Here is a 57,671-nt window from a genome sequence, read left to right on the forward strand (position 1 = left end):
TACTGGTAACGTCACTTTGACAAATGTAACAGTAACTGACAATAATGCTGTGGTAACCGGAGGTCCTATTGCGACATTGGCCGTGGGTGCAACAGACAATACAACGTTTACAGCTACCCACGTGCTAACACAAGTAGATATTGACAAAAGATTTGTATACAATATCGCTTTAGTGAAAGCATTGGATCCAAATGGAAATACTGTACAAGATAATTCTACTGACCTTACTCCATGTGAAAAATGCCCAAGAAGTAATGAATGTAATGATTGTACCATTACGGAATTAGATCAAAACCCAAGCATCGACATCACCAAAGATGGTACTTATGTAGACAGTAACAATGATGGCAAAACCAATGTGGGAGATGTAGTGCGTTATGCTTTTGTAATTAAAAATACTGGTAATGTCACTTTGACAAATGTGACGGTAACTGATAACAATGCAGTAGTAACTGGAGGTCCTATTGCGACATTGGCTGTGGGTGCAACAGACAATACAACGTTTACAGCTGCGCATACCATCACTCAAGACGATATCAATGCTGGAGTGGTGTACAACTTGGCTACTGCAACTGCCAAAGATCCAGAAAACAAAAATGTAACCGATACTTCTTCTGATCCTACGCCTTGCTCTACTTGTCCTAAAAATCCAGAATGTACTGATTGTACCATTACGGAATTGGATCAAACTGCTGGTATTGATTTAGTGAAGACAGCTACGACAGTGAGTTTTAGCAAAGTTGGAGATATTGTAAATTATATTATCACTATTAGAAATACTGGAAATGTAACGCTATACAATGTAAATATTAAAGATCCTTTAACAGGATTAAATACTACACTTGAGTCATTAGCTGTGGGAGTTTCAAAAGAAATTTCACAAAATTATACCATTACTCAAGCGGAGTTAACTAAAGGATCGGTTTACAATAACGCACTGGTAGCTGCTAATGATCCAAATGGAAACCCTGTTAGTGATGAAGATAGTGAGATTGTTGAAGCCAAAAACAATAGCATTGATGCTTTAAATGATACTGCAGGACCTATAGTTGGTGTTAATCAAATTACACCAAACGTACTAAATGTATTTACGAATGACACCTTGAATAATTCAAAATTGCAGCCAAATGAGGTAGTACTTACCACAGATAATTCAAATCCTTATTTACGTTTAAACGAAGATGGATCTGTAGATGTATTAGCTAATGCTCCAGAAGGAACCCTGACTTTGAATTATCAAATTTGTGAGAAATTAAACACTTCGAATTGCGATACAGCCACCATTACAATCACAGTAGTGAAACCTATTATGACGGTCAAAGCGGAATCAATTTGTATCAATGACGTGCCTTATTTACAATATACTGCAACCGCCGTTAATTTTACTCCTCAAAACGGAATCACCCTTACTTGGATGGATCCAAATAATAAAGTAGTGAGCACCATGACAAACTTACCTTTAACTGGACAAGTTTTATGGCCTGGTGCTGAAGTAGATAAAAACGGAAATGGCGTAGACTGGCCAGGCTGGTTACTTGTTGGTAACAAATGGGTAGAAGGAGCTGATGGATTTGAAAACATAAGACCTACTGCCAGCATAACATTTGCATTAAATCCAGAAGTTACTATCGTAGTAAATTATCCTAAAGCGGAACCTTTTTGTACTTCGAGACCAACATTTAAAATTGATGCTGTGGATGACACCTCTGCACCATTAAACGGCCTAAATGCTAACAATAATGTTTTAAATGTATTCAACAATGATAGTTTGAACACTATTATTGTAAATCCTAATGACGTTGATTTAAAAGTTATCACCCCTGACCCAACCGGATATATCACATTAAATCCTGACGGTTCTGTAGATGTTAAAGAAGGAACGCCTTCAGGAACTTACACTTTGGTATATCAAATTTGTGAAAAAGCAGACCAAGGAAATTGCGATACCGCGACAGTGACGATTCCAGTTATTTGTAACAGCACAAAAGTGTATGGCGTGTTGACCAATGAAGACAATAAAACTGTCTTACCAAATGTTCCAATAACATTAAAACCAATAAACGGAACTACAGGGCCAATACTTTTCAGAATTACAAAAGCAGATGGTTCCTATTCATTTAATGACATGGTTCCTGGTGATTATGTATTACAAGTACAAGATGCTAATTTAAATAGCGCCTTAAACTTATTCAATATCAATCCAAGTTTTCTCATTATTAAAGTAGAAAAATGTAATTACTTAAAAAGAGATTTTGGCTATGGAAAAACAGATTTACCTGTATTGGGAGATTTTGTTTGGTATGATTTAAATGGAAATCAAAAACAAGACGAGTGGTATGACGCCAATAATGATGGTTTGGTAACTAAAAACACTCCTGATGCTAACGGAATAATCGATTACAGCAAATGGGAATGGATCGATTTAAATGGTGACGGTAGCTATACTGGAGTGAACAATATTGGAGAATTGAACGCAGCAGGTTTCGGAAACGGATCTACTGATATTCCAAATATATTTGTAACAGGACCTAATGGGTATTCAAGAGAGGTAACAATTGGAGTATTAGGATATTGGAGAACTCGAGGAACTTTAGGAAATTATGGTGAATATAAAGTAGAATTCAAAAAAGAATCTCGATTTGAAGCCGCTTCACAAGCTATGGGTGCCTCCGGATTAGTTAAAATTCTTCCATCTAAAGGAAATAAATCAATTAGTCCAATAGCGAAATCTGATAGTTACATAGATTGTGGAACCACTACCAATGGTGTTTTAACAGCTACTCTAACTAGTAGTAATCCAACTAATTTTGATATGGATTTTGGAGTAAACTGTAAAACATTTGTTGGATTAGATGCCGTTGATGATTCCTATAGCTTAGTACAATGTAGTCAAACTGGCGTTATCGGTAATGTAATAACCAATAATGATCTTTTAAATGGAACTAAAGCTTCAATTGAAAATGTATCCTTCAAAGTTCTAACAGGATCTAACCCATTCATCACCTTTGATACTTCTGGTAATGTATCTGTTTTGAATGGAGTAACTGCTGGAAAATACACATTCACTTATCAAATATGTAATGTTAAATTCCCAACCGATTGTGATGTAGCTACTGTAACTATAGATATAGCGCCAATTGCACCAATTACAATCAATAGCAGCTCTTGTAATGCGGATGCTTCAATTATAGATTTGAATACTTTGTTACCAACGGAGATTGCAAAAAATGGCACTTGGATTGATACCAATAACACCACAAAATTAAATGGAAGTAACTTCTCTCCATTTGGTTTGGCCGTAGGAGATTATCAATTTGAATATAAAATTACATCTGGTGATTGTCCAAGAAGCATCATTATAGCGATGAATGTGAATATTGATTGTAAAGTTTTGGGTTGTGGAAATATAATTGTTCATAATGCCTTCTCACCTAACGGAGATAACATTAACGATGTTTTCAAAATTGAAAATATTGACGACACTATCTGTTACCCAGAAAACACTATCGAAATCTATAATAGATGGGGTGTATTAGTTTTTGATACCAAAAATTATGATAACAATTCTAATGCATTCAATGGATTTTCAAAAGGTAGAACAACAATAAGCCAATCTTCTGGATTACCAACTGGAACTTATTATTATATTTTAACGTATACTTCATTTGATCTCCAAGGAAAACCAGTACAAAACACGAAAAATGGTTATTTGTTTTTATCAAAATAAATTCTAAAATTAATGTCAATTAATTATTTAAAACAAATCACATCGATTAACCTACTGAATTTAAATGAGTTCAAATGCTAAAAAAAGCTATTATGAAAACAAAAATTATCACTTTCATCACCTTTTTACTAGGAATGATAAGTTATGGTCAACAAGATGCCCAGTTTACACAATACATGTACAATACGATCAATATTAATCCTGCTTATGCCGGAAGTCGAGGAGCTATGAGTATTTTTGCTTTGCATCGTACTCAATGGGTTGGACTTGATGGAGCGCCGACAACCAATACGGCTTCAATCAATACACCCATAAATAATAGTAATTTAGGCTTAGGCGTTACTTTTATTAATGATAAAATTGGTCCCACTAATGAAAATACAATTTCAGCTGATTTATCTTATACCATTCCTACCTCTGAGAATTTCAAACTCTCCTTTGGAATGAAAGCTACAGCGAATCTTTTCAATTTAAATGTAGATAAACTCAATCCAGAGAGTCAAGGCGATCCACAATTCCAAAATTTAAACAATGTATTTACTCCAAACATTGGAGCAGGAATCTATTATCATTCAGACAAAGCCTATCTAGGATTATCTGTTCCAAATTTTATTCAAACTAACCGATATGATGATAATGAAGTAGCTGTTTTTAAAGATAAAATCAATTATTACCTGATTGGAGGTTACGTATTTGATTTATCCAGCGATATCAAATTTAAGCCAGCTTTTTTAACCAAACTTGTAGAAGGGGCGCCACTACAGGTAGATGTGTCAGCAAATTTTATGTTCAAAGAAAAAGTGGTAGTCGGATTAGCCTATCGTTGGAGTGCTGCTATGAGTGCCATGGTCGGCTTTCAAGTTACCGACGGCATGTATATTGGTTATGGCTACGATTTAGAAACCACCAATTTAGAGAACTACAATTCTGGATCGCATGAAATTTTCTTGCGCTATGAAATTTTTAAGAACAACAACAAAATTACTACTCCACGTTTCTTCTAAATCTTGATTATGAAAAATTCTATCCTTATCACGATCCTTTCTTTTAGTTTTGTTTGTTGGACTACTCAAGCTCAAAAAGCCAAAGTAGCTTCCGGTGATAAAAAGTATAATAATTTTGCCTATATCGATGCCATACAAACCTATGAACGCGTTGCTTCAAAAGGCTACCAATCGGCAGAAATGTACGAAAAATTAGGGAATGCTTACTATTTCAATTCTGAATTCGAAAAAGCGGCGCAATGGTATCAAAAATTATACGAATTGCAACCAGATTTAGAACCTGAGTATTATTATCGTTATGCTCAATCTCTTAAAGCTTCCGGAAAAGAAAAGGAAGCTGAAAATATATTGCAAAAATTTGAAGGAAAATCAAACCGAGACAGTCGTGGCAAACGTTTACAAAACAACAGTAATTATCTAGTTGAAATCAAAGCTAATATTGGACGATATACAATAGAAAATGCCGGAATTAACTCTAAATATTCCGATTATGGAAGTACCATCATTGACAATAAACTTGTCTTTGCCTCTTCTAGAGATACCGGAAGTGTTGGACAACGCAAACATTCATGGACAGGCGAATATTTTACCAATTTGTATGCCGCAGGGGTTGATGGCGAATTAAATCCTGCTGCTCCATTGCGCTATGATGCTAATGTAAATTCAAAATTTCATGAAGCTACTCCCGTCTTTACTAAAGACGGAACTACAATGTATTTTACACGAAATAACTTTTTGGATGGTAAAAAAGGTAAAGACACTAAAAAAGTGACTTTACTCAAAATTTACAAAGCCACATTAGAAAATAATCGATGGACAAAAATTACCGAATTACCTTTTAATAGTGATAATTTTAGTACAGCACATCCAGCATTGAGTCCAGATGAACAAACACTATATTTTGCTTCTGATAGACCCGGTACCACTGGACAATCCGACCTGTATAAAGTAGCAATCCTCAATAATGGCAGTTATGGTGAACCCATTAATTTAGGACCACAAATCAATACGGAAGGTAGAGAAACCTTTCCTTTTGTAACCAATGACAACCAGTTGTATTTTGCTTCAGATGGACATCCCGGCTTAGGGGGATTAGATGTTTTTACCACAAAAATTAATCCTGACGGAAGCTTCAACGCCATTGAAAATGAGGGTGCAGAAGTGAATTCGCCCAAAGACGATTTTGGCTATTACAGAGATAGTCAAATCAATAGAGGTTTTTTTACCTCAAATCGTGATGGAGGAATAGGCTCAGATGATATCTATAAATTCAAATATCAGGCACGTTGCCAACAACAACTTAAAGGAATAATTACCGAAAGTAAATCTGGAGCAGTAATATCTCAAGCCACAGTTACCCTACTCGACTCACAATACCAAACCATAGCTGAAACCACAACGAATGCCTCTGGAGAATATCGTTTTGATGTCACATGCGGGAAAAATTATAGTGTGAGAGCCTCAAAACCTGATTACAAAACTAATGAAGGAAAAATAACAATTCCTACCACCTCTGGAACTTCACAATTGAACCTTCAATTAGAAAATACCATTTGCCAAGTTGCGATTGGAGATGATTTAGGAAAATGTTTTGGTATTAAAATGATTTATTTTGACTTGGATAAATCCAATATTCGTAAAGAAGCAGCTTTGGACTTAGCCAAAATCTTAGATGTACTAGAGCAAAATCCAAGTATGAAAATTGACATCCGCTCCCATACAGATTGTAGACAAACTGCCAAATACAACATGGCCTTGTCTGACAGAAGAGCCAAAGCAACCATCGCTTGGTTAGTAGCAAAAGGTATCGACAAATCAAGATTAACTGGAAAAGGATATGGTGAAAGTCAATTAGTCAACGATTGCGGTTGTGAACCCACCAATCAATCGAATTGTACCGAGGAACAACACCAAATGAACCGTAGAAGTGAATTTATTATCACTGCGCTTTAAGAATTCTCCTTAATTATTATAAATGCAAAATGCCTCAAAGAAAACTTTTCTTTGGGGCATTTTAATGGATTCACTATGCAAAATAGTGGCAAAAAATACTGCGAAATGCAATATAATGGCGTTATTTCGAAAGTGAAACAGAGTCTTTAGCAACGAATTCTCTAATAAATCAAGAATTACAATAGGTAGATGACATGAACTAGTACCGCTGATGGAATTCGTAACATGCAATTTCGATGACAATTAGTAACGATTGAAGTAATTCGCGTCTAACTTTTTCTTAAAACGAAACCCGAAAAAACTAGTACTAAACATGCTGATAACCACAAAAAAACCGAGCCATTGCTAGCTCGGTTTTAATCTTAATACTTAGTACAAAGTACTTACTACTTATTTAACCTCTTCGAAGTCAACATCTTCAACATTATCTCCTTGTGCTTGTGGCTCAGCAGCAGCTTGACCTTGTTCACCTTGAGCATACATCGCTTCAGTTGCTTTTTTCCAAGCGGCGTTGATGTTATCCAAAGCAGTTTGAATAGCTGGAATGTCTTGAGATTGGTGAGCCATTCTCAATTCAGTTAAAGCGTATTCTACAGCTACTTTGTTCTCATCAGATAATTTATCTCCAAGTTCTTTCAATTGAGATTCTGTTTGGAAGATCATTCCATCTGCTTCGTTCAATTTCTCAGCTCTTTCTCTTGCGATTTTATCTGATTCAGCGTTAGCTTCAGCATCTTTTTTCATTTTCTCAATTTCTTCAGCAGTTAATCCAGAAGAAGCTTCGATACGAATGTCATGAGATTTACCAGTTCCTTTGTCAGTAGCAGATACTTTGATGATACCATTAGCATCAATATCAAAAGTAACTTCAATTTGAGGAACACCTCTTGGTGCTGGTGGAATTCCATCTAAGTGGAAACGACCGATAGTTTTATTATCAGCAGCCATTGCTCTAGCTCCTTGCAATACGTGGATTTCAACAGTTGGTTGAGAATCAGCAGCAGTAGAGAATACTTGTGATTTTTTAGTTGGAATAGTAGTGTTAGACTCGATTAAAGTAGTCATTACACCACCCATAGTCTCGATACCTAAAGATAAAGGCGTAACGTCAAGTAACAATACATCTTTTACATCTCCAGACAATACACCACCTTGAATAGCAGCACCAATTGCTACTACTTCATCAGGGTTCACTCCTTTAGACGCTTTTTTACCAAAGAATTTCTCCACTTCGTCAGCAATTCTTGGCATACGAGTAGAACCTCCTACAAGGATTACTTCATCAATGTCAGAAGTAGACAAACCTGCATCTTTCAATGCTTGTGCTACTGGAGCCATAGAACGTTTTACTAAACTATCAGACAATTTTTCGAATTGTGCTCTAGTTAATTTTTTTACTAAGTGTTTTGGTCCTGAAGCCGTAGCGGTAACGTATGGCAAGTTAATTTCAGTTTCTGCAGAAGAAGACAATTCAATTTTTGCTTTCTCAGCAGCTTCTTTGATACGTTGTAATGACATTGGGTCTAAACGCAAATCAATACCTTCTTCAGATTTGAATTCGTCTGCCAACCAGTCAATGATTACTTGGTCAAAATCATCACCACCTAAGTGTGTATCACCGTTAGTAGACAATACTTCAAAAACTCCGTCTCCTAATTCAAGAACAGAGATATCAAAAGTACCTCCACCTAAATCGTAAACAGCAATTTTTTGATCCGTTCCTTTTTTATCCAATCCGTAAGCCAAAGCCGCAGCAGTTGGTTCGTTGATAATACGCATTACTTTCAAACCAGCGATTTCACCAGCCTCTTTTGTAGCCTGACGTTGTGCATCGTTAAAGTAAGCAGGAACCGTAATAACTGCCTCGGTTACGGTTTGACCTAAATAGTCTTCAGCAGTTTTTTTCATTTTTTGAAGTGTCATTGCAGACAATTCTTGAGCAGTGTATAAACGACCATCAATATCCACACGTGGTGTATTGTTGTCCCCTTTTACTACTGTGTAAGGAACTCTTTTTGCCTCTTCTTGAGTTTCAGCAAAAGTGTGTCCCATAAAACGTTTGATAGAAGCAATAGTCTTAGTTGGATTAGTTACTGCTTGTCTTTTTGCAGGATCACCTACTTTAATTTCTCCACCTTCTACAAAAGCGATGATAGATGGCGTTGTTCTTTTTCCCTCTGCGTTAGGAATAACAACTGCTTCATTACCTTCCATTACAGAAACACAAGAGTTGGTCGTACCTAAATCAATTCCGATTATTTTACCCATTTTTATTATATTTAATTTTTATTGTATACTTATTTTAACAACTCGAGGTCGGTAAGTCAAGGACTGTGCCAAGCCGATGTCAGTCTATAAATTGTCAGTTTGCCCCAAAAATGGCGGAAAAAAATATGACAAGATGACATTTTTAAATCGAAAATTTTAAATCGAAAGTGACAAATTAGATTCTATCTTTTCTCAATATTTTAATTCTAAAATCCTTTATACGCAATTCTGAATTGAGTAGCTACTAAAAAAAGGGACATACCGTTTTCATCATTAAGATTTGTGATACTTTGCATTAAAACCAGAATTTTTAAATCACTACAGTTTTAAAAAACATAGAAATCTACACGTATATTAGTACGAAAAAAAAGCTTTTTTGATGATTTGTAAGAAAAAAATAATATTTTTGAAAAACAAATAAGCCAAACAAACCTTAGTCTATCCACCCGAATTTTAAGGTATATACGAAATTTTGTTTCACCAAAACACTAGCTATAAGCTACTTGTGCAGAAATAACGGAATTTTTAGCAATTTTAAAGAAAAAACTATGAATGAACAACAAAAGTGCATCGAACTCTTACAAAGAGGATTACATCATAAAAGAAATGGAAATTTAGAAGAAGCTCTGAATTGTTATGGCAAAGCATTTAATGAATATCCATATAATAAAGATATTTACAAAAATTGCGCTAAAATCTATATGGCAGTAGGTCACCCACAACACGCAATGCGAAATTTACTAACATACGCACAATTGACAATTAACAATGGAAATATGAATATGGAAGCTTATGATTTCGCAGTGCCTTTTTACAATTGGTCAGGGCAACTAAATAATCATATTCGAGTTCAAAAAAATATTGTACAAACGGCTGTTGTACAAAATTTTAATTTGGCAAAAGTTGTAGCTGACCTAAATTTGACTTTTCAAGCAGGATTTTGTTTTATCTTAATAAACCGTTTAAACTTAACAAGCATTCAAATACCGCCAAATCTTTTGAATAATTATATGAAATCTCTTTTAGGACAAGAAACAGATGGTCCTACATTAGCAGATACAAATTATGCTCCAATGGTTAGAGCTATCGGATTGTCTTATTTATTAGTAAACTTTATTACTAATCCAAATATAGGAATTGATGAATTAATTGATGTTTATTTAGCCGAAGATTTTGAGTTAGATAATTTTTAAAAAGTAGTGCATAAACAATTGTTATCAGTAATCATTGTAATATTCCTGAATTTAGTGGAATTGTCAACTGTCATCAATCTTTTATTAAATCGAAACTTGAAAGTTACAATACGCCAACAGAGGTATAAAAGTTAAAGATTTTTTATGAAAAACATATCAGAAATAAAGAAAAAAAAGGACAAATTCAAACTTATATACTACATCCTAATAGTCATTAATATTCTATTGTTCATATTATCAATCTATCAATTTATCTTAAGCGATAATAAAATTTTACTTGACCGTTTCTTTATTATTTTGGTTATTGCGAATATTACTATACTTTATCTAACCTATAATATATATGATAAATACAATTTTCTAAAATATCAATTCGAACATTTCAATAATTTAAACAAATAAAAATACGCAATATTCAGAAAATTCAAGTAAAGAAAAAAAAGTTTTTGTTCATTGTCCGAGTTGTGGATATAAATTTTCTCACGTAATTTCAATAAGCGGTACTTCAACTGGAGGAATTGGAGGTGTGATTGCTGGAGCAATAGCTGGCGCAAAAATTGGAATTGCTGGCGGACCATTTGGTGCAATTGCTGGTACTATTCCTGGTGCAATTTTAGGAGGTGTTTTTGGGAAAAATATTGGTAAAGGATTTGACAATCCAAGATGCCCGAATTGTTCAACAAAATTTTCAGTACCAACTAATTTAAAATAAAAATTAGTTGGTTGCTTATAGCTATACAAAAAAGTTAATTTATAAGAACTATTCACAAGGTGTTTTATCATTTACTTTATAGTGAGAAATAAAATGTTAGAAAATACGAAACGAAAATAGAAGCGTGAAATTGGAACCTGCCAACAGAAACTTTAAAATTTGTGGTTTGTAATTTGGAAAAAACAAGCAGAATATAACCGCCGTTTGGCAATATGCGGGTTTTGGCTTAATTTGAAGTTGGTTTTGTACTTCGAAAATTAGTCTTTAACCGAAAGTCTAGACTTCCTTAGTCCGCCACTTCGCCAAGTGGACAAACGTTGATGTCTATATTTAAACGAAACTGGAAAATGGAACTATAATTAAAAAAAAACAAAAAATATGGGAAGATTAGGATTCGAAGATTTTTTATTTTTAGCTGTAATAATTTATATTATTTGGTATTTTACTAAAGCTAAATCAAAGAGAAAAGAAGAAAATAGTGTAATTGAATTTGATAGAGCAATAAAAAATTCAGAGAAAATGATTTCACATAATGTAACAAAGGCCAAAAAGTATGTAGAAAAGAAAATAAGTCTATCATATTTGACAGGCTGTAATTGGGTTTTACAAAATAATGATTCCAATATACTATACACATTTAGAAATAATGGAGAGTTATTAATTACGATAAATGGAATAGTAGAAAAATGCAGTTATGAACTCATAATTGACAACAATAGCATTCTTATAACAAAAGGTGATATTACAGAACTATACTATATTACAAATGTACAGAATGATTTGCTCTATATAAATAGAGTTTCAAATAATGAAATTTTGATGTTTCTAAATCAAACGAAATTTAAAGATGCTGTTAAAAAAATTTTTTTAAATAACTAATTAATACTGCCACCAATCGAGTAGATGGCTCCGCTAGAAACTAACGGACTGCACCTCCCACACCACCAAACCCTTCGACCTTGCTCAAGATAAACCTAGCAATTCATCCCGATAAAAATTAGGATTGTCAAGAGTCATTTTTCTTCTAAACTACTTATTTGTAGTTGCTGTCGGAAATTTCTGAAATGTGTTGCATGTTTAAAAATAGGATACTACTGTTTTAACAGAGTTCTTTTACTATATTTATTCGAAACCAAAAGATTTTTTTTCACAGACACAAAGTTGATATAGTTGAAGAACAAACTCAAAAAAAATCTAATATAAATCAACTCAATTAACAAATCTAAAGAGCTACTTTATAGATGAAAAAATTCTTAAAGGACATATAATAGTAAACTCTGTAATGATGAAATTGATAGCTTTTTCCAAGAAAAAAGAAAAGATTTTTTCAAGCGCCAAAATAACTTCTTGTTGAAAAGAGCTATCGAAAGAAAGTTCGAAATTATTAGCGAAGAGTAAACAAAATAATAACTCGAGACCATTCTTTTCCTGAAAAATCAGTACTGCAAAAGCCATTAGTATTAAGAAATCAAGTTTTTCATGTTATGACAAGAATCGGGACAATAGATTACTTGGCGTTCGTACCTGATACAAATAGTTAATAATTAATTCCAACTTTAACACCAACAGAACTATATTTTTCGTCTATTAGCTGACAGTGGATTTTACTAGGAATGATATTTGTTTATAACTAGTAAATCAGTAAATTTACAATTAATAAAACGATATCATATGGACGACAATTTTTCACCTAGAGTAAAAGATGTTATTACGTACAGCAAAGAAGAAGCCCTAAGATTAGGCCATGACTTTATTGGTACTGAGCATTTAATGTTAGGTATTTTGAGAGATGGAAACGGGAAAGCGATCCATATTTTAAACAGTTTGGATGTAGATCTAGACCATTTGCGCCGAAAAGTAGAAATTCTTAGCCCATCAAGTCCTGTGAGTCTTGAAATACATCTCGAAAAAAAGAACCTTCACTTAACCCGACAAGCCGAACGTGCTTTAAAAACCACATTCCTTGAAGCCAAAGTTTTTCAAAGCACTTCCATTAGTACGGCACATCTTTTATTATGCATTTTAAGAAATGAGAATGATCCCACAACAAAGCTACTCAATAAGCTAAAAATAGATTATGACGTAGCTAAAGAACACTACTTAAATATGACTCCAAACGAAAATGATTTCATAGACAACCTCCCTAAAAACGAATCCTATAACGAAGATTCAAGTCAAGATGACAGTTTTAAAGAAGGTAATTTCAACAACCCTGTCAGTAAATCTAATAAAAAATCTAAAACTCCTGTTTTGGATAATTTTGGGAGAGATTTAACTGAAATGGCCGAGGAAGGCAAATTAGATCCCGTTGTGGGGCGCGAAAAAGAGATTGAACGTGTTTCACAAATTTTAAGCCGACGCAAAAAAAACAACCCTCTATTGATTGGGGAACCTGGAGTGGGTAAATCTGCCATTGCAGAAGGCTTAGCTTTACGTATCATTCAGAAAAAAGTATCTCGTATTTTATTCAACAAACGTGTGGTTACCCTTGATTTAGCCAGCCTAGTGGCAGGAACTAAATACCGTGGTCAATTTGAAGAACGCATGAAAGCCGTAATGAACGAATTGGAAAAAAACGATGATATCATTCTATTTATAGACGAAATTCATACTATTGTAGGTGCTGGTGGCGCCACAGGTTCATTGGATGCTTCCAACATGTTTAAACCTGCCTTAGCTAGAGGTGAAATTCAATGTATTGGAGCCACTACCTTAGACGAATACCGTCAATATATTGAAAAAGATGGTGCTTTGGAACGACGTTTTCAAAAAGTAATTGTAGAACCTACCTCAGTAGAAGAAACGATTACCATTTTGAACAATATTAAAGATAAATATGAAGCACACCATAATGTTACCTATTCCCCTGAAGCGATAGAGGCTTGTGTAAAATTAACAGATCGTTATATGTCTGAACGCTTTTTGCCAGACAAAGCCATTGATGCGTTAGACGAGGCAGGCTCTAGAGTTCACATTACTAATATTGATGTTCCAAAGCAAATTTTAGATTTAGAACGTCAATTAGAAGAGGTGCGTGAATTAAAAAATTTGGTAGTTAAGAAACAAAAATATGAAGAAGCTGCGAAATTACGTGATGACGAAAAACGAATTGAAAAAGATTTAGCCATCGCACAAGAACAATGGGAAGAAGATTCTAAAAACAATAGAATTAATGTTACAGAGGATAATGTGGCCGACGTAGTATCAATGATGACCGGGATTCCTGTAAACAGAATTGCTCAAACTGAAAGCAACAAACTCTCCAAACTACCCGAACTGATTCAAAATAAAGTTATCGGACAAAACGAAGCTGTTTTAAAAATCGCTCGTTCCATACAGAGAAACAGAGCAGGATTAAAAGATCCTAATAAACCGATTGGTTCTTTTATTTTCTTAGGTCAAACAGGAGTTGGAAAAACACAATTAGCCAAAGTACTCGCCAAAGAATTATTTGACTCAGAAGATGCTTTAATTCGAATAGATATGAGCGAATACATGGAAAAATTCGCCATTTCTAGATTAGTGGGAGCACCTCCAGGCTATGTAGGTTATGAAGAAGGAGGGCAATTAACCGAAAAAGTTAGAAGAAAACCCTATTGTGTTGTTTTATTAGATGAAATTGAAAAAGCACATCCTGATGTTTTTAACATGATGTTACAGGTGTTAGATGATGGTTACCTAACCGACAGTTTAGGACGTAAAATTGATTTTAAAAACACCATTATCATCATGACCTCAAATGTGGGGGCTAGACAACTAAAGGATTTTGGCCAAGGAGTCGGTTTTGGAACAGCTGCCAAAGTAGCTCAAGCTGAAGACCATTCGAAAAGTGTGATTGAGAATGCCTTGAAAAAAACTTTTGCGCCCGAGTTTCTAAACAGAATTGATGACGTGATTGTGTTCAATACCTTAGAAAAATCAGATATTGATTTGATTATCGAAATTGAATTGAAAAAACTTTTCGCTAGAATTAATGATTTAGGATACACGTTAAATCTTTCAGCAACTGCCAAATCATTTATTGCAGATAAAGGTTTTGATAAGCAATTTGGAGCAAGACCTCTAAAAAGAGCCATACAAAAATATGTCGAAGATGCTTTAGCTGAAGAGATTATCACTTCTAAAATCAGCGTTGGAGATGAAATATTCATGGATTTAGAAGAAGGAGCTACTGAATTAAAAGTAACCATCAATAAAGCTGAAAAAACTAACAATCAGTAAATTACAGCATTCAACCTACTTTTAGCCCGTTGCTTTTTTTTAAACGCAACGGGCTAATTATTTGTTTTAAATTAACATTTATAAAAAAACAAAAAGTTAATTTTGATATTTATTTAATACAACTCCAATATGCTACAAAACAAATTAATTCTTGGCAGTGAAGAATGGTGTGCTTTTCCTGAACTTAATATCCCTACCATCAAAGCAAGGGTCGATTCTGGAGCAAAAACGTCCGCTTTACACGCTATAAACATTGCTCCTTTTATTAAGAATGATAGTAATTGGGTCAAATTTGATATCAATCCGATTCAAAATAACAACAAAACAGTCATTCATTGCGAAGCACCTCTTGTAGACAAACGCATTGTTAAAAGTTCGAGCGGATACCGAGAACAACGCTATGTGATTCAAACACTTCTAAAAATTGGAGACGATACTTGGACCATCGAAATGACGTTGACCAACAGAGATTCTATGGGATTTCGCATGTTGCTAGGCAGAGAAGCCATGAGTGGACGCGTTTTAGTAGATCCTGAACAGCAATATTTATTAGGCCAACCCTCTTCTGAAAGTTTAAAAGAATTATATAAAAATTCAGAAAAAGCAAACTCTGGGCTACGGATTGGTGTTCTGGCCAGTAATCCCGAATTATATAGTAACAAACGAATCATGGAAGCCGGAGAAATGAGAGGTCATGAAATGCATTTTTTGAATATCAAAGAATGTTACATGAAATTAGATGCTAAAACTCCTGAAATTCATTATCGAGGAGGAAAAATTTTAAATCAATTTGATGCGATCATTCCAAGAATTCGACCCAGTATAACTTTTTATGGCTGTGCTTTAACCCGACAATTCGAAGCTTTAAAAGTCTTTTGCTTGAATTCATCAACAGCCATCACGCAATCAAGAGACAAACTTTTTTCGTTGCAACTATTACTGAACAATGGAGTAGACATCCCTACAACTGGCTTCGCAAATTCGCCTTTAGACACAGATGATTTAATCAAAATGGTGGGCGGTTCTCCATTAATTGTTAAATTACTTGAAGGAACTCAAGGAAAAGGAGTTGTGTTAGCCGAAACGAAAAAAGCAGCCGAAAGTGTAATCAATGCTTTTAAAAGTTTAAATGCAAACATTCTTGTACAAGAATTTATCAAAGAAGCCAATGGAAAGGACATTCGTTGTTTTGTCATTGACGGGAAAGTAGTCGCTGCCATTCAAAGAGAAGCTATGCCTGGAGAATTCAGAGCTAACATCCATTTAGGAGGTACCGCATCAATCATCAAAGTAACAAGTGAAGAAAAGAAAATAGCCATAAAAGCAGCCAAAGCTATGGATTTGAAAGTCGCTGGAGTGGATATTATTCGTTCTTCTAAAGGACCTTTATTATTAGAAGTTAACTCTTCACCCGGACTTGAGGGAATCGAAGGCGCCACGAATAAAGATATCGCAGGAGAAATGATCAAAGCCATAGAAAAGAACTTTAGAAGTAAACCCATACTTTAACAAAACCATAACAAGTAGTACCACTACTCCATTAACTTAGGATTTAGTTCCAATGGTTAATGGAGTTTTTTTTGAAACATCAAATTCAAATAAAATTAATCTTTATAGGGTTAAATAAATCTTAACATCTCAAAAATGCATCTTGAATACGTTAAATTTTAGCCGTAAAAAGTTCATTAAATAAAAAAAAAATGCGATTGCCATGCTTATTTTTAAGTGAATTAAAAATTATAGGCAAGATTTCTCATAACTTCAAAAAGGCTTTACAAAGCACCAAAAAAATCGTAAATTTGAGAATATTGATAGTTAATATTAAGAATAAAAGAATCTTACAAAAATAAACTTAATAACCATGGAAATTTTAAAGAACACTAAATCGTTTGTAGAAGGAAACTGGAATACGGCAATTGATGTCTATGATTTTGTTGTAAAAAACATAACACCTTATGAGGGCAATGCAGATTTCTTGTCGGGACCTTCATCTAAAACTACAAAGTTATGGGATGCCTGTAAAGTACAATTATTAAAAGAAAGACAAAACAACGGTTGTTTGGGCATTGATACTGAAACAATTTCAAACATTACTGCTTTTGGACCTGGTTATATTGATAAAGAAAATGAGACTATTGTTGGTTTACAAACTGACATGATGCTAAAAAGAGCTATGAAGCCTTTTGGTGGTATCAAATTAGTTGAAAATGCGGTAAAAGAAAAAGGATTAGAGGTTTCTGCACGTGTTTCTGATATATTTAACTATGCCAAGGATCATAATCAGGCTGTTTTTGATGCTTATGATGCTGAAATTAAAACCTTCCGTTCAAAACACGTTTTAACTGGATTACCAGATAATTATGCAAGAGGTAGAATTATCGGTGATTTCAGACGTTTACCATTATATGGAGCTGACGCTTTAATTCAAGCTAAAAAAGCTGATTTCGCCAATGTAACAGGTGAAATGAGCGAACACAAAGTGCGTTTAAGAGAAGAAATCACTAGCCAAATCAAAGCACTACAGGATATTAAAACCATGGCACAGTCTTATGGTATTGACATTTCTAAGCCTGCGGTATCAGCTTACGAAGCGGTACAATTTACTTATTTAGCGTATTTAAGCGCCGTAAAAGAACAAGACGGTGCAGCTATGTCATTAGGTAACGTTTCTTCTTTTATTGATATCTACATTCAAAGAGATTTAGAATCTGGATTAATAACAGAGGAAGACGCTCAAGAATTCATTGACCAATTCGTAATGAAATTGAGAATTGTGCGTCATTTACGTCCAGGAGCCTATGATGAAATTTTTGGTGGAGACCCAACTTGGGTAACTGAGGCTATCGGTGGACAATTCCACGACGGAAGAACGAAAGTGACTAAAACTTCTTTCCGATTCCTTCAAACACTTTACAATTTAGGCGCCTCTCCAGAGCCCAACTTAACCATTCTTTGGTCACAAAACCTTCCAAAAGGATTTAAAGAATTCTGTGCTCAAGTATCTATTGACACTTCTTCTTTGCAATATGAGAATGATGACTTAATGAAATCCAATAGAGGGTCTGATGACTACGGAATTGCTTGTTGCGTGTCTTACCAAAAAATCGGAAAATCGATCCAACACTTTGGAGCGCGTGCCAACTTGCCAAAAGCGCTTTTACTGTCTCTTAATGGAGGTCGAGAAGAAGCTCACGGAGCTTTAGTGATCAACAATATTCCTGAAATGACTGATGAAGTCTTAGATTATGATAAGGTTATGACTTCATTCAAAACAACAATGGCTGAAGTAGCAAGAGTTTACGCCAAATCAATGTACATCATTCACTATATGCATGATAAATACTATTATGAAAGAGCACAAATGGCTTTGATTGATAGTGATCCAGAAATTGATATTGCCTACGGAGCTGCAGGTATTTCAATTATCGCTGACTCGTTATCTGCAATTAAATATGCCAAAGTAAAACCAATTAGAAACGAACAAGGATTAACGGTTGATTTTAGCATTGAAGGCGACTTCCCTAAATTCGGAAATGATGATAATCGTGTAGACGATATTGCTATTGAGATTACCAATATTTTTATAAATGAATTAAGAAAGCACAAAACGTACAAAAACGCTACTCCTACCCTATCTTTACTTACTATTACCTCTAACGTAATGTACGGAACGAATACCGGTGCAACTCCAGATGGTAGAAAAGGTGGAGAAGCTTTTGCACCAGGAGCCAATCCAATGCACGGAAGAGATGTTAACGGTGCGATTGCATCTTTAAATTCTGTAAGTAAATTAGATTACAATGATGCTCAAGATGGAATTTCATACACCTTTTCAATGGTTCCCAAATCATTAGGAACTACAAAAGAAGATCAAGTAACCAATTTAACTACTACTTTGGATGCTTATTTTGGTAGAGAAGCACATCATTTAAATGTAAACGTGTTGAACAGAGAAACACTTATGGATGCTTATGAAAATCCAGAAAACTATCCTCAATTAACGATTCGCGTGTCAGGATATGCTGTAAACTTCGTGCGTTTGTCTAAAGCACATCAATTGGAGGTGATTAGCAGAACTTTCCACGAAAGAATGTAAGTAGATGTCAAATTATAATTTATAAATAATTAAATTTAAACCTGTTTAGAGTTCACTTCTAAACAGGTTTTTTTACTACTAAAACAGAAACTTATGTATTTTCCCGAACAATCCAATCATGATGAGGCCTTAAACATAAATAATATAGAATCCCTCAGAATTCATTCCTTAGAAACTTTTGGAACTCACGATGGACCCGGTATTCGAATGGTAGTTTTTGTTCAAGGTTGTCAATTTCGTTGTTTGTATTGCCAAAATCCAGATACGTTAGACATCCACGGAGGAAAATTTATTACCATTCAGGAATTAATTGAAAAAGCTGAAAATCAAAAGTTGTTTTTTGGAACTACAGGCGGCGTCACCGTATCCGGCGGGGAACCTTTATTACAAAGAGCAAAATTAATTCCGTTTTTTGATAAATTACACAAGAAAGGAATTCATACTTGCTTGGATACAAATGGCCGCGTTTTAGACGATCAAACCAAGGAATTATTAGACAAAACAGATATTTTATTGTTAGATGTAAAACACATCAATAATGATTGGCACAAAAAATTAACAGGTTTAAAAAACAAAACCACCCTCAAAGTTGCTCAATATCGAGAAGAAACTGGTAACCCCATGTGGTTAAGATATGTTTTAGTACCCGGATGGACAGATCAAGAAGCGTATTTACACGAATGGGGCCAGTATTTTACCAATTTTAAAACAGTTGAAAAAGTCGAAATCATTCCTTTTCATCAAATGGGAAAACACAAATGGGATTTATTAAATTTTGAATATGCCTTAGCAGACGTTGCTTCTCCTTCAGAGGAAACCATTGCTAAAGCTGAGACCATTTTTAATCAATACTTCAAAAATGTTTTAGTAAGATAAACACTTTATTAAAACAAAATTTCACATAGTATAATGTCAAGAAATAAATATTTAATGGTAATTGCAGGAATGATTATGCAATTATCGATTGGTTCAATATACGCCTATAGCAAATGGATTTTGCCTCTAGCAACAGAATTAAATTGGGAAGCACACGATACCAAAACTGGCTTTAGTTTAGCCATTTGTTTTCTAGGATTAACAGCTGCATTTATGGGCAATTTTGCTCAAAAAATAGGTCCAACAAAAACCGGAATATTAGGAGCTATTTTTCTAACCCTAGGATTAACCGGAAGTAGTTTTGCTGTAACTTTGGGGTCAATTGAATTATTCTTTATTACTTTCGGGGTACTTCAAGGTATTGGTTTAGGCTTTGGTTATATCGCACCCGTTTACACAGTGGTCAAATGGTTTCCTGAAAAACCAGGAATGGCCTCAGGTATTATCATTATGTCCTTTGCTCTAGGCTCTTTACTCGCTTCATTCATTATAACCCCTTTATATCAGTCTGTAGGACTAGCTAACACGTTGCTATTTCTTGGAGGACTGTACGGTTTTTGCATGCTGTTAAGTGCTTTATATTTAGCAAATCCAATATTTGAAAATAAAACTAAATTACCTACTGAGATATTAAGTGCAAAAAAAATAGTAACCGACAAACGTTTTATCGCCCTTTGGCTACTCTTATTTTTAAATGTTTGCGGCGGAATTGCTATTATTTCAAAAGCTTCAATCCTAGGGGAAGAAGTAGTAGGCATGTCAGCAAGCCAATCCACGACATTTGTGGCTATAATTGGACTGTTTAACGGTATTGGGCGATTGTTTTGGTCTAGCATCTCAGATAAAATAGGTTGTTGGTCTACCTTTATGATTTTTATAAGCATCAACATGATTTGCTTTGTTTTACTCCCCCTCTCTGCGTCAAATAGTACTTTTTTCCAAATCATTACTTTTGTAATAATCGCAGGATATGGCGCTGGTTTTTCTACAATGCCTTCCTTTGTAAAATCAATTTACGGTGTTGAAAATTATGGACAAGTCTTGGGCTACACCCTAACAGCTTGGTCTGCGGCTGCATTTGTTGGACCAATTCTTTTAGGATTAAGCCACGAAATCTCTATTTTCTATTTATTCGCTCTACTTTTAGGTATCGCTCTATTAGTGGGTATTGGCTTAAAAAAATGGATCTAAATCAAGCTTTCCATTAAAAAAAAGGATACAAAATAAAATTGGTATCCTTTTTTTTTAAGCTACATTCCTACACCCAACTTTTAAACGGATATTCACTCAAATAGCCGTTATAATATCGGGGATCATTGGTAACCTCTTCTCCTAACCATTCAGGTGTAAGAAAGGTTTCTGATTCAGATGATAATTCTATTTCCGCCATTATTAAGCCTTCATTTTCTCCATAAAAAACGTCTACTTCAATGACGTGATTTTCCGACTGTATTTCATAGCGCGTTTTATCAATCGTGCCTTTCTCGCACAAATGCATCAATTGCTGTGCTTCTCCGACTGCAATTTCTTTTTCCCATTCAAAACGAGACAAACCACTTTCATTGCCTTTTCCTTTGATGGTTAAAAAACCTTTATCTCCTTTTATTCTTACGCGAACTGTTCGTTCTGGATTTTTACTAATATATCCTTGCGCGATTCTATTTTGAGCAAAAGCTTGAGATATAAAATCAGTAGAGGTTACCAAAAATTTTCTTTCGATTTCTATCATTTTGAGTGTTTTATTTATAAGAAAATGGCTTTATCAAAATGCCAATCTGAATTTTTTCTGTACCAAAGTTGTCCCTTTTCGACTTCCAAAGGACAATCAAAATTATTCGTATATAAAGCTCCAGTTCCTAAACCCTGAGGCATTTTTGAATTTTGAAGAAAAGTCCATTGCGCAATAGCATTCAAACCAATATTGCTTTCTAAAGCTGAAGTAATCCACCAGCCAATTTTATATTTATCTGCCAGAGCAATCCATTCTTGAGTTCCTCTAAAACCACCCACAAAACTAGGTTTCAAAATGATGTATTGCGGTTGAATATCTTTCAGCAATTGCTCTTTATCCGCAAGGGAGAACACACCTATTAGTTCTTCGTCTAAAGCAATTGGAAATGGAGTCGTTTTGCATAGCTCTGCCATAGTGTCAGCGTTATTTTTAGCTATAGGTTGCTCGATGCTATGCAATTTAAAATCAGCTAATTGCTTTAATTTATATAAAGCTTCATTTAAACTAAAAGCACCGTTAGCATCTACCCTAATTTCTATTTGATCTTCGGAAAAATGAGTACGAATATATGTCAATAAAGCCAGCTCTTTTTCAAAATCAATGGCTCCGATTTTAAGTTTTATACAACTAAAACCTTGTGCAATTTTTTCTTCGATTTGGGCTTTCATAAACGAAGGTTCGCCCATCCAAACAAGTCCATTAATCACTATAGATTGTGTGCCTGAGGTAAAATCAGAAGGGAAAAGTAAAAATGGATTTTCGCTTTTGAGCGACAAAAAAGCCATTTCGACCCCAAATTGAATCGAAGGAAATTCTAGTAAAGCTTCCCACAAAGCGCGCTCTCCTAAATGAATATTTTCACAAGCCCACTGCAATTTGGTTTCGTAATCAGGACGGTCATCGGCACTCAATCCGCGAAGAATCCCGCACTCTCCTATTCCCCATTTTCCATCGTCCTCCAACAACAGAAACCACGTTTCCTTAGTGGTCATAACGCCGCGTGACGTTCCTGATGGCCGTTTAAAATCAAGTAAGTATTTGTGATAAGTTGCTTTCAAAATTGTGTCTTTCTAAACTGTAATTATATTTTATTTACTATACTAACCCGTTGGATGAAATTAGTTTTTACCACATAGGAAAAACATAGAATTTATAGTTTTAAAAGAAAACATAGACGTTTTATTATTCACATAGCTGATCTATGTAAAAAATAGTGCTATTTCTATTTTGTTCTTTGACTATTTAGTATTAATCTATGATTTTTTTATGTGGTTATTTTTTAAAAAAAAATTTACCCAATGGGTTATATACTCTACTTTTTCTTGCTTCCCTTTTTTGGTACAAGCAAGACTGAATCATCCTTTCTATTTCAAATTATCACAATAAATCAAAGACTAAAAATCTTTCTAATAAGGCTAATTCCAAGCTATTGCTAACTATCCCATTGGCAGTAATTGCTTTATATAAGACTACTTAAATATTCTTCAGCAGTCATAATTGGAATTGTAGCATTCTTAAAATCTTTTCCGTTTCTAGTTATAATTATTGAGCAGTTAGATTGTAAAGCAGTAAAATATTGAACAGCATCCTCAAAATCTTTGAAATTCGAATTCAACGCTTTCTCAATTGTTTCTTCAGTAATTTCACAGACCTCACAGATTATTTTAAACTTTCGGAGTTTATTCAGAACAGATTCGGAACTTTCGTATTTATTCAAAACATAATCTATTGTCGTGAAAGAAAGAGGCGAGACAATTATAGCAAGTTTTTTTTGATCTGCCAAAGTAGCAACTTTAGCAATAGCATCAAAAAAAGGAACTCTTTCTCCCAACAAATCTAATATTACGTTAGTATCTAAAAAAATTCTGCTCATTTGTATTTTTGTTCTAAATAATCAGCACGATCTTTTTTATAATCATAATCAGCTGGAATTTCAATTCCCGAAGAAAGACTTTTTACAAAAGGTGAAATTTGTATGTCATTATTTTCTTTATCTGTAGTCAAAGAATTAAGGTAATTTTCTACAATTCGAGATAAGCTAATTTTTTTTTCAGACGCATAATGTTTAGCTTTTTCAATTATTTCTTGGTCAAGCTTCAATGTGAGTTTAGTATCCATAGCACAAAAAATTTATACGTACAAATATATGAATTTAAGACGGAAAAAATATAGGCTTCTATTTTTTTTCGATTACTGCTTACATCTATATATACGAAATAGAATCGTTTGATTATTCTTTTATGAATTCAATTACAATTTCAACTCCGCTAAGTCTACTCTACTTAAAAAGACTTAAAACACGCTCAAAATCATCGGATTTGATTCCTAGTTTTTGAAAGGTTTCAAAGTCGACTTTTGTTTTTTCAACCCAACTCAAACTATCGGTGACATTTTGGTTTTGGTACTTCTTGTAAATCGCTTTGGCAGACTTGTAGTTGTCATTTAATAAATAAGCGTGGGCTAAATTCAACTTAATTAACAACTCTGTGTCGTCTAAGCGTTCACCGTCTTGCAAAAATTTAATGGCTTTGCCGTATTGCTTAGTCAACAAATAACTGGTTCCAATAGCATTATAATCTTGCACTTTGCCCTTGCCATCGTTGATAATCATTTTTAGTTTGGTGATGGCTTCGCCGTGTTTCCCTTGTTTGGCTAATAGGCTCGCCTGCTTTCTTGCGTCTGCATAGGTTGTATTGGACACGCTAGATTCACCAAAACAACTGTTGCCAAAATCTTTGTAGGCTTTGTTACGTTCTTCTTTTAATAGCTTTTGAAACTCGGTGTGGGTGTATTTGTTTTGGATTTTATCTAAAACACAAACACAAAAGTCGTCCGAATTGGTCATTTTTTGAGCCATTGTGGAGGTTTTGCATTGCTCGATAATGCTTTTTCGGTTGCTTGCGTTCCAGCCGCGGCTCAATTTATAATCAACCCAAGGCACAACCTCTAAGACTATTTTTTGCTTCATAATCCAATTCTTGCTTTCGAAGCCAAACCAAATGGCATTGGATTGCAAGCAAGTTGATTTGTCTGTCGATAAACGTTTGGCGTCTTTACTCAAAGGGGTTTCTTGTAAAAAGCAAGCCTCTGTGGTACTACCCGTTTTTTGATAGGTTGTTGCAGCAGCATTTGAAGAAAAAATAGCGTATTGGCATTTATCATCGCCAGAGATTTTGGACAAGATAAACACCGCACCCGCAGAACCTTGACTAATTCCAGTAGGGTCTGGAATGGATTTTAGTACCGAAACCAAACTTCCCGCCATTTGTTGGTTTTCGTCTAGTAACGTAATGCGATACACCACTTCGATGGTTCCGATGGGTAAGTCTTCTGTTTTGATGATGATTCGGTCTCTTGCGGAAACGATAATTTCTTTGGAAGTAGCTCTTTCTTTGTCCCAATAGCCCGTTTTTTGAGCTAGAAGTGATGGAGAACAACAAAGTACTGTAAAAAGTAAAAGGAATGTTTTTTTAATCATAATTAAAATATAAAAACAAAGCGTGATGAATGCACTCGAGCCCTGATGGGAACGGCATCCTTTTTTTAAACCTGTCAGGTTTTAAAAACCTGACAGGTTTAAAAAAAGATATAGTGGACAGCAGGACACGAGAGAAGCGAACTGACGCAGTAAACAGCTCCTAACTCTTACTATATCAAATGACTATAATTCTATCGATTCGTCAATGGATAAAAGCATCAGGTCTTTTCCTTTGTCGAAAAATTTCTTGATGGCTTGTTCGTGATTGATTTCGATGAAACCAAAAGTATCAAAATGACAGCCTAACACTTTGTCGCATTCTACAAAATCTGAAGCAATAATGGCGTCTTCTATATCCATCGTGAAGCAATCACCAATTGGGAAAATCGCCAAATCTAGTTTGGTGCGCATTGGGATTAATTTCATATCCATTGTCAATGCTGTATCGCCAGAGATGTAGATATTTTTGTGTTCGCCTTCGATTACAAATCCACCAGGATTGCCACCATAAGTTCCGTCTGGGAAGGCGCTTGAATGTACCGCTGCGACATATTTTACTTTTCCGAAATCGAAAGTCCAGCTTCCGCCGTGATTCATAGGGTGGAATTTTAGTTCTTTGGCACCGAAATAATTGGCTATTTCCCAATTAGAAACAATCACAGCATCGGTGCGTTTAGCAATAGCTTCGACATCTTGCACATGGTCAAAATGAGCATGGGTAATCAAAATGTAATCTGCTTTTAGTTCATTTATATTTACATGGCTAGCTTTTGGGTTTCCAGTGATAAATGGATCTACCAAAATATGTTTTCCAGCCACTTCAATTCCGATACAAGCGTGTCCGTAGAATGTAATTTTCATGATTTTATAATTATAAGATTGAAAAATTTGAATAATTGAAAAATTAAAAACTTCCCTTTATCGGCCTCCTAGGAATCCATTGACAATCATATCAGAAAAAAGATAGATCATACATAACGAAAAAAGTACCGATAGCAAGAACGTACTCAAGGCCACTTTTTTCAATTCAGGATCTAAATCTTTAGGGTTGGTGTTTTTTTGAACCGTTTGAAGATGTTTAACTAGCGGAATGTATGCCAACAGAAACAAGTATTGATCGAAAGTAAAATTGTTTAGCAAAGCAAATACAAAAAACACCACCATGGCAGTACTTATTAAGAAAAAATGGTACCGTTTGGCTTTTTCGATTCCCATTTTAACCACAAGTGTGTTTTTTCCAGACTTTTTATCCGAAGCTTCGTCTCGCATATTGTTTAAGTTAAGCACCGCGACACTCAATAATCCGATACCAATGGCAGGCAAAAACAAATCGAAATCCAATTGTTTAGCATACAAAAAGTTAACTCCCAGCGTACTTACCAAACCGAAGAATATAAATACAAAAACGTCTCCGTATCCGCGATATCCATAAGCAAATGTCCCGACTGTATATTTGATAGCTGAGGCAATAGCCAAAACTCCAAGTACTAAATAGAACAAGGAATACACAAAATTCGTGTCTCCAAAAGCAATATAAATTAATGAAATGGCCGACAAAAGCGTTAGTATCGAAGTGATGATTATAGCACGTTTCATCGCTAGAGCAGAAATCACTCCACTTTGAATAGCCCGTTTTGGCCCTACCCTATCTTCATTATCAGTGCCTTTTACGCCATCTCCATAATCGTTGGCAAAGTTTGATAAAACTTGTAAGCCCAAAGTAGTAAGCAAAGCAAAGCCTAAAATTGACCAATTAAATCCTTCTGTTGGCGTAAGAATATCGTCAGAAGGATGTATAAATGCATACATACTCCCAAGTATGATTCCAGAAACGGATAATGGTAAAGTTCTTAATCGTGCGGCTTGAATCCAGTGTTTCATTTTAAAGTTGGAAGTTAGAAATTAGAGGTTAGAAGTTGAAGTCAGAAACTAGAAGTTAGAGGTTAGAAATTGTGTGGATTAATCTTCCGACTTCTACTTTCTAACCTCTACCTTTAAATTAAGGTAACCATTTCTTTTCGAAATTTGGTTTGCGTTTTTCTAGGAATGCATTTCTACCTTCTTTGGCTTCTTCGGTCATATACGCTAAACGAGTGGCTTCTCCAGCAAAGACTTGTTGTCCCACCATACCATCATCGGTTAGATTCATAGCAAATTTTAGCATTTTGATAGCCATTGGTGATTTTGCCAATACCTCCTGTGCCCATTGATAAGCCGTTTCTTCTAATTCGTCGTGAGGAATCACAGCATTGACCATTCCCATTTCAAAAGCTTCTTGGGCAGAATAATTGCGTCCTAAAAAGAATATTTCACGGGCTTTTTTCTGTCCTACCATTTTGGCTAAGTACGCTGAACCATAACCGCCATCAAAACTCGTTACATCAGCATCTGTTTGTTTAAAAATAGCGTGCTCTTTACTAGCTAAAGTCATATCGCAAACCACGTGCAAACTGTGTCCACCTCCAACAGCCCATCCTGGCACTACTGCAATGACAACTTTTGGCATAAAACGAATAAGACGTTGTACTTCTAGAATGTTCAAACGATGTTGACCATCATCTCCCACATAGCCTTGATGTCCTCTTGCATTTTGGTCACCACCACTGCAAAACGAATACACTCCATCTTTTGTAGAAGGCCCTTCGGCAGACAATAAGACAACTCCAATTGAAGTATCTTCTTGAGCATCATAAAAAGCTTGGTATAATTCGGAAGTTGTTTTGGGCCTGAAAGCGTTACGAACATTGGGTCTGTTGAATGCAATTCTTGCAACACCATTGCATTTTTTATACGTGATATCTTCAAATTCTCTAGCGGTAATCCATTCCATTAGTTACAATTTTAAATTTTAGTGTAAAAATAAAGCATTTTTCTATTTTAAACTATTCTTATTGAATAAGCTTTGATAATCCTAATCTGACGAATCTTTTTGAAGTGTTAAAATTGATTATAAATTCATCTTTTTTAACAACTACAAGCTAAAAAAATAAGTACTTTTAATCATTGCTAATCAGTGTTGTACTTCTTTTTTTTGAGCTTAGATTAGCGCGGATTTTTTCACTGAATTATTAACCTTAAAAAATGAAAGCTTTTGAAATTAGTTAAAAAAAATGTCGCTCAATTTTTTTTGGAAAAAATGATAAAATCTACTTCAAAAACAATTGGGCAAATGGATGATTCGTTTGCAAAGTATTTTAGAACATAATAGTAGCACCTACAGTCAACAATAAGCGTATTCAATTTGGTTGCCTAAAAGAAATAAGGGAGTTTAACTGAAATCGAATCCTTACAATTTATATAAGAACTAATGGTTTTATTGCAAGGTTAATTCTAGTATTCTGAATCAATCGAAAATTCCATTTAAAGACAAAACATTCAATAGGTATTTTACACTTAAGTTAATCTATTTTAAGCAGTTTCTTTATCGCAATAACTGTTGTTTTTCAGGTGATACAAAGACCTAAAGAATGCATCCTTTTTGAAGACAAACTTGTCATCAAAAGAGAAAAGGCTAACCGTACATCGATTAGCCTTTTTTTTGTTTTATGCTGTTAGAATTATTCTTGAATCAAATAAATTCCGTCTTCTTTAATCTCAATTACTTTATCTCTGTACAAAGCACCAATGGCTTTTTTGAATGTTTTTTTACTCATCTTCAAAACAGTTTTTATGTCTTCAGGATGTGAATTGTCATTCAATCGCAAGAAACCACGACTTGCTCTTAATTCATTTAAAATCTTTTCAGCATTGGGTTCAATGTTTTGATAGCCTTGAATTTGCAACGAAACATCAATCTTATTATCAGGACGAATATTTTTGATATAACCTCTCATTCTATCCCCAGTTCGAATGGCATCATCATACACTTCGTCTTTGTAAAGCAAGCCTTTATGTTTTTCGTTGATGATTACGTTAATCCCAATCTCGGTAATATGCGAAACGATTAAATCTACTTCTTCTCCTTTTTCGACAGTAAGCACATCATTACTCAAAAACTGATTAGTTTTACTAGATGCAACCAAACGATTCGTTTTTTCATCCATGTACAAATACACCAAATAACGCTTTCCTTTTTCCATAGGACGCGCTTGTTCTTTGAAAGGAACCAAAATGTCTTTTTCCATTCCCCAATCCATAAAAGCTCCTACTTGGTTGATGTAATTTACTCTTAACAAAGCAAACTCATTCAATAAAATATAAGGCTCTAAAGTGGTAGCAACAGGTCGTTGTTCGTGGTCTAAATACACAAAAACTATTAATTCCTCTCCAATTTCAAATTCGTTTGGAACATATTTGTTAGGCAAAAGAATATCGTGTATTCCTTCTGGGTCTTGCTCAGGGTTGCCTAAAAACAAACCTACTTTGGTATCTCTTAAAATGGTTAGGGTATTGTATTTTCCTATTTGAATCATTTTCTTCTATTTTCTATGGCGCAAAGGTACAAAGACTTTGCTTTATTCTAGAGCTAAGCGTTGAGATTCTTCGATGTATCTTGTGAAGCACATCATTGTACAAGTGTTAATCTCCAAATCAAAATACCTAAAACTATTTTAATTGTTTAAATTTGAAAAAATCAAACTAACTCCAATGAAACCAACTGTACTTTTTCAACTCTTTTTACTACTCTTTGTAGTTCCAAATTTACACTCTCAAATCACAACTTCCGACCCAGAAATCTTCAAAATGGTGAATGAAGTCAAAACCGAAAACCTAGAAGCCATTGTAAAGAAATTAGTTTCTTTTGGTACGCGACATACTTTAAGTGATACTAAAAGTAACACCCGCGGAATAGGTGCTGCTCAGCGTTGGGTGAAATCAGAATTTGACAAATACGCATTAGCTTCTAATGGACGTTTGACTTCTAATATTGATTATTTTACTATCAAAGCCGATAGCAAAAGAATCGCTGTCGACAGTGAACTAGGCAACGTTATGGCAACGTTAAAAGGAACCGACCCAACGGATGATCGTGTTCTAATTATAAGCGGTCATTTGGATTCGCGTGCTTCTGATGTAATAGATGCCAAATCGGATGCGCCAGGTGCTAATGATGATGGTTCGGGAGTGGCTTGTGTGATGGAATTGGCCAGAATTATGAGTCAAAGGGAATTCCCGTTTACCCTCATTTTTGTAGCCGTTGTGGGTGAAGAACAAGGATTATATGGAGCAAAACATTTAGCTGATATAGCCAAAGAACAAAAATGGAACCTAATCGCAATGCTCAATAATGATATGATTGGCAATAGCTTATCAAGTGGTACCCAACTTCGCGATAACACTCAAGTTCGCGTATTTAGCGAAACGATTCCTTATACCGAAACGGAGGCTGAAGCCAAAATGAGAAAAGCTACCAATCGCGACAATGATAGTCCATCCCGACAATTGGCACGTTATATCAAAACAGTGACCCAACAATATGTGCCTCAATTAGACATTCAATTGGTGTATAGAAATGACCGCTTTTTAAGAGGTGGTGACCACACTCCTTTTAGTCAAAACGGATTTACAGCGATTCGTTTTTGTGAAATGAATGAGAACTATTACCATCAACATCAAAACGTTCGCAAAGAAAACAACATTCAATATGGCGATTTACCCGAGTTTATGGACTTTGAATACATGCGTAAAGTAACCTGCTCTAATTTATCTACTTTCAGCAATTTAGCTTGGTCGCCAAAAGCACCAGAAAACGTCGGAATTGAAGTTAAAGAACTAACCAATTCATCCGTACTAGTTTGGCAAGCTCCCCAAGGAAAACCCGTTTTTGGATACACCATTTTAATAAGAGAAACGAGTGCGTCCCATTGGCAAAAAGCAATTTTCACAAAAGAAAACAAAATAGAAATCCCCTACTCAAAAGACAATTATTTCTTTGCTGTACAGTCAGTAGATGCTTTAGGCCATGCTAGTATGCCTGTATTTCCAATTCCGATTCGTTAAAATACGCCTCGCATAGCTCAAAATCAAAAAGTTTTGATATTTTTGAAAACAACAAAAAAAAACAATCATGAGAAATTCAAAATACTTAAAAGTAGTAGTAATTGTTCTAATCGTCCTTTTTCTGGTTGCAAGTGTAATTGGTTAAGCAAACGATTTTCCATAAAACAAACAAAAAGCGCCAATTAAGGCGCTTTTTGTTTAAAAGGTAATTCACTTTACTAGTTATACACACCTTCTTTTTTGAAGTGCACGGTCAACAAATAATATACCACTGCTCTATATTTGTTTGAATTTGATCTTCCGTATTGTTCCATCACGGCATCAATGGCACTATCTAATTCTGGTCCATCGGCAAGTCCTAATTTTCCAATCAAAAAATTCTTTTTTACCGTTACTAATTCTGAAGGCTGACTTCCTGCTACCGTAGCCGAATCGGCATTATAAATTGACGGTCCACAACCAATAGTTACTTTGGTAAGCAAATCCATGTCTGGTGTAACACCACATTTTTCTTTTAAATCTTTTGCATACTTAACGATTAACTCTTCTCTAGTACTCATAAAATAACGTTTAAAATTTGAACAAAAACACATTTAACTCATTCAAATTTAATCATTTATCCATTTCATAATATTACCAAATCAATAATTTATATCAACTCTTTAAAATATTGCAATAAGATTTTATCGTTTTCAACTGTTGGGGTGAAAATTTCTAATAGTTGAGGTTCTTCATTTTGTTGGAACAAAGTAGCAATAGCCTCATCTAAACTTTTAGCATCTGTCGCTTTACTGTATGCTAAACCATACATTTTAGCCAAATGTTCCGCGGTTAAATGATGTGAGGTTTCGAAAAAAGTATTAAAAACCGGAGTTTCATTATGCCCAGGTAAGATTCTAAAGATGCCTCCTCCTCCATTATTGATGAGAATGATTTTAAAATCTTTTGGAATATAATTGTTCCAAAGGGCGTTACTATCATAGAAAAAACCAATATCTCCGCCCATAAAAACCGTTGGCTTTCCATTAGCTACAGCTGCACCAATCGCAGTCGATGTACTTCCGTCGATACCGCTAGTTCCTCGGTTACAAAAAACTTCAATCGATGGGTCAATATCAATCAACTGAGCGTATCGAATGGCAGAACTGTTACTGATTTGCAACTGTGAGTTTTTAGGTAAATTCGAAATTACTTTATCAAAAACCATAAAATCACAAAACGGTATTTTAGAAACATACCAATCGTGTTTTTGCTTGCGCAAATATTTTACGTGTGCTAATTGAGATGAATACGTGCTCTTTACTTTTTGTGCCAAAGGATAAAATGCGCTAAAAAAGGTATTCGGATGCACTTCAAAATGATGCGTTAAAGCCCCAAAAGTATCATAAGCTCTCAAAGGGTCGATGTGCCAATGATGTTTGGGTTTGTATTTTCTTAAAAAAGCTTTGATGCGTTTGGAAACCACCATTCCTCCAAAAGTCACCAAAATATCGGGTTGAAACTCCTCAAAATCTTCTTTTGTAAACGGCGTAATAATTGTATCGATATTGTTGACAAAACTAGGATGATGAATATTCGAAGTCGTTTCAGTCATCACTATAATCGAATCGTCATTCGCAATCACGTTAATCGACTTCGCATTGGCATCCAAACCACTCACGCCTACCAAAATCATTTTCTTTTTGGAGGCATTCCAAATCTCCGCAAAAGGCGTTAAATCACCTAATGGCTTATCAACGGTAGCGGGAATGGTTGCGTCGATATGAGCGTTTACTGTAAAAGTTTCAACAGTTTCATACAATGGCTCTTCGAATGGTGAATTGATATGAACAGGGCCTTTTTGGGTAATAGAAGTATTAATTGCTTCGTTAATTTTTACATCATTATCAAAAGAAGCCTCTTCGGTTAAATTGGCATTGTATAACGAATGATTCAGGAATACATTTTCTTGACGAATCGTTTGTCCGTCGCCAATATCAATTTTACTTTGTGGGCGATCTGCCGAAAGGACAATCAATGGAATCTGACTATAAAAAGCCTCGGCAAATGCAGGATAATAATTCAGTAATGCCGAGCCAGAAGTACACACCACAACCACAGGTTTTTGCGTTTGTTGGGCAATTCCCAGCGCAAAAAATGCAGCGCAACGCTCATCGGCAATGCTATAACAAGTAAAATCAGGATGACTCGCAAAACCTATTGTTAAAGGAGCATTTCGAGAACCTGGAGAGATGACTATTGTTTGAATTCCTTTGGCTAAAAAAATCTGAAGTAGGCTTTGTGCTAAAGGTATTTTGGGATAAACCATTTTTGAAGTTGGAAATTAGATGTTAAAAAGTTAGAAGTTATACCACTTCAACTTGAGGCACAAAGTTACAAACTTGACTGCCCAATTCCTTTAAATAGCATCATTTTTTACTATTTTTGGATAGAAATATTTTAAAATGAAAATAGAAGTACGCCCTTACCAAACCCAAGATACACAAGCTATTTTGGACATCATCAACTATAACATTTTGCATTCAACCGCTTTGTATGATTACAATATCAGAACGTATGAACAACAAAAAGCAATTTTGGATGATAAATTGACCAAAAAATTCCCTGTAATCATAGCTGAAGCAGATGGTCAAGTAGTTGGTTTTGGAATGTACAGTGAGTTTCGTTTTAGAGAAGCTTATAAATTTACTGTCGAACATTCTGTTTATGTTGCCAATGATTACCACGGAAAAGGAATTGGAAACCTTCTCTTAGCAGAATTAATTACTTTGGCCAAAACCCAAAAACTCCACACAATGATTGCAGTTATCGATGCCGAAAATCAAGGTAGCGTTTTGTTTCATGAAAAATTCGGATTCAAAACAGTGGGCATTATCAAAGAATCGGGCTTTAAATTTGATCGTTGGTTACATTCAGTATTCATGCAATTGATTTTGGAGTAAAGTAGCTGTATGTTAGCCACAAATTCACGAATTATTTTTTATTTTTTTTATTGAATTAATAGTAACTACTCAGTTTGTCTTACTTTCAATTGGCTCTAGCTTTAGCTGGAGTTATGAAGATTGATTGCATTGGCTTTAGCCAAATAAAAGCAGCTAATTTTGGCTAAAGTCATTGAAACATTCAAATTTTACCCCTCCAACTAAAGTTGGAGGCAATTAATGTCTAAAAAAAATAACTGAATTGTTACAATTAGAGTAATCTGTCGGGTTCTTTTTATTTTACAAATTCGTGAATTCGTGGCTAAAAAAATAAATCCCAATAAATTCGTGGCTAAAAACAGAAAACAATTAATGAGTCGCCTTCCGCTTGAATGACTTATCTTTGTAGTTTTATTTCAACTATGAGTTTTACACTACTTTCTTCACCTTTGCAAGGATTCACCGATTACAGATTTCGAAATGCACAACAAAAATATTTTGGTGGTATTGACACATTCTATTCACCTTACATTCGGCTGAACGGAAAATTGGTTATCAAAAACTCCTATCACAGAGATTTACTCCCAGAAAACAATGATACGCTTGAAGTAATTCCGCAGGTAATTACGAACGATGCCGAAGAATTTTTATTTGTTGCCCGCTATGTAAAAGAATTGGGATACAAAGAACTCAACTGGAATTTAGGTTGCCCCTACCCGATGGTGACCAAATCAGGTATGGGTTCGGGACTCATCAGCAATACCGAAAAAATCAATCACATCCTCGACCGAGCGCATACAGAAACAGACATCATTGTTTCTATGAAAATGCGTTTGGGCTACGAATCGCCACAAGAAATATTGGACGTCCTTCCTATTTTGGATCAATATCCTATAAAAAATATTGCCATTCATGCGCGCTTAGGAAAACAATTGTACAAAGGAGGTGTCGATTTGGAAGGGTTTAAAAACTGTATTGATAACACAAAGCATAAACTATATTATAACGGAGACATCACTTCGGTGGCGCAATTTCAAAAGATGCAGCAACGTTTCCCAAGTATCGACAATTGGATGATAGGTCGCGGATTAATTGCAGACCCTTTTCTTCCCAATATGATTAAAAACAACACTTTTGAATACCCAAAAAACAAAATGGAAGTGTTCAGTCAGTTTCATGACACACTTTACGAAGGCTACAGCGAATCCTTATCTGGTGCTACTCATATTCTCCTGAAAATGCATCATTTGTGGGAGTACTTTTCGGTACTTTTTTCCAATCCTCATAAAGTACACAAGCAAATTAAAAAGGCCAAAAGTATCCGAAATTACGAGGCTTCAGTAAAAGAAATAATAGCAAAAGAGTCGTGAAATTTACCGCAAATTCGCAAATTATTATTTTTTTAAAATCGTTTGAATTGAAACACCGATTTAGCAACATAAAATTTGCGAATTTGCGGTTTTCATTCATTGTAAAAGTTTGAATACAGTTCAAAAAAAAGAGCTTGCTAGGCAAACTCTTTTTCAAAATTAATTTCTACAAAATTTATTAATGGCAAACTAGCTTTTTATCCAATTGATAATTACAGGATCTGTTGGTAAGGTTCTTGGAGAAATCACCTCAACCAATTCCCCTTTTTCATTCAATAGGTATTTTTGAAAATTCCATTCTACTTCAGAATCTTTTAATCCGTTTTTAGCTTTTTGGGTTAAAAACTGATATACGGCACACATATCATTTCCTTTAACCGATACTTTATCCATCATAGAAAAAGTAACCCCGTAATTTTTTTGACAGAAGGTAGCAATTTCTTCTTTAGTCCCCGGTTCCTGTGACGCAAAGTTATTGGCTGGAAAACCAACAATTACAAACCCTTTGCTACTGTATTCTTTGTATAATGATTCTAAATCTTTGTATTGCGGCGTTAAACCACATTTCGAAGCCGTATTTACAATCATTATTTTCTTTCCTTTCAATGTAGCAAAATCAAAGATATTCCCTGATAAATCAGTTACCTTAAATTGATAAATAGTCTCTTTAGCAAGATTAGTATTCATAACAGTCGTATTTACTTTTGAAGTTTGTGCTTGGTTTTGACAGCTAAAAAAGAGCGTCATCAAGATAGCTACATTTAGTATTTTTTTCATTTGTTGATATTTATTGTTTTTTAAAGATCATATGTAATTCGCATATCATCACTGGTTTTTGTGACCAATTTTAGGTCATGCTCATTTCATAATTATTTCTTGGTAAATATAATTGTTTTTTTTGTTTACTAATCTATTAATTTCTATAGACGAAAGTTAATTTTTACATAAAAAAAAGGGAGACCCACAAGAATCGCCCTTTTTTTAAAAGTTACAAACACTATTACTTTTTATAGTACCTCTTATATTTTGAGTAAGTAATCGCTCCAATAAAAGTAATGCTTCCTATAGAATACCAAATCCAACTTAAGGACTTCGCTTCACCACTTGCATAGGAATGCAATCCTACCAAGTGGAAATTTACCCCGTAATACGTGAATAAAATCGAAAGAAACGCGTACATACTCATCAAATTAAAAATCCATTTTCCTCGCAACGAAGGCACGAATCGCATGTGAATCACAAAAGCATACACCATAATACTGATCAAAGCCCAAGTTTCTTTTGGATCCCAGCCCCAATAACGTCCCCAACTCTCATTGGCCCATTGTCCTCCTAAGAAGTTCCCTATGGTTAGCATTACCAATCCAATGGTTAGTGCCATTTCGTTGATGTAGGTTAACTCTTGGATGTTCAATTCCATTTTTGCTTTATTCTTTTCGTTGGTAAAGAAAATCAACAACAAAGAAACAAATCCTAGAATCATCCCTAGTGCAAACGGTCCATAACTCGCTACAATTACTGCCACGTGAATCATCAACCAATACGAGTTCAAAACCGGTTGAAGGTTCGCAATTTCAGGATCAATCCAATTGGCATAAGCTGCTGCTAATATCATAGCTGTAACGAATGCACAAGAAGCTACGGTTAATTTTGATTTTCGATCAAAAGCCAATCCAAAGAACATCGTGGACCAGGCAATATAAATAATCGATTCGTAAGCGTTACTCCAAGGCGCATGCCCTGAAATATACCATCTTGCAATCAATCCTATCGTATGTAATGCAAATAGAAGCCCAATTAAAACATGAAATCCATTGATCGTAACATGCAACCATTTTCTGTCTTTAAATATTTGAATAATGGTAAAAATCAACATCATAACTGCTGCCAATAAATACAAATACGGTAATTTCTGAAAAACATCATACTTATTGTAAGCAATTTCAAGGTCTATTTTTTCTTCTGTAGGTCTTACTTTAGCGCCAAATTTCTTTTGATATCCATTGATGCTTTCTAATAATTCATCCGAAGTGTCATACGATTGAGTCTTAATAGCATTGTTCAACGTACCAAAATACAGCGGTAAAATACTTTTGGTATACGTAGAATCCATTCCCTTTAATCCCGCTTCATTCAATTCAAGAAAGGAAACCCATTTTGAATTTTCATGATTCGGAATAGGAAAAATTTTCAAGATGCGTCCACTCAGTGCCGATTCCATCAAGTTGACTTTTTTGTCCGTTTCGATAAAATCTTTTTCAAACTGATTTGGATTAGCGGCTTTGTAGGCAGCATCCAAATAAGGAGACAATTTATAATTTCCTTTTTCATCAAAAAATTTGATAAATGGAGCAAATTTAGCCTCGCTATCAACACCTATAATTTTTCGAATACTGTCGTTTTTGGGGGTGATATAAATTAAAGGTACTTCCAACCAAATATTTGCAAATTGTGTCATGGATAAGAACACCTGATCCGAATTCATTCCTTTATAAGTATCAGTATGACTCACTTTTCGCAACAATTCAGACGAAAAAGTATTGATTGGTTTCATCCTTCCGCCTGCATCTTGAATAATCAATCGACCGAATTTAGCCGCGTGTGCTGCTTTGACCGTGTTGGTCTTCAACAGCGCATCCAATTCGGCTTCGGTTGGAGTTTTTCGGGTATGCATCACTGCTTGTTCGTGATTATGGCCGTCACCCTCAGCATGATTATGTCCTTCGTGACTTTGTGCAAACCCTTGTAGTCCAAACAACAACAAGAAAATAGAAAGTAATTTTGCTTTCTTATTTTTTACTACTTCTAGTTTTCTTTTCAAATCGCCAAAACGAGAATGTTTGGTAAATAAAATGGCCATCATTGCAAAATACAATAAAAAGTACCCTAAATAAGTGATGTTGGTTCCCCAAAAATCATGGTTTACTGAGAGTACTGTTCCTTTTTCATCGGGATCAAAAGAGGATTGAAAGAATCGATATTGTTGATGATCTAACACATGATTCATATAAATCCGTGCCTCAAAATTTTCTTTGCTATCCATAACGGTAACTTGACTTTCAAAAGCCGAATAACTCTTTTCCGTTCCAGGATATTTAGTTGCGATAAAATCGTTCAATTTTACTTTGAAAGGCAAGATATATTCTTTACTTCCGTAAGCGATGGCAAAATCTAAGTTACCAATTTTAACCGTTTTAAAATCTCCTGTTTTTCCTTTAGAACCTAAAACAGTAATTTTTTCTGTTTTTCCCTGCGAGGTAATACTCAATTCTATAGCATCTTCATGATTTTTGGCTTTAAAATCATTATTCGATTCATAAGCAATTACTCCTCTAACAGCAGGTTCAGGAAAAACAATTCGTTTTTCACCAATAGAATATAGGGAACGCATCATCAAAGGTTGCACCACATCTTTGGATACTTTTCCTTGCAACTTATCCGCCATTCGCATAAAGTTTCCTTCAAATGGGGTTTGAATAGTGTATTCTTTTCCCGTAGTCGTAATATTGATAGCGCCTTCGGTAAATTTATTCAAAGCATACAAAACGTTATGAATGTTTTGCACTTCTCCTTCTTTCAAGAAATGTTCTTCTCGCCCACCATCTCCGGCTTCTACGATTTTTAGATATAAAATCCCTTTAGGATCGGGTTTGATGTATTCTTTGGCCCCCATGATAAAGTTTTCATAATTCACTTCAAAAGGGATTTCATCAAAATTATCAGCAATAGAAAAATTATTGTTGGTTACTGGAGACAATAACACTGGTTTTTCGAAAGTTCGACGTCTTGGTTCCCCTTTGTACTCTCCATCTACGAAAACGGTGACAAACGTTTTATCAGAATAAATACGGTTTTCAGTAGCGCCTTCACGGATCGGCATCATGCCTTCGTAACTAATATAACGAGTTATAAAAGCTCCAATGATGATGAAAATAAAAGCCAAATGCAGCAATAAAGTAGCCCATTTTTCTTTTTTCAATAACTGATATCTTTTGATGTTCCCGAAGAAATTAATCAAGAAAAACACATGAATGGCTTCAAACCACCATGCATTGTAAATCCAAATTTTGGCGGTATCTGTATTGTATTTACTTTCAATAAAAGTACCGGTAGCCATTGCCACTGCATACATCACAAAAAGCATGGCCATCAAACGAGTAGAGAACAAAAAGGAGTAATATTTTTTATCCATTTAAATTATAAATTGGTTTGGTAAAAGTGTCGCAAAAGTACTTAAATATTATCAGAAGGAATGACGACACTTGTTAATTAAATCTAAAAAAAAACCATGGAAATTAACTTTTAAGTAATTTCATGGCTATAGTACTTTCAATCTATATCACCCGAATAAAAAACAAGTTAGCATTGTTACTTATCTCAGCATTTGTCTCGCTTTTTCCAAATCTTCCGCAGTATCAATTCCGATACCTACATGTGTAGTTTCAACCATTTTGATTCGTTTCCCAAACTCTAAATAACGCAATTGTTCTAGTTTTTCAGAAGCTTCTAGAGCTTTCATTGGCAAACTGTAAAAATCCAATAAAGCTTGTTTTCTAAAAGCGTAAATACCGATGTGTTGCATGTAGCGCACACCTACATTTCTCTCTCTTGGATAAGGAATTACAGAACGTGAAAAGTATAGAGCAAAATCATTTTGATCGGTTACAACTTTCACATTATTAGGATTATTGATGTCTTCTTCATTGGTGATTTCTCGCATTAAAGAAGCTAAATCTACTTGTTGGTTGATGTCGTTTTTAAATACTTCAATCACTTTAGCCAAGGGTTCGGTATTTATGAAGGGTTCATCGCCTTGCACATTGACCACGATATCAACATCAAGATTTTCAACTGCTTCTGCAATACGGTCACTCCCCGACTCATGTTCTTTGATACTCATAATTGCTTTTCCGCCATTTACTGCAATTTCATTATAAATTAAATCGGAGTCGGTTACCACAAACACATCATCAAAAAGTTCAGTGTTTATAGCGGCTTCATAAGTTCTTCTGATGACTGTTTTTCCTCCTAAATCTTGCATTAATTTTGCTGGAAATCGGGTTGATGCGTATCGAGCGGGAATGACTGCTATTATTTTCATTGTTTTATTTTTATTGCCGTAAAGGCGCTAGGAGGTGAAGTTTTTTTTGAATTTAAAATTTGATTGAACAAATATATAAAATCCATACTCTCATATACAACTAAATACTTTAGCCAATTCGAACCGAGGTCATACTTAACGAACCCGCTACTAATTTATCATTGAACAACTGTATTTCTTCGCTTTTGTCCTTTAAACCCAATGCATAAATCAAAGGCAAAAAGTGCTCTGGAGTTGGAATAGCCAATTGAAACGCTTGACCTTGCTTTTCGTAATCGAGTAATGGTTGAAAATTGCCATCCAGTAAAAGCGAATTAATGGTAGCTCTAGCCTCTATAGCCCAATCATAGCCATAATCATCTCTCTCAAAATTATAAAAATCGACCAATCGCAAATTATGAATGATATTACCACTGCCGATAATTAAAATACCTTTTTGACGCAAACGACTCAATTGTTGCGCCAATTGAAAATGATATTCATTGGGTTTTGAATAATCTATACTCAATTGAATGACAGGAATATCAGCCTTTGGATATAAATGTTTGATTACACTCCAAGCACCGTGGTCTAATCCCCAATGATGGTCTAATTCAACCACTGTAGGAAGCAATAATTTTTGAGTAATAGTAGCTAATTCAGGACTTCCGTGAGCGGGATATTGTACTTCAAACAACTCTTTTGGGAAACCACCAAAATCGTGAATGGTTTTAGGCATTTCCATAGCGGTAACTTTTGACCCTTTGGTAAACCAATGTGCAGATACACACAAAATAGCATTAGGTTTAGGTAAGTTTTTGGCCAAATTGCGAAAACCTGTAACAAACTGATTTTCTTCGATTGCGTTCATTGGACTGCCGTGACCTAAAAACAAAACCGGCATCTTCTCAGTAGTCGAAAATGAACGTGCTATTTTATCTAAATCGTTTATACTTCGCATACCTTTTAGTTATTTCGTTGAATCAAATCCCATAGATTACCGTAGATGTCTTTAAAAACAAGAACTTTACCATAGTCTTCGGTTTTGGGTTCACGTACGATTTCGATATTGTTATCTTTTAAATTTTGATAATCTCTATTAAAATTATCTGTATTTAAAAATAAAAAAACACGCCCACCCGATTGATTACCGATACTTTGTTTTTGAATAGCACCATCGGCTTTGGCTAACAATAAACTAAAATCCTGACTTCCTTTGGGCGCGACTAAAACCCATCTTTTAGTTTCAGACAAGGCAGTATCTTCAACCAAATCAAAATGTAATTTATCTACGTAAAACGAAATGGCTTCATCATAATCAGCCACTAACAAAGCGATATGTGCTATTTTTTGTTTCATCAGGAATTTAGTCTACAAAACTATCGTCTTTAAATCCTATCAAATATAGCTTATTTTTGGCACGTGTCATTGCGGTGTACAACCAGCGAATATAATCGGTGTCGATACCGTTGGGCAAATACGGCTGTTCAATAAAAACCGTGTTCCACTGACCACCTTGCGATTTATGACAAGTGATGGCATAGGAAAATTTGACTTGAAGCGCATTAAAATACTCGTTGTTTTTGACTTTCTGAAATTGTTTGTATTTGGTTTCGCCTTCGTAATCTTTCATCACTTCTTGGTACAACCTGTTCGATTCTTCATAAGTCAACGAAGGTGATTCGCTCTTTATGGTATCCAATAACAAAACGGTTTCCAAAGGTTTTTGGTTAGGATAATCGACCATTCGGATTTTGACTTTCGCGAATTTGAAACCGTATAATTCTTTGATTGCGAATATCTCTAATACTTCAATAATATCGCCATTGGCTACAAAACCAGCTTCGTCAGAATCTTTTAGCCAAAAGTAATTGTTCTTGACCACCATCAAAAAATCACCTGTAGCCAATTCACTTTCTTTATCTAATATTTTGGCTCGAATTTGCTCGTTGTACTGATTCGCTCTTTTGTTGGAACGCACAATAAAAGCGGTATCCTCAATGCTGTAGTTGCTATAAGCCGAATGAATCGCATCTTGAATATCGTATCCATCCACAAGTCGAACGATATCTTTGAAACGTTTCAAATCAAATTGATACTCGGTCACAAAGGAATCGTTTAGCAATTCACGCAAAGCCGTTGCATTGTATAAAATACCCGAGTTTTCTTCTTGACGCATCACTTCATCGAGTTCGATATGGTCAATTTCTTTATTATAATGAAGCGATAAAGTATCAATATCTAAGGCAGGACTAATGTCTAAATTTACTGGAGGCAACTGTGCAGTATCTCCCAAAAGAATCATTTTGCAATTGGTTCCCGAATACACATACGAAATCAAATCATCCAAGAGTGAGCCATTTTCATATAATTTCGAATCCGAATTGGTATCTGAAATCATCGAAGCCTCATCGACGATAAAAATAGTATTCTTGTGTTTGTTGGGCTGTAATGTAAAAGAAACTCCGCCTCCCGACGATTTTTTGGGAAAATAGATTTTCTTGTGAATCGTAAACGCTGGTTTTTCAGAATAATTCGCGATTACCTTGGCCGCTCGACCTGTTGGCGCTAATAGAACGGCTTTTTTGTTAATAGCAGCTAAACTGTTTACAATAGTAGAAATTACCGTAGTTTTTCCCGTTCCTGCGTATCCTTTCAATACAAAAATGGTGTTATCCTCTATTTCGGTCAAAAAAATAGCGATTTTTTGAAAAAAAATATCCTGTTGATAGGTTGGTTGAAAAGGAAATTTTTGTTGTAAAAAACTATAAAATTTAGAGGAATTCATAACGGTGTATTAGAATGCAAAGAACGTGCTTTTTTCTATTTTCATACTAATCAAATTAAGTAGAGTTTAAAAAATAAAACCTGTATACGCTATTTCAAACAACGCAACAGGTTTTAAAATTAGAAAAGACAATAACTTCGGTGGCAAAAGGCGCTACCATTATTTTCTTTATAGTTTTGAAAGTTCGGTATTAATAAATTGCAATTCTTGAGCCGTCAAGTTAATATCCATAGCTCTAGCATTGGCAACAGCCTGTTCTGCATTCCTAGCGCCCGCAAGAACCACTGTGATAGCTGGTTGCATACTTGTCCATCGCAATACCAATTGCGATAGTGTCGCATTTTTTTCTGTGGCAATAGGTTGAATTGCATCTAAAAACGATTTTACTTTATCTAGATTGAATCGTTCAAAATAATCATGACGATGATCATTTGATGTAAGCTTTTCATCTTTAAAGTACTTACCCGTTAGTAAACCTCTTTCCATTGGACTATAAGCAATAATCCCAAGATTGTTTTCTTTGGAAAATGGAACTAAATCTTTTTCAATATCACGATTTAGCATACTATATGCCACTTGATTACTTGCAATAGTAACAGTATTTCGTGCTTCAATAGTTTGCCCTACACTATAATTACTTACACCAGCCGCACGAATTTTACCTTGTTGTATTAAAAGTTCAAGTGCTTCCATAGTTTCATTTATTGGTGTTGTTGAATCTGGCCAATGTACTTGCAACAAATCAATATAATCCGTTTGTAAAAGTCTAAGGCTTTGCTCTACTTCCTTGATTACATTTGCCTTAGAAGCATATTTAAAAATTGGTGTTTTTTTACCATTATCTTCAAGATCGAAGAAAAAATCACCTTTTCCTGCATTGCTACCATCCCACACTAGTCCAAATTTAGTAAGCAATTGTACCTTTGAACGGTCAAATCCTTTTATGGCTTCACCAATCATTTGTTCACTTAGGCCAAAACCATAAAATGGTGCAGTGTCAATAGTAGTTACTCCATTATCAATTGAAGCTTTTACTGAGTTAATTGAATTATTTTTTTCATTGCCGCCCCACATCGTTCCCCCTATAGCAAAAGCTCCATAAGTAATGGCAGACAATTCCAACTCAGAACTTCCTAATTTTCTATATTCCATATTGAGTGTTTTTATTTTTATTAATTTATTCTTTAATGAGTAACTTAAAACTATACTATCTATAGCTTCTTTTTATTGATTTTGAATTTATTTTCTCTGTATACCAAAAAATAATACAGCATAATGATCATCCTATTTAAATCGTAGAAGCATCTATTAAGAAATCAAATTTCATTATAGTTTTTCCAATTAATATAGCCCTCCATGGTCAATCCATAATGCAATTCTCTTTGTGGTGGTGTGATCTCCCAATTGTTTTTCAATCGTTCCACTAAGTCTGGATTTGAAATAAAAGGTTCTCCAAATCCAGCTATATCAATAACTCCTGCGTTGATAAGCTTTTCAGATTTTTCTCTATCCATACCACCAGCTAATACGATAACACCATCATACCATTGACGGAAACATTCTAAAAAACCTTCTGGTAAGGCAAAACTACCTCTAGATTGCTGATCCATGATATCAATAAAAGCAATATTTCTTTTAGATAATTCTTTGGCTAAATATTGGTAAGTAGCTTCAATTTCGTCATAATGTGGTAATTCATACAAACCACCGTAAGGTGTTAAACGGATAGCTACCTTCTCTGCACTACCAGTTGCTTCAATAGAGGCATCTAAAGCTTCTAATAAAAATCGGCTACGGTTTTCAATACTTCCACCATATTCATCGGTTCTGTTGTTGGTAAAAGGATTCAAAAACTGTTCAATTAGATACCCATTGGCACCATGCAATTGTACACCATCAAAACCAGCCTTCATGGCATTTTTTGCGGCCGTACCAAAATCTTTAACTACTTGGTGAACTTCTTCTGTAGCAAGAGCTCTAGGCTTAGAACAAGGTACAAAGCCTTCTTTTCCATTTTCATCAAAACCCCAAGCCGTTGAGTTTTCTGCTTGAATATCAGAAGCTCCTACTGGTGCAACTCCATTGGGTTGATTTGAAAAATGAGAAACCCTACCAACATGCCATAATTGTGTAAAAATTTTACTTCCTTTTTCATGTACGGCTTTTGTCACTTTTTTCCAGCCTTCTACTTGTTCCTCTGAGTATAATCCAGGAATGTAAAGCACCCCTTTGGCAGTATCTGAAATAGCCGTTCCTTCTGTAATAATCAATCCTGCCCCTGCACGTTGGGCATAATATAAAGCATTGTTATCATTTGGTATACCGTTTTCATTTCTAGCTCTTGTCATTGGAGCCATAGCAATACGATTCTTTAAATCTAATGAACGAAGTTGTACTGGTTCAAAAATATTGATATTCGTTTTCATATGTTTTTCTTTTTATTATTCAAAATATTATTTTGTTTAAATGAGTCCATTATAAACCATCCTCTTAATTAGTTTTGAAATAGTGCATTACTACAGTTTTTAATTCATTATTTCTCAGAATTATAACTTGGATAATCCGTATAGCCTTCAGCACCTCCACCAAAAAATTTCTCTTTAATAGGTTCATTCAAAGGTAAATCGTTTTGCAATCGATAAGGTAAGTCAGGATTAGCGATAAACGAACGCCCAAATCCAATTAAATCAGCCCAACCTTCTTGTAAGGCTTCTACCGCTTTTTCTGCAGAATATTTCCCAGAGTAAATTAAAGTTCCACGAAAAGCATTGCGATAAGCTTCTTTAAATTCAATTGACATAACGGGTGCATTATCCCAATCAGCCTCAGCAATATGAATATAGGCAACACCAATTTTATTTAATATTTTAGCCGCAGCAATATAGGTTTCCTCTGGATTATCATCTGATGCCCCCATCAAAGTGGTTAAGGGTGCCTGACGAACCCCTACTTTATCAGCTCCAATGGCTGCTGCAACAGCAGTTGTAACTTCTTGTAAAAAACGTAAACGGTTTTCGAGTGAGCCGCCATAGTTGTCAGTACGATGATTGGTATTGGAGTCTATAAACTGCTCTATCAAGTAACCATTAGCGCCATGCAATTCTACCCCATCAAAACCAGCAGAAATTGCATTTTTTGCAGCTTGTGCATACTCTTTAATGATATCTTCAATTTCTGGTATCGTAAGTGCTCTAGGCATAGAATGTTGTTCTAAATAACCTTCTCCTGATGCGGAATCCTTTCCTTCTTTTGCTAAAAACACTTTCACTCCTTCTGCAAGAAGAGCTGTTGAAGAAACAGGCGATTGTCCGTTTTCTTGAAGTGAAGTATGAGATACACGCCCTACATGCCATAATTGCGCAAAAATTTTACCTCCTTTTTCATGTACCGCCTTGGTTACTTCTTTCCATCCAGCAACCTGTGCTTCCGTGTAAATCCCTGGTGTCCATGCATAACCCTGCCCTTGTCGGCTGATTTGCGTTCCTTCTGAAATAATCAATCCCGCTGAAGCACGTTGTTGATAATATTCCGCCATTAAGTCTGTTGCCACTTCCCCTTTTGCGGATCTTGATCGGGTCATTGGTGGCATAACTATTCTGTTTTTCAAGAATACATTTCCTAAAGAATATGATTTAAAAAGCATAATAATTTCTGTTTAAATTTGACAAGGCAAAATTACAACCCCTTTTAGTATTATAAAAATAAGCTATTTTATACATTTGTATTATTTAAATAATACTAAAAATGGTAAACTTAGAATGGTATCGTACTTTCAAAGCGATCTATAACACAGGAACATTAACCCATGCGGCAGAAATTCTGTTTATTTCACAGCCTGGTGTTAGCTTGCATTTGTCTGCCCTTGAAAATTATATGGGCTACAAATTATTTGACCGAACGGGTCGAAAAATGATTCCAACTGAGAAAGGAAAAGTATTCTACAACTTCATTATTGACCCTTTAACCAAATTGGAGCAAGCCGAGAAAAATTTCCAGCGAAGTACTGAAATTGCTACGCCTACAATTAGTATTGGAATGTGTTTTGAAACGTTTCAAATAACGTTAGAACAATATATTTCGAGCTTGCCTTTTAATGTAATTATTCAATTTGGATTGTATCCAGAAATGATTGATGGACTTGAGAAAGGTATTTTGGACATTATTATCACCCCGCAAATTGTGACCAACCCTTTGATCACTTTTGAGGCCTTTTCTAAAGAAACGATTATTTTAATCGGTGGAAAAGATATGGATAAAGAAGCGTTTGATCATCTTTTAAAAACCGCTGATTATCCTACTATTGAAACTTGGTTACAACAACAAAAATGGTATGGCACAACGGGTGACATGGAGCATTTACGCAAATTTTGGCAATTAAACTTCAACAAGTATCCTGATTTTAGACCCAATTATATTGTTCCGAATATTAACTCTATTGTTAGGTGTTTAAGTTCCGGAAAAGGCTTGGCGATTGTTCCCGATTTTCTTTGTAAAAATGAAATTGAAAACGGATCGATACAGCTTTTATGGAAAGGACAAAAACCTTTGGTCAACCAGCTTTACTTTGCGACTCGCAAAAAAAACAGTCACACTGAAGAAATCGCTTTAATCAAAGAAAAATTCTTATCCTTATAATTGTTCTTCAGCATAATTTTTCAAAATGAGATCACGAATACAAAATATACGTACTTTTTGAGCCCCGATTGTAGCGAAAATCCTCTTGTGCCGGGGTTCGGCATAAGAGATTACTTCGTCAATTCGCTTTCGCTCGGGTGTAGCGGAAAGCGGGACGACTCGTGTGGTACGCAAAGAAGTGGCGCTCCTACAAAATATTATGCCTTCAATTGTGCATACGTAAGCAAGACAATGGACAATAACGCCAAGCATATGCCCAAATAGTTCTTCTGAGAAAGTCTTTCTTTAAAAATCAACACACCAATGAGACTGCCCAACACGATGACGCCCATATTCATTCCTGCAAAAACAGTGGACGGATTTTCGGAAAAAGCTTGGTGTGCCTTGAGGTAAAAATAGATGTTTCCAAAATTAAAAACACCTACTGCTATTCCCCAAAGGGCATTAATACCCGCAATTTTTTGGCGTTGCATAAAAATTTCGTAGGCCACTACTCCACCCATAATCACCAAAGCAATAGCAAAAATAATCAAAAGCGAGCTGGTAAATGGCAGTTGGGTTTGCAAGGCGATTTGTTTGAACAATATATCGATGACTCCAAAACCCAGCAACACCATCGCAGGATAACCCCAATTGGAATTACTATGGGCAGTGGGCTTAGACAAAATAAGCAGTAAGGCTGGAAATCCAACCCCAAAAGCCACCACTTTGAGCGCGCTGAATTGCTCCCCAAAAAGCAACCAAGACGCTAGCAGCGGAATAAACAACGACAACCGCTGAGCCGCATCGGTTTTGACAATACCTATATGCTGAATGGATTGTGAAAGCAATAAAAAAACACTCGGCAACAAGAGTCCAAGAGCGAGATACAAAGGCCAAGGCGCTTGCTCAGCTAGCCTGCTAAATTCAGGCGGAAAACAAAAGTAACACAGCAACAAGGCAATGGCATAATTGGTCGCAATGATGGCTTTACTGTTGAACGCGGGGTGGTTTCTGAACCACTTGAAAAGAACGCCCACGGTAACACTACAAACGATACTTAGAATTAAAAAGAGCATAAGGATGAGTTTATTGACCAAAAATACAAATTCTGAGGAGGTTTTCTTTCTGCAAAGCATAGCATTGTTTGCACTTTAGTTCCTAAAGTGATTTATGTTGACTATATTTGATTAAAAACGAACTACTTGTAACCTAAAAAAACCTTTCATTTATGACTAAAAAATGGTTGCCTTTGGGTAAAAAAAAAGGTGAATTTTTTCTTATCATCGTATTAGTTTTGATAAGTATATACGGCATTTTGGGTTGGTATGTGGGCACTCATCACGACAAACTGTTAAAAGAAGTTAGAGAAATAGCCAATAAAAATTGCAAAGGCGAAGTAAAAATTGGCGACCTAGAAGTACTTCTTTTTCGTGGATTTCCCAACGTGACCATTGCCATAAAAGAAGTCAGCATCAAAGACAGTTTGTGGGCACAACATAAAAAAACAGTATTAAAGGCGCCTTCTATTTACGCCGAAATTCAACCTTGGGCTATTTTTGTAAAGAAAATAAAACTTGATAATCTGTCAATCAATGATGCGGAAATACAGTTGTTTGTAGACGCCAATGGGTATAGCAACACAGCTGTTTTTTCAAGTGCTCCAAAAAAAAATACAACAAGTTCAAGTTCGTTGTCGTTGGATTTGAATCATCTAAAATTCAACAATGTTTCCTTTGTTTCTAACAACCAATTCAAAAATAAAAAATTTGATTTTGTTATCGAAACACTTCGGATAGAAAAAAATACTACTTCAGAAGATTGGGAAGCTGATATTGCATTAAACACTTTGGTAAAAAGTATGACTTTCAATACACAACACGGAAGTTTTGCAAAAAACAAAGTCATTCAAGGAACTTTACAAGCAAAATATATGGAAAGCAAAGGTTTTATTGCCATTAATGCCCCTGCTTTGTCGATTGGAGAAGATCTTTTTCAAATTCAGTCACATTTTGGCGTTAGCAAGACCAACAGTTCCTTTGCTATTGCTATTACGAATCCAAAAATTCGCTGGCAAGCGGCTTACAAACTCTTGTCCGACAACATTAGCAGCAAACTCAAACCCTTTGATTTTAAGAATCCGTTTGGCGTGCAATGCACTATAATTGGTGATTTGAATAAAGAAGGTGACCCCAACATTCGGGTAGAAGCAACTATCAAAGACAATGAACTGAGCTACTTTGACCATCAAGTAACCGATTGTACTTTTAAAGGCATTTTTACCAACGAATACCAAAAGAACAAAGGCGTAAGCGATGAAAATTCGGCTATCCTTCTTGATGATTTTCGAGGAAAAGTCCATACGATTCCGTTTACCACAAAAAATATGATGATTTTGGATTTGAAAAAACCCATCGCCTCCAGTGCATTTTTAAGCCGTTTTGATTTAACACAACTCAATCAAACGATGATTGGCAAAACCCTGTCCTTCGGGAATGGAAAAGCAGATTTGCATCTTACGTTCAAAGCTGATGTGGTGAATTTAGAAATGCAAAAACCTTTTCTAATTGGGTCAGTCGTGATTCAAAACGCGAGTGGAACGCATATAAGCTCAAAGAAAAAATTCTATAATAGCAGTATAGATTTGTCCTTTACTTCAAAAGAATTGAAAGTCAATAAAATCGTATTGAATACCCAAAATAGTGCCTTACTGATGAAAGGTCAGTCCGCTAATTTTCTAAATTTTTACTATGATACTCCAGAAAAAATTGTTTTAAATTGGGATATTCAAGCTAAAACAATTGATCTACAAGACTTCAGTTTTGGAAGTGGAAAAACGGCAAGTATAAAGAAATCAACGACAATTACTCCGAATTTTATCAATATTTTACACCAATCCAATGCAACAGTTCATTTAAGAGCTGAAAACATTGTTTATAAAAAATTCAGGGCTAGAAATGCGATAGCACAAATTAATGTAGTTCCCGATCGCACCATATTAAAAGAGGCTTCATTACAATTTGGTGGTGGCTCATTAAAGGTAAATGGAATAATTTCGCACCAGAAAAAAAACAACCACTTCAACGTAAAACTTAATGCAAACAAAGTAAACAGTGCAGAACTACTGAGGGCCTTTGATAATTTTGGTTCCAAAGCACTTACTCCAAAATCCGTTTCGGGTAACATATCTGTTTCGGGAGTTTTGGATGGCTACTTTGATGATAACATTACTATCGTTAAACGTTCTCTAACCGGAAATTTAAAACTTAACCTGAATAATGGCGCTTTGAACCAATTTGATCCTTTGCGAAGAATTGGAAAATACGCCTTCCCTTTTCGGAACTTTGATCGCGTAACCATTGATCCTATTGCTATCAACATTATTTTAAAAAATGGTTATGCAAACATTGCCCCAGCACCAATTAATACATCTGTACTCAATTTTGACTTAGCGGGAATTTACGGTTTTTATGGGAATTCTAATATGCAACTGGATGTTCATTTGCGAGATCCCGCAAAAGATAAAGAGATAACCAATAAAAAAGTAGCTCAAGAAAACAGAAAAAAAGGCATCACCCTACACCTACAAGCCATTGAAGAAGGCAATGCACCGTTTAAAATTAAACTGCGCTATAAAAACGAAAAATTACAATAAAAAAAGGGGTTTAGCTTTTACACTAAACCCTTTTACTATTTATAATTTACTGATATAACTCCCAAAAATATCCTTGAACAGATATCCGTCTGAAAAACGATCTTTACTCAATTTTTTATACGAAGCTAAACCCCACAACAAGAATTCTTTCATAAAATAATAATCCTCCTTTGGTAATTGTGGCTGGTATTTTTTGATAATGACTTCTAATGGTGTAACACTATCCAAAACCTTTTGATACTCGGCATTAGTAATATCATCAAATAATTCAAAACCACTTTCGGCAAAAAACCACTCTAAAGTATCGGTATAAGCCGTTTTTTCTCCTTGTTTTTCCAATTTTTCGATCTTTGGAAAATACCCTGGAAAAAACGTACTAATTGCATCATTGATTAAATGTTGGGCTACCATCGCAGCGCCTTCTTGTTCCCCTTCGTATACTAATTCTACTTTTCCGGTTATGGCAGGAATCACGCCCATAAAATCAGACAAACGCACTGTTGTAGTGCTTTCTCCCACTTTTAAAGCACGACGCTCGGCAGTACTAATCAGATTTTCGTAGGCCGTAATACTCATTCTAGCACTCACACCACTTTTTGGATCAATAAAATCGCTATCTCGCGCTTCAAAACTAATTTGTTCCAACAAATCTTTGGCCAAAGCAGGTACATACACCACATCGGTTTGACTGCTTTCTAGTTTGGCTTCTTGCTGCGTGATGGTACGAGCAATAGCAATAGTTTCTGGGTAATGGGTTAAAATTTGAGAACCAATACGGTCTTTCAATGGCGTAACGATACTGCCACGATTGGTATAATCTTCTGGATTGGCAGTAAAAACAAACTGCATATCCAAAGCCATTCGCAACTTATAGCCTCGAATTTGAATATCGCCTTCTTGCAAAATATTAAACAACGCTACTTGAATTCGAGCTTGCAAATCGGGCAATTCATTGATGACGAAAATACAGCGATTCGCTCTTGGAATCATCCCAAAATGAATTACACGATCATCAGCATACGACAATTTTAGATTCGCCGCCTTGATAGGATCGACATCACCAATCAAATCGGCTACTGTTACATCGGGCGTCGCTAATTTTTCATAAAAACGCTCACTTCTTGGTAACCACTCTATGGGTGTTGCATCGCCTAACTCGGCAATCAAATCCTTGGCGTGACGAGAAATCGGGCGGAAAGGATCATCATTAATCTCGGAACCCGCCACAAATGGAATGTATTCGTCCAATAATTCGACCATCTTTCTAGCCAGTCTAGTTTTCGCTTGCCCTCGAAGCCCTAACAAATTAATATTGTGTTTCGACAAAATAGCGCGTTCCAACTCTGGAATCACCGAATTTTCAAATCCGTGTACCCCTTCAAAAGTCGGAATACCCGCTTGCAATTTCTTCCTCAAATTATCGCGCAATTCTTCTTTAATCGTTCTTGGCTGATAACCCGATTGTTTTAATGCGCCTAAAGTTGTTATATCCTTCATTGATGGTGTTTTTATTTTGATCTTAATTTATGCTTGCTTTATTAAACTCTAACCGATAACTGATAACCGATAACCGATAACCCATAACCGATAACTAATAACCAATAACCGATAACTGACAACCGATAACTGACAACCGATAACTAATAACCCATAACCTATAACCCATAACCTATAACCGATAACTGATAACCGATAACCGAAAATTACCTAATCCGTTTCTTCCTATTCGCTTCGTAATCCTCAAAAATCATTTCACCCAATCCTTTCAAACCCGTATAAAAGGCTTTTCCTTGATTGGCTTCGGTAAAATAGGTCACAAACTTTTGCAAATAAGGATCATTTGCTATCATAAAAGTGGTGATTGGAATATGCAACTTTCTAGCTTGTTGCGCCTGAGTGTAGCATTTATCCACAATGTATTGATCCAAGCCATTACTATTCATGTAATACGAGCCATCTTTCTCCCGCACGCAACTTGGTTTCCCGTCGGTAATCATAAAAATTTGCTTGTTGGTGTTGCGTTTTCTTCGGAGCAAATCCATTGCCAATTGCAATCCCGCCACTGTATTGGTATGATAAGGCCCTACTTTTAGATAAGGTAAATCCTTAATCGCAATCGTCCAAGCATCATTTCCAAAAACCAAAATATCCAAAGTATCTTTTGGATAGCGAGTTGTAATCAATTCAGCCAAGGCCATCGCTACTTTTTTGGCAGGTGTGATGCGGTCTTCGCCATACAAAATCATACTGTGGCTAATGTCAATCATCAAAACCGTACTCATTTGGGCTTTGTATTGGGTATCTTCGACCACCAAGTCGTTTTCCGTGAGTTTAAAATCGGCAACCCCATTATTGATTTGGGCATTACGCAAACTTTCGGTCAGTGAAATACGTTCCAAACTATCCCCAAAATGAAACTCACGAAACTCACCCGTATGTTCATCGCCATTACCGCTATGTTTCGTTTTATGATTGCCATTCCCCGAGCGCTTCATAGTGCCAAAAATGGTATCCAGCGCTTGCTGACGGATGGCGCGTTCGGTTTTGGCTGTAATGCCCGTTCCTGTGGTGCCGTCGTCTTTCAATTCCTCACGGATGTACCCTTTTTTCTTTAAATCTTCAATAAAATCATCGATAGTATAACTGGCATCGGTCAATTTATACTCCTTGTCCAATTCACGCAACCAAGCAATCGCCTCGTCAAAATCGCCTGAAGTATGCGTAATTAATTCTTTAAAAATAGGAAACAAACGGTCAAACGGCGACTGAAATGGCGCTTCATACGTCTTAAAATAAAATCCAGTACGGTTTTGATTTTTCATCGCAAACAACAAAATTGGATTATGAATTTATAGTTTTAACTTACACTACTTCCTAATTTAGGAGTAGGAAAAATGGGCTTTTTAGCCAGCATCGTCCCGTCATCCGCTATATCTTTTTCTTTTTAAAGAAAAAAGAAAAAGGATGCCGCTACTGCCGGGGCTAAAGAGCAGCAAATCGTTTTCTGGTAAGCAGTAAAGCCAATACCCTTTTAAAACGATGCTTTAGAATTTTAAAAGTACAGTATTTTGTTGCGGTGGCTCGTCTAACGTTTATTAATTTTTAGTTAAAAGCAAGAAACAAGATTATACATTCAATCTACCTTTTTAAAAACCAATTCAATTCCCGACGGATTAGTAAGCGTTAAGCGCATATTCGAAACTTGGTAGGTTGTACTACTTTGTAGCGAATGTAGCAGTTCACTCTCTCTATTTTGAGGTTCACAAGCCATTTCAGTAGTACTTATATTTGTGAAACGTAACAACCCTTTTTCAAAAAAGAGTTTCCCATTCATTCGATTACAACCCGCATAGCCCATAAACGTTCCATTGGTGCTGTTTATCTCAATATAAGGTAATTGTTTGGCAAATTTATTTAGAGACACATTCTCACCGTTCATTTTTTCCAACACCCAAATATCGTGCAATCTAGCATCAATCACATAATACCCACAACCCGAAAAAGTTTTGGAAGTAGTAGAATTGTTCGTCATTTCAATACGAACAGTATAAGGCAATTCTTGGCCAGACATGGTATTGGTGCATTTTTGTTGTTCAATGGTGATGGCTGTCGTTCCAGTAGAAGTAGTCAATCGATAACTTTTCACATTGGCATCCATGGCTCTTATCGGATCAATATGAGGCGCAGTAAATGACTTAAAATCGGGCAATAAAGAAGTAAACTCAATCTGTGTAGCACTAATTTTCAAACGCCACTCAGGTTCATTCCCCATCGCTCGAAAATAAATTCCTTGCTCCATATTTTCTATTTGCTCCTGATAAGCCTTGGTTGGTTTTGTGCTAGAAGCACTCTCAGTTATAGCATTGTTAGGAGCTTTACAACCAAGAAACAATAAAATCACCAAAAGGAAACCGCTGTACTGTAACATAGCTCAATTGTTTTAGAAAGTAACCCCTAAATTTAGCAAAAAAACGGCTAAGTTTCCAAAAAAACACCGTCTATATAATACCAATGTCCATTCACTTTTTCAAAAGTAGAGCGTTCGTGATGAATGTAATCTTTGGCATCAGGACCTCTAAAAAAAGCTTCAAATTCAACTATGGTTTCCTCATAAGAAATAATCTCTAATTTTTGCCATTGGTTTTCACTAGCCCAACTCAAAATTTCATCTTTAGAAAATAGGTTTCTTGTGCTTTCGTGTGTAGTCGCTATCAAATAGTCCGCATTTTTAACCACATAAGCACTATATCTAGAACGCATCAAAACCAAAGCGGTTGGAGCGGTTTCATATCCTAAAATGTATTTTTCACAACATTGCATAAAGGCCACTCCAGAGCCACACGGACAAACATTATTGTGCATCCTCAGGATTTATTTTCTGAAACAACTGATTCAGCAACACTTGATATTTACTGATTTCGATTAAATCGGCATCATCTTCTGAATGATCTAGAAGTTCGTCCAAAGCTTCACTAACTTCGGTCAATTTATTATTGGCTTCACGGTTTTGTTTTTGTGCCATCAAGTCGATGATTTCTTGCACTTGTATTTTTAATTGGTCAAACGGATTTTCGCTCATATTATTCATTTTTAGACGCTTGGTCTTCATTAAACTTTTTTACGATTTCTTTCAATTTTGCTTTGCGCTCCATAGCCGCTTTCTTGGCCTTATCTTGGGCTTTGTGCAACTTATCGTTGTGTTTCTTTATGTTTCTTTCGTTGTTTCTTCCCATTATATGTTACGTTTTATTTCTTCAAGCGAGCGTTCGGTGTATATAATTTGCTCGATTATCCTTTTTCTTAATTCGTCTATATCTTCATAATCAAAATACTTCGCCCAATTGGTCAATTCTAATAAGTTCCGAATTTGCTTGATCTTTTTTGTCGTCTCAAAACTGGTACGAAGCACTGCCTTTTGATCGTAATTGGGATTTTGTTTGTGCTGATAATTTACGGTTCTTTTGGTGTAATCTGCTGCGATGTAATACAACTTATCTTCTGCGTTATCGGGATAAAAATCCTCCCAACGCGCAAATCCTACTTTAAATTTAGAGCTTGTGGCAGGTTCCAAGGGTTCCAAACGCCATTTACTATTAGCAAATCGTCCCCAATGATTCGACAAACGATACATTCCTTCAGAAGTATAATAGTACTTACTTCCTGAGGCGCTATGATATTGCAAAACCAATCCCTCAATTTGCTCCAAATCAACTTCATAAAATACACAAAAAGTGTTTTTAAAAGATTGCGGTGCGGGTCGAAAAACGTTTTTCATAGCCGCAAAGGTAAGCAGAATAACCAAAACCAATATAATAGCCATAATTATTGTGTATCTTTGCCCTTTATAAATTTGAAGTTTCAGGATCATGGAAAAAGGAATACCAAGCAAAATGCTAAAAAAAGGAATACACACTGGAATTGTAGAACAAGATGAAGACAACAATTTCTTTTGTGGCCCTTATTTATTAGACTATAAAATGGCTTTGCAATATAAATTGGGTGATATTATCACAATCAAAACAGTAATCGAAAACCCAAGCGATAAAAGCTATGATAAATATCCAAAAAAAACTAGGAATTTTGACAAAGCTAATATGAAGTCAGAACAATAGACTTATTTTTAAAATACTGTAAATCAAAAACTTTAGTTAGTTTTTGATTTTTTTTTGGTCCGAAACTAAAAAGATAAAAAAAAGTGTACCTTTGCAAAAAATTTGTCAATTTTGAATTCTAATTCATTACTTCACATTAAAAGACAATAAGTTACCTTATTTATGAAAAAAATCGTTGAATACCGCAAACTACTGAATGTAGACAAAACTGTAGACCTTAAAGAGTTAAAAACTATTTATCGCAATGCGATGAAAGATGCGCATCCTGATAAATTTACAGGAAATGAGGAAGGATTAAAAGAGGCTGAAGAAAACAGTAAAAAAATTATTGAAGCTTACCATTTCTTAGTAAGTATCAACCCAGAGACTATCAAACAAAATTTACCAGAATATACTGAGACTATTGCTACATCAACCATTACTGACTACAA

47 protein-coding genes (1 of these 47 running past the window's edge) are annotated in these 57,671 nt (G+C 35.2%); 17 read left to right on the forward strand and 30 right to left on the reverse strand.

What is annotated here, in order from left to right; genetic code table 11:
* From ACSVH7_RS06645 to ACSVH7_RS06655, 3 genes are all read left to right on the forward strand, one after another.
* Positions 1 to 3,727, forward strand: a 3,727-nt coding sequence (locus tag ACSVH7_RS06645) for a DUF7507 domain-containing protein (protein ID WP_438065939.1), incomplete at its 5' end; no start/stop codon positions are given.
* A gap of 92 nt (positions 3,728 to 3,819) precedes the next feature.
* The gene (locus ACSVH7_RS06650) at positions 3,820 to 4,731 is read left to right on the forward strand and encodes a PorP/SprF family type IX secretion system membrane protein (RefSeq protein ID WP_438065940.1); all 912 of its coding nucleotides are present in this window, start codon (positions 3,820 to 3,822) and stop codon (positions 4,729 to 4,731) included.
* 9 nt (positions 4,732 to 4,740) lie between these two features.
* Positions 4,741 to 6,684 (forward strand): OmpA family protein, encoded by a 1,944-nt coding sequence (locus ACSVH7_RS06655; protein ID WP_438065941.1) that lies wholly within the window; start codon positions 4,741 to 4,743, stop codon positions 6,682 to 6,684.
* Between the two features lie 390 nt (positions 6,685 to 7,074).
* On the opposite strand, the gene dnaK is transcribed toward ACSVH7_RS06655, so the two are convergent.
* A complete protein-coding gene (gene dnaK / locus ACSVH7_RS06660; protein ID WP_438065942.1) occupies positions 7,075 to 8,952 on the reverse strand; it encodes a molecular chaperone DnaK in 1,878 nt (625 codons plus the stop codon).
* Positions 8,953 to 9,500: 548 nt separating this feature from the next.
* Here dnaK and ACSVH7_RS06665 point away from each other — a divergent pair.
* Positions 9,501 to 10,145: a tetratricopeptide repeat protein gene (locus ACSVH7_RS06665; RefSeq protein ID WP_438065943.1), complete on the forward strand. Its 645-nt coding sequence runs from the start codon at positions 9,501 to 9,503 to the stop codon at positions 10,143 to 10,145.
* A 480-nt stretch (positions 10,146 to 10,625) separates the two neighbouring features.
* Here the strand turns inward: ACSVH7_RS06665 and ACSVH7_RS06670 are convergent, their stop codons facing one another.
* A complete protein-coding gene (locus ACSVH7_RS06670) occupies positions 10,626 to 10,928 on the reverse strand; it encodes a hypothetical protein (protein ID WP_438065944.1) in 303 nt (100 codons plus the stop codon).
* Positions 10,929 to 11,235: 307 nt separating this feature from the next.
* Between ACSVH7_RS06670 and ACSVH7_RS06675 the strand changes: the two genes are divergently transcribed.
* The 6 genes from ACSVH7_RS06675 to ACSVH7_RS06700 all read left to right on the forward strand — a co-directional run bounded on the left by ACSVH7_RS06675 (position 11,236) and on the right by ACSVH7_RS06700 (position 21,241).
* Complete coding sequence (locus tag ACSVH7_RS06675) at positions 11,236 to 11,736, forward strand: hypothetical protein (RefSeq protein ID WP_438065945.1); 501 nt, start codon at positions 11,236 to 11,238, stop codon at positions 11,734 to 11,736.
* 792 nt (positions 11,737 to 12,528) lie between these two features.
* Complete coding sequence (locus ACSVH7_RS06680; protein WP_438065946.1) at positions 12,529 to 15,078, forward strand: ATP-dependent Clp protease ATP-binding subunit; 2,550 nt, start codon at positions 12,529 to 12,531, stop codon at positions 15,076 to 15,078.
* Positions 15,079 to 15,207: 129 nt separating this feature from the next.
* Complete coding sequence (gene rimK, locus ACSVH7_RS06685) at positions 15,208 to 16,587, forward strand: 30S ribosomal protein S6--L-glutamate ligase (RefSeq protein ID WP_438065947.1); 1,380 nt, start codon at positions 15,208 to 15,210, stop codon at positions 16,585 to 16,587.
* Between the two features lie 352 nt (positions 16,588 to 16,939).
* Positions 16,940 to 19,174 (forward strand): formate C-acetyltransferase, encoded by a 2,235-nt coding sequence (pflB, locus tag ACSVH7_RS06690; RefSeq protein WP_438065948.1) that lies wholly within the window; start codon positions 16,940 to 16,942, stop codon positions 19,172 to 19,174.
* A 93-nt stretch (positions 19,175 to 19,267) separates the two neighbouring features.
* A complete protein-coding gene (gene pflA, locus ACSVH7_RS06695; RefSeq protein WP_438065949.1) occupies positions 19,268 to 20,050 on the forward strand; it encodes a pyruvate formate-lyase-activating protein in 783 nt (260 codons plus the stop codon).
* Positions 20,051 to 20,083: 33 nt separating this feature from the next.
* On the forward strand, positions 20,084 to 21,241 hold the full coding sequence (locus ACSVH7_RS06700) for an OFA family MFS transporter (protein WP_438065950.1): 1,158 nt from the start codon (positions 20,084 to 20,086) through the stop codon (positions 21,239 to 21,241).
* A 67-nt stretch (positions 21,242 to 21,308) separates the two neighbouring features.
* On the opposite strand, the gene ACSVH7_RS06705 is transcribed toward ACSVH7_RS06700, so the two are convergent.
* The 9 genes from ACSVH7_RS06705 to ACSVH7_RS06745 all read right to left on the reverse strand — a co-directional run bounded on the left by ACSVH7_RS06705 (position 21,309) and on the right by ACSVH7_RS06745 (position 29,672).
* The gene (locus tag ACSVH7_RS06705; protein ID WP_438065951.1) at positions 21,309 to 21,779 is read right to left on the reverse strand and encodes a CYTH domain-containing protein; all 471 of its coding nucleotides are present in this window, start codon (positions 21,777 to 21,779) and stop codon (positions 21,309 to 21,311) included.
* Positions 21,780 to 21,793: 14 nt separating this feature from the next.
* Positions 21,794 to 22,840, reverse strand: coding sequence for an o-succinylbenzoate synthase (locus tag ACSVH7_RS06710; RefSeq protein WP_438065952.1), 1,047 nt, complete (start codon positions 22,838 to 22,840; stop codon positions 21,794 to 21,796).
* A gap of 401 nt (positions 22,841 to 23,241) precedes the next feature.
* Complete coding sequence (locus ACSVH7_RS06715) at positions 23,242 to 23,655, reverse strand: type II toxin-antitoxin system VapC family toxin (protein WP_438065953.1); 414 nt, start codon at positions 23,653 to 23,655, stop codon at positions 23,242 to 23,244.
* Positions 23,652 to 23,900: a DUF6364 family protein gene (locus ACSVH7_RS06720; RefSeq protein ID WP_438065954.1), complete on the reverse strand. Its 249-nt coding sequence runs from the start codon at positions 23,898 to 23,900 to the stop codon at positions 23,652 to 23,654. Before ACSVH7_RS06720 ends, ACSVH7_RS06715 begins: the two co-directional genes overlap by 4 nt.
* A gap of 160 nt (positions 23,901 to 24,060) precedes the next feature.
* Positions 24,061 to 25,260: a tetratricopeptide repeat protein gene (locus ACSVH7_RS06725; protein ID WP_438065955.1), complete on the reverse strand. Its 1,200-nt coding sequence runs from the start codon at positions 25,258 to 25,260 to the stop codon at positions 24,061 to 24,063.
* Positions 25,261 to 25,443: 183 nt separating this feature from the next.
* Positions 25,444 to 26,121: a metal-dependent hydrolase gene (locus tag ACSVH7_RS06730; RefSeq protein WP_438065956.1), complete on the reverse strand. Its 678-nt coding sequence runs from the start codon at positions 26,119 to 26,121 to the stop codon at positions 25,444 to 25,446.
* A gap of 57 nt (positions 26,122 to 26,178) precedes the next feature.
* Positions 26,179 to 27,141 (reverse strand): 1,4-dihydroxy-2-naphthoate octaprenyltransferase, encoded by a 963-nt coding sequence (menA, locus tag ACSVH7_RS06735; RefSeq protein ID WP_438065957.1) that lies wholly within the window; start codon positions 27,139 to 27,141, stop codon positions 26,179 to 26,181.
* 118 nt (positions 27,142 to 27,259) lie between these two features.
* A complete protein-coding gene (locus ACSVH7_RS06740) occupies positions 27,260 to 28,090 on the reverse strand; it encodes a 1,4-dihydroxy-2-naphthoyl-CoA synthase (protein ID WP_024982521.1) in 831 nt (276 codons plus the stop codon).
* Positions 28,091 to 28,817: 727 nt separating this feature from the next.
* A complete protein-coding gene (locus tag ACSVH7_RS06745; RefSeq protein WP_159684370.1) occupies positions 28,818 to 29,672 on the reverse strand; it encodes a CvfB family protein in 855 nt (284 codons plus the stop codon).
* Positions 29,673 to 29,847: 175 nt separating this feature from the next.
* Here ACSVH7_RS06745 and ACSVH7_RS06750 point away from each other — a divergent pair, with 175 nt between their 5' ends.
* Positions 29,848 to 31,200, forward strand: a complete 1,353-nt coding sequence (locus tag ACSVH7_RS06750) for a M28 family metallopeptidase (protein WP_438065958.1) — start codon at positions 29,848 to 29,850, stop codon at positions 31,198 to 31,200.
* A 218-nt stretch (positions 31,201 to 31,418) separates the two neighbouring features.
* On the opposite strand, the gene ACSVH7_RS06755 is transcribed toward ACSVH7_RS06750, so the two are convergent.
* Together ACSVH7_RS06755 and menD are read right to left on the reverse strand one after the other, a co-directional pair.
* Entirely contained in the window at positions 31,419 to 31,760 is a 342-nt protein-coding gene (locus tag ACSVH7_RS06755; protein WP_438065959.1) for a DUF2853 family protein, read from the reverse strand.
* An 89-nt stretch (positions 31,761 to 31,849) separates the two neighbouring features.
* Positions 31,850 to 33,508 carry a 2-succinyl-5-enolpyruvyl-6-hydroxy-3-cyclohexene-1-carboxylic-acid synthase gene (gene menD, locus ACSVH7_RS06760; RefSeq protein ID WP_438065960.1) on the reverse strand — a complete coding sequence of 553 codons (1,659 nt, stop codon included), beginning with the start codon at positions 33,506 to 33,508 and terminating at the stop codon, positions 31,850 to 31,852.
* A 136-nt stretch (positions 33,509 to 33,644) separates the two neighbouring features.
* On the opposite strand from menD, the gene ACSVH7_RS06765 reads away from it, so the two are divergent.
* Both ACSVH7_RS06765 and ACSVH7_RS06770 read left to right on the forward strand, forming a co-directional pair.
* The gene (locus ACSVH7_RS06765; RefSeq protein WP_438065961.1) at positions 33,645 to 34,142 is read left to right on the forward strand and encodes an N-acetyltransferase family protein; all 498 of its coding nucleotides are present in this window, start codon (positions 33,645 to 33,647) and stop codon (positions 34,140 to 34,142) included.
* A 401-nt stretch (positions 34,143 to 34,543) separates the two neighbouring features.
* Positions 34,544 to 35,491, forward strand: a complete 948-nt coding sequence (locus tag ACSVH7_RS06770) for a tRNA dihydrouridine synthase (protein WP_438065962.1) — start codon at positions 34,544 to 34,546, stop codon at positions 35,489 to 35,491.
* Between the two features lie 189 nt (positions 35,492 to 35,680).
* Here the strand turns inward: ACSVH7_RS06770 and ACSVH7_RS06775 are convergent, their stop codons facing one another.
* From ACSVH7_RS06775 to ACSVH7_RS06815, 9 genes are all read right to left on the reverse strand, one after another.
* Positions 35,681 to 36,268, reverse strand: coding sequence for a glutathione peroxidase (locus ACSVH7_RS06775; protein WP_438065963.1), 588 nt, complete (start codon positions 36,266 to 36,268; stop codon positions 35,681 to 35,683).
* Positions 36,269 to 36,491: 223 nt separating this feature from the next.
* Complete coding sequence (gene ccsA / locus ACSVH7_RS06780) at positions 36,492 to 39,683, reverse strand: cytochrome c biogenesis protein CcsA (RefSeq protein ID WP_438065964.1); 3,192 nt, start codon at positions 39,681 to 39,683, stop codon at positions 36,492 to 36,494.
* A 180-nt stretch (positions 39,684 to 39,863) separates the two neighbouring features.
* A complete protein-coding gene (gene kdsB, locus ACSVH7_RS06785) occupies positions 39,864 to 40,592 on the reverse strand; it encodes a 3-deoxy-manno-octulosonate cytidylyltransferase (RefSeq protein ID WP_438065965.1) in 729 nt (242 codons plus the stop codon).
* 109 nt (positions 40,593 to 40,701) lie between these two features.
* Positions 40,702 to 41,532 (reverse strand): 4,5-DOPA dioxygenase extradiol, encoded by an 831-nt coding sequence (ygiD, locus tag ACSVH7_RS06790; RefSeq protein ID WP_438065966.1) that lies wholly within the window; start codon positions 41,530 to 41,532, stop codon positions 40,702 to 40,704.
* A 5-nt stretch (positions 41,533 to 41,537) separates the two neighbouring features.
* On the reverse strand, positions 41,538 to 41,930 hold the full coding sequence (locus ACSVH7_RS06795; RefSeq protein WP_438065967.1) for a VOC family protein: 393 nt from the start codon (positions 41,928 to 41,930) through the stop codon (positions 41,538 to 41,540).
* A gap of 7 nt (positions 41,931 to 41,937) precedes the next feature.
* Positions 41,938 to 43,359 carry an ATP-dependent DNA helicase gene (locus tag ACSVH7_RS06800; protein WP_438065968.1) on the reverse strand — a complete coding sequence of 474 codons (1,422 nt, stop codon included), beginning with the start codon at positions 43,357 to 43,359 and terminating at the stop codon, positions 41,938 to 41,940.
* 168 nt (positions 43,360 to 43,527) lie between these two features.
* Positions 43,528 to 44,511: an aldo/keto reductase gene (locus tag ACSVH7_RS06805; RefSeq protein ID WP_438065969.1), complete on the reverse strand. Its 984-nt coding sequence runs from the start codon at positions 44,509 to 44,511 to the stop codon at positions 43,528 to 43,530.
* Between the two features lie 164 nt (positions 44,512 to 44,675).
* Positions 44,676 to 45,785, reverse strand: a complete 1,110-nt coding sequence (locus ACSVH7_RS06810) for an alkene reductase (RefSeq protein ID WP_438065970.1) — start codon at positions 45,783 to 45,785, stop codon at positions 44,676 to 44,678.
* A 107-nt stretch (positions 45,786 to 45,892) separates the two neighbouring features.
* Positions 45,893 to 47,002 carry an alkene reductase gene (locus ACSVH7_RS06815; RefSeq protein WP_438065971.1) on the reverse strand — a complete coding sequence of 370 codons (1,110 nt, stop codon included), beginning with the start codon at positions 47,000 to 47,002 and terminating at the stop codon, positions 45,893 to 45,895.
* Between the two features lie 101 nt (positions 47,003 to 47,103).
* Here ACSVH7_RS06815 and ACSVH7_RS06820 point away from each other — a divergent pair, with 101 nt between their 5' ends.
* On the forward strand, positions 47,104 to 47,994 hold the full coding sequence (locus ACSVH7_RS06820; protein WP_438065972.1) for a LysR family transcriptional regulator: 891 nt from the start codon (positions 47,104 to 47,106) through the stop codon (positions 47,992 to 47,994).
* A gap of 197 nt (positions 47,995 to 48,191) precedes the next feature.
* Here ACSVH7_RS06820 and ACSVH7_RS06825 read toward each other — a convergent pair whose 3' ends face one another.
* On the reverse strand, positions 48,192 to 49,052 hold the full coding sequence (locus tag ACSVH7_RS06825; RefSeq protein ID WP_438065973.1) for an EamA family transporter: 861 nt from the start codon (positions 49,050 to 49,052) through the stop codon (positions 48,192 to 48,194).
* A gap of 152 nt (positions 49,053 to 49,204) precedes the next feature.
* Here ACSVH7_RS06825 and ACSVH7_RS06830 point away from each other — a divergent pair, with 152 nt between their 5' ends.
* Positions 49,205 to 51,628: a hypothetical protein gene (locus ACSVH7_RS06830; protein WP_438065974.1), complete on the forward strand. Its 2,424-nt coding sequence runs from the start codon at positions 49,205 to 49,207 to the stop codon at positions 51,626 to 51,628.
* A gap of 39 nt (positions 51,629 to 51,667) precedes the next feature.
* Here the strand turns inward: ACSVH7_RS06830 and ACSVH7_RS06835 are convergent, their stop codons facing one another.
* From ACSVH7_RS06835 to ACSVH7_RS06865, 7 genes are all read right to left on the reverse strand, one after another.
* On the reverse strand, positions 51,668 to 53,125 hold the full coding sequence (locus ACSVH7_RS06835) for a magnesium chelatase (RefSeq protein ID WP_438065975.1): 1,458 nt from the start codon (positions 53,123 to 53,125) through the stop codon (positions 51,668 to 51,670).
* Between the two features lie 206 nt (positions 53,126 to 53,331).
* Positions 53,332 to 54,450 (reverse strand): vWA domain-containing protein, encoded by a 1,119-nt coding sequence (locus tag ACSVH7_RS06840; protein WP_438065976.1) that lies wholly within the window; start codon positions 54,448 to 54,450, stop codon positions 53,332 to 53,334.
* A 311-nt stretch (positions 54,451 to 54,761) separates the two neighbouring features.
* Entirely contained in the window at positions 54,762 to 55,556 is a 795-nt protein-coding gene (locus tag ACSVH7_RS06845; RefSeq protein WP_438065977.1) for an META domain-containing protein, read from the reverse strand.
* 47 nt (positions 55,557 to 55,603) lie between these two features.
* Positions 55,604 to 55,990: a YchJ family protein gene (locus tag ACSVH7_RS06850; protein ID WP_438065978.1), complete on the reverse strand. Its 387-nt coding sequence runs from the start codon at positions 55,988 to 55,990 to the stop codon at positions 55,604 to 55,606.
* Complete coding sequence (locus ACSVH7_RS06855) at positions 55,980 to 56,216, reverse strand: hypothetical protein (RefSeq protein WP_438065979.1); 237 nt, start codon at positions 56,214 to 56,216, stop codon at positions 55,980 to 55,982. The genes ACSVH7_RS06850 and ACSVH7_RS06855 overlap by 11 nt, the downstream gene beginning before the upstream one ends.
* Positions 56,209 to 56,361 (reverse strand): hypothetical protein, encoded by a 153-nt coding sequence (locus ACSVH7_RS06860; RefSeq protein ID WP_438065980.1) that lies wholly within the window; start codon positions 56,359 to 56,361, stop codon positions 56,209 to 56,211. The genes ACSVH7_RS06855 and ACSVH7_RS06860 overlap by 8 nt, the downstream gene beginning before the upstream one ends.
* Positions 56,361 to 56,903, reverse strand: a complete 543-nt coding sequence (locus ACSVH7_RS06865) for a hypothetical protein (RefSeq protein ID WP_438066404.1) — start codon at positions 56,901 to 56,903, stop codon at positions 56,361 to 56,363. Before ACSVH7_RS06865 ends, ACSVH7_RS06860 begins: the two co-directional genes overlap by 1 nt.
* A 91-nt stretch (positions 56,904 to 56,994) precedes the next feature.
* Between ACSVH7_RS06865 and ACSVH7_RS06870 the strand changes: the two genes are divergently transcribed.
* Complete coding sequence (locus tag ACSVH7_RS06870) at positions 56,995 to 57,240, forward strand: hypothetical protein (RefSeq protein ID WP_438065981.1); 246 nt, start codon at positions 56,995 to 56,997, stop codon at positions 57,238 to 57,240.
* A 162-nt stretch (positions 57,241 to 57,402) separates the two neighbouring features.
* On the forward strand, positions 57,403 to 57,671 hold the 5' portion of the coding sequence (locus ACSVH7_RS06875; RefSeq protein WP_315152125.1) for a KTSC domain-containing protein. The gene runs 172 nt beyond the window's last position; only the first 269 of its 441 coding nucleotides appear in the window; its start codon is at positions 57,403 to 57,405; its stop codon lies beyond the right edge, outside the window.

The sequence above is a fragment of the Flavobacterium sp. TSSA_36 genome, assembly GCF_051547165.1.
Taxonomy (GTDB): domain Bacteria; phylum Bacteroidota; class Bacteroidia; order Flavobacteriales; family Flavobacteriaceae; genus Flavobacterium.

Coding starts and splice junctions, on each gene's coding strand:
- ACSVH7_RS06835 (WP_438065975.1), bottom strand. CDS start 53,125: ATGAAGGATATAACAACTTTAGGCGCATTAAAACAATCGGGTTATCAG.
- ACSVH7_RS06805 (WP_438065969.1), bottom strand. CDS start 44,511: ATGGAATATAGAAAATTAGGAAGTTCTGAGTTGGAATTGTCTGCCATT.
- menA (WP_438065957.1), bottom strand. CDS start 27,141: ATGAAACACTGGATTCAAGCCGCACGATTAAGAACTTTACCATTATCC.
- ACSVH7_RS06855 (WP_438065979.1), bottom strand. CDS start 56,216: ATGAATAATATGAGCGAAAATCCGTTTGACCAATTAAAAATACAAGTG.
- ACSVH7_RS06715 (WP_438065953.1), bottom strand. CDS start 23,655: ATGAGCAGAATTTTTTTAGATACTAACGTAATATTAGATTTGTTGGGA.
- ACSVH7_RS06820 (WP_438065972.1), top strand. CDS start 47,104: ATGGTAAACTTAGAATGGTATCGTACTTTCAAAGCGATCTATAACACA.
- ACSVH7_RS06750 (WP_438065958.1), top strand. CDS start 29,848: ATGAAACCAACTGTACTTTTTCAACTCTTTTTACTACTCTTTGTAGTT.
- ACSVH7_RS06650 (WP_438065940.1), top strand. CDS start 3,820: ATGAAAACAAAAATTATCACTTTCATCACCTTTTTACTAGGAATGATA.
- ACSVH7_RS06670 (WP_438065944.1), bottom strand. CDS start 10,928: ATGATAAAACACCTTGTGAATAGTTCTTATAAATTAACTTTTTTGTAT.
- kdsB (WP_438065965.1), bottom strand. CDS start 40,592: ATGAAAATAATAGCAGTCATTCCCGCTCGATACGCATCAACCCGATTT.
- ACSVH7_RS06700 (WP_438065950.1), top strand. CDS start 20,084: ATGTCAAGAAATAAATATTTAATGGTAATTGCAGGAATGATTATGCAA.
- ACSVH7_RS06830 (WP_438065974.1), top strand. CDS start 49,205: ATGACTAAAAAATGGTTGCCTTTGGGTAAAAAAAAAGGTGAATTTTTT.
- dnaK (WP_438065942.1), bottom strand. CDS start 8,952: ATGGGTAAAATAATCGGAATTGATTTAGGTACGACCAACTCTTGTGTT.
- ACSVH7_RS06810 (WP_438065970.1), bottom strand. CDS start 45,785: ATGAAAACGAATATCAATATTTTTGAACCAGTACAACTTCGTTCATTA.
- ACSVH7_RS06655 (WP_438065941.1), top strand. CDS start 4,741: ATGAAAAATTCTATCCTTATCACGATCCTTTCTTTTAGTTTTGTTTGT.
- ACSVH7_RS06675 (WP_438065945.1), top strand. CDS start 11,236: ATGGGAAGATTAGGATTCGAAGATTTTTTATTTTTAGCTGTAATAATT.
- pflA (WP_438065949.1), top strand. CDS start 19,268: ATGTATTTTCCCGAACAATCCAATCATGATGAGGCCTTAAACATAAAT.
- ACSVH7_RS06870 (WP_438065981.1), top strand. CDS start 56,995: ATGGAAAAAGGAATACCAAGCAAAATGCTAAAAAAAGGAATACACACT.
- menD (WP_438065960.1), bottom strand. CDS start 33,508: ATGGTTTATCCCAAAATACCTTTAGCACAAAGCCTACTTCAGATTTTT.
- pflB (WP_438065948.1), top strand. CDS start 16,940: ATGGAAATTTTAAAGAACACTAAATCGTTTGTAGAAGGAAACTGGAAT.
- ACSVH7_RS06840 (WP_438065976.1), bottom strand. CDS start 54,450: ATGAAAAATCAAAACCGTACTGGATTTTATTTTAAGACGTATGAAGCG.
- ccsA (WP_438065964.1), bottom strand. CDS start 39,683: ATGGATAAAAAATATTACTCCTTTTTGTTCTCTACTCGTTTGATGGCC.
- ACSVH7_RS06860 (WP_438065980.1), bottom strand. CDS start 56,361: ATGGGAAGAAACAACGAAAGAAACATAAAGAAACACAACGATAAGTTG.
- ACSVH7_RS06795 (WP_438065967.1), bottom strand. CDS start 41,930: ATGAAACAAAAAATAGCACATATCGCTTTGTTAGTGGCTGATTATGAT.
- ACSVH7_RS06800 (WP_438065968.1), bottom strand. CDS start 43,359: ATGAATTCCTCTAAATTTTATAGTTTTTTACAACAAAAATTTCCTTTT.
- ACSVH7_RS06755 (WP_438065959.1), bottom strand. CDS start 31,760: ATGAGTACTAGAGAAGAGTTAATCGTTAAGTATGCAAAAGATTTAAAA.
- ACSVH7_RS06825 (WP_438065973.1), bottom strand. CDS start 49,052: ATGCTCTTTTTAATTCTAAGTATCGTTTGTAGTGTTACCGTGGGCGTT.
- ACSVH7_RS06665 (WP_438065943.1), top strand. CDS start 9,501: ATGAATGAACAACAAAAGTGCATCGAACTCTTACAAAGAGGATTACAT.
- ACSVH7_RS06725 (WP_438065955.1), bottom strand. CDS start 25,260: ATGATTAAAAAAACATTCCTTTTACTTTTTACAGTACTTTGTTGTTCT.
- ACSVH7_RS06740 (WP_024982521.1), bottom strand. CDS start 28,090: ATGGAATGGATTACCGCTAGAGAATTTGAAGATATCACGTATAAAAAA.
- ACSVH7_RS06865 (WP_438066404.1), bottom strand. CDS start 56,903: ATGAAAAACGTTTTTCGACCCGCACCGCAATCTTTTAAAAACACTTTT.
- ACSVH7_RS06705 (WP_438065951.1), bottom strand. CDS start 21,779: ATGATAGAAATCGAAAGAAAATTTTTGGTAACCTCTACTGATTTTATA.
- ACSVH7_RS06720 (WP_438065954.1), bottom strand. CDS start 23,900: ATGGATACTAAACTCACATTGAAGCTTGACCAAGAAATAATTGAAAAA.
- ACSVH7_RS06745 (WP_159684370.1), bottom strand. CDS start 29,672: ATGATTCAAATAGGAAAATACAATACCCTAACCATTTTAAGAGATACC.
- ACSVH7_RS06730 (WP_438065956.1), bottom strand. CDS start 26,121: ATGAAAATTACATTCTACGGACACGCTTGTATCGGAATTGAAGTGGCT.
- ACSVH7_RS06815 (WP_438065971.1), bottom strand. CDS start 47,002: ATGCTTTTTAAATCATATTCTTTAGGAAATGTATTCTTGAAAAACAGA.
- ACSVH7_RS06770 (WP_438065962.1), top strand. CDS start 34,544: ATGAGTTTTACACTACTTTCTTCACCTTTGCAAGGATTCACCGATTAC.
- rimK (WP_438065947.1), top strand. CDS start 15,208: ATGCTACAAAACAAATTAATTCTTGGCAGTGAAGAATGGTGTGCTTTT.
- ACSVH7_RS06850 (WP_438065978.1), bottom strand. CDS start 55,990: ATGCACAATAATGTTTGTCCGTGTGGCTCTGGAGTGGCCTTTATGCAA.
- ACSVH7_RS06775 (WP_438065963.1), bottom strand. CDS start 36,268: ATGAAAAAAATACTAAATGTAGCTATCTTGATGACGCTCTTTTTTAGC.
- ygiD (WP_438065966.1), bottom strand. CDS start 41,532: ATGCGAAGTATAAACGATTTAGATAAAATAGCACGTTCATTTTCGACT.
- ACSVH7_RS06845 (WP_438065977.1), bottom strand. CDS start 55,556: ATGTTACAGTACAGCGGTTTCCTTTTGGTGATTTTATTGTTTCTTGGT.
- ACSVH7_RS06765 (WP_438065961.1), top strand. CDS start 33,645: ATGAAAATAGAAGTACGCCCTTACCAAACCCAAGATACACAAGCTATT.
- ACSVH7_RS06680 (WP_438065946.1), top strand. CDS start 12,529: ATGGACGACAATTTTTCACCTAGAGTAAAAGATGTTATTACGTACAGC.